Source organism: Acinetobacter sp. AB03 (genome assembly GCF_058107045.1).
The window spans coordinates 430,194-487,864 of the sequence record NZ_JBUEBA010000002.1; the positions used below are offsets into that span (position 1 = coordinate 430,194).

A 57,671-nucleotide genomic window follows, 5' to 3' on the forward strand; every position below is an offset into this window, starting at 1 on the left:
ATAAATTTTAATATTGGTTTGCCATCCTTAGGTCCTGATTACAAAGAAAATGCTATACCTTTAGTAAGTGAGGACAGTGTATTACATATATTCTTAGTGAGTGCGGTTGATATTGCTGTATCTAAGCTATCTAGATTGGCGGAAGATGATTTAAAAGATATTATTTCACTTTATAAAGCAGAACGTTTTAGTTTAGAAGACTTTCAACGTGTAGCAAGAGATGCTGTGTATTACAGTCCTACGCCTGATAGTTTGCAAAAGAACGTAGACTATGCTATAAGATGCATAGAGGAAGTATGATTATTAATCATCGTAGGTTTGTAACAATGAAACGTACACAAGAAGTTTTTGATAGATTGGTCAGTAGTGAGTTCAGTTTAGTATCTTTTGAAGATGTCAAGACTGTTGCTTTAGCTATGTGGCATGAAAATTTCGTACCTCAAGTGAAACATTTATCTGAATTCTCTGCAAAAGCTGCTGGTTATATAGTAGATAAATTAATGCGCTTTAATTGTGTTTCTCAAGAGCTTAAAGCAAAACTACGAAATGTACTGACAGAACTTAAAGCGAAGTTTAGTTTCACACCAGTTAAAGTCAAAAATTGTGATAAGTTGGCTCAAAACTGGGGGTTAGCAGAAGACCTGAAACAACAAGTTCGAGAACTTCTCGAATATCAAACGAGACACTATAAACATACTTAAGCAATAAATTAAAGCACCTTATGAGGTGCTTTTTTATTTATGCATATATAACTGCGACTATACAACAATTTATAGCTAAAAATTTTAATGTGATACTCAATTTAATAATTAACTATATTTATAAACATATCGAAAAATATACCTAATCATTTGTCATCTAATATTTTATATGCTAATAAATCCTAGTTTTTGTTGAATTAAAATTCTAAAGATAAAGTCAATAAGCATATAATTTTGAGCTTTCGGGGTAGGTTAAAGCTTGAAAAAAATAACTGTTGTTTTTGGATTAGTCACTCTTCTTTCACTTCAAGGTTGTGCCGCGGTGATGGCGAGTAACCAGCCGCATAAAAAGAATTTGACAGTTTTAGAGGTTGGAAAACACCGTAATTATGTGATTTCTGAATTGGGTGCGCCAGTCACCTCAGAAACCGTTAATGGAGAGCGTAAAGAGATTTATACTTTCCAACAGGGCTACTCAAAAGCAGCCAGAATCAGTCGTACGTTATGGCACACGACTGCGGATATTGCCTCGATTGGTCTAAGGGAAGTGATTGGCTCTCCAGCTGAGATGTATTTCGATGGTCAGCAACTTTCGTATGAAGTTGTTTTTGATGATCAAGACAATATTAAACGTATTCACCAGATCCAGAATAATCCAGATCTGGTGAAAGAATAACAGAGCAAAACCATAGCGCGAGGACTATTGTTTTACTAGTTCTTTTACAGGACTTCCACCCAAGGCTTGCATCAACGTCACATAAGCGTTGTATTGGCTTTGTTTGGTATTGACCAAAGTTAAGCGCGCAGTGCGCGTGGTTTCTTGTTGATCCAACAAGGTTTTTAAAGCCACAGCACCATAGCGATAACGCACTTGGGTCAAGCGTTCCACTTTTTCAGCAAGTTCCAAATTTCGCTGTTGCAATTGTACTTGTTGACTGAGTTCAGTACGTGCAGACAATGCATTTTCCACATCGGCAAAGGCTTGGTACAAGGTTTGACGATATTGCACGATGGCTTTTTCATAGTCCAATTGACTAATCGCAAGGTCACGTTTCATGTCGTTATATTGCAAGAACGGCAGACTTAAACTTGCGCCTAAGGTTAGGGCTGGGTTCTTCAGCAGTTGGGTGAGTGAGGTACTGCTTGAACCAAGATTTCCAGTCAAGCTGATCGAAGGATAATAGCTCGCCGTGGTGGCATCTTTGGTCGCTAAACTCTCACGTAAACGTAGCTCAGCCGCTTTTAAGTCTGGACGGCGCGACAAAATGTCGGCAGGTAAGCCCGCAGCAATACTTGGCAAAGCTAAGCGTGGTAAACGCTGTGGTTCATCAATACTTAACTGCTGCACAGGCATATGTAGTAACACGGCAATTGTGGTACGGGTCTCGACCAAGCTTTGTTGAATTTGACTCAGACTAGCTTTTTGACTTTGTACTGACTGTTCAGCTTGAGTTAAGTCCAGTCCTGATACAGCCCCAGCTTGATACTGAACTTTAACCAAGTCATACAGTTTTTGTGAGGTCGCAAGGCTTTGCTCAGCAGTTGTATGGCTTTCATTATAATAGGCCAACTGCCAATATAACTTCGCCGTGGTGCCAATTAAGCTTTGTGCGGTCGCTTGCAAATCTTGCTCAGTTGCCAGTGCTTCCCATCTCTTTGCTTCAGTTTGGCGGGCCAATTTACCAAATAAATCGACTTCATAACTTAAGCCAGCACCCAAAGACAGACCACTTGAGCTGTCATTGCCTGAGTTCAAGTCAAACTGATGCCCTGTTGACACCGTAGAGTTCACTCTTGGCTTTTGCTGATTCTCAGCCAGTTCTGCTTGTAAGCGCGCTTGTTTTAAGGTCATCCCTGCAACGGCTAAATCGGCATTTTTTGTGAGCACAGCATCGACCAGTTGATTGAGTTGTGCATCGCCAAATAACGTCCACCATTGATCGGCATACAGGGCTTGTTGGCTTTGTTGTGATGTTACTTTGACATATTGAAACTGAGATGGCGTTTGTACTGCTGGTGTTTGATAAGGTGTTTTAACCACAGCTGCACAGCCAACCAAAGTGCTGCCAAGCAGCATCGCGGTACAAAGGCGCGTTAATAAAAAAGGCATATTTTTTCCTTATTCTCTGGCAAGTGCTGCAACAGGGTCGAGTTTGGCTGCATTTTTTGCAGGCAAGAAACCAAACACCACACCAATTAAAGTCGAGCATACAAATGCGGCGATAATAGACGTGGTTGAGTAAGCAACCCCGAAATTGCCCCCAGCAAATTTTTGAATGATTTGTCCTAGACCCAGCGAGAGCAACACGCCTAAAACCCCACCAATCAGGCAGACTAAAATGGCTTCAATCAGGAACTGCTGCAGAATATCACTTTGACGCGCACCCACTGCCATCCGAACGCCAATTTCTTGCGTCCGTTCGGTGACTGAGACCAACATAATATTCATTACACCGATACCGCCCACCACCAAAGAAATCACGGCAATTGCAGAAACCAATAGGGTCATGGTACTGGTGGTCTTTTCAATGGTTTGGCGAATACTGTCGCTGTTCATGGTGAACACATCTTGTTGACCATGACGCAAGGTGAGTAAGTTCACAATTGCATTTTCAGCCGCACTGGTGGAGTACTTATCATTGATTTGCACTACGATATTGCGCACATTACTTTGACCGAGCATACGACTCATGACCGTGGTGTAGGGCATATATACATTCAAAGTATCATCGGAACCCATAGCGCTGGTTTGTGGTTCGACTACACCAATAATTCGCGCAGGAACACTGCCTAAAAGTACGACCTGCCCAATCGGACTGCTACCATCACTAAAAAACTGTTTTTGTGTATTGGTGTCAATGACCACGTCTTGGGTGCGGTCACGGACGCTCCGCTGGTCAAAGGTTTGTCCATTTTTGAAGGTCAGGCCTTTCACTGTGAAATAATCGCCACCGACACCATTAATGGTGGCATTGGCTTCACTTTGTTGATAGCGAATGGTTTTAGATGAACTCACCATGGGACTGACTGCACTCACATATGGTTGGGTGGCGAGCGCTTCAGCATCCGCAGGAACAAGGGTTTTAAAATTGGCAGTTTTGGAGTTGTCACCAAAACCGCGACCTTGAAACACCGTAATGGTGTTGGTACCTAAGCTACTGATATTACTTAAAATCTGCTGTTGTGAACCATTTCCTAAAGCCACCACTGTCACGACGGAGGCAATCCCGATAATAATGCCGAGCATGGTCAAAAAGGTTCGCATGCGGTGTGCATTCATGGACAAAAGTGCCATACGAAAGGCTTCACCTAAACGGTCGAGTAGGGAACGCCATGCAGAGACACTTTTATTTTTTTCTTGCTGGGCAGAAATCGCAGTTTCTGCATCAGGGTCGCTGTGTAGTTCAGTGTCATGCTCAGGTTGATTGACACGGTCTGCAATGATTTGCCCATCGCTGATCTCGATAATCCGCGAGGCATTTTTCGCCACTTGCATATCGTGGGTGACCAAAATAATAGTATGGCCTGCGGCATTCAGCTCACGCAAAATCCGCATCACTTCCACGCCACTATGTGAGTCTAGGGCACCTGTCGGTTCGTCAGCAAGAATGACATCACCGCCATTCATCAACGCACGTGCAATGGAGACACGTTGTTGCTGCCCCCCTGAGAGTTGACTTGGTCGGTTTTGAGTTTTATTGCCCAGTCCCAATTCTGTCAGTAAAGCAGTGGCACGTTGTTTACGCGCATACGGTGTTGCCCCTGCATAAACCGCAGGGACTTCAACATTACCTTCTGCGGTTAAGTCACCTAAAAGGTGGTAACGCTGGAAAATAAAACCAAAATACTCACGACGTAATTCAGCCAATTGGTCCGGTTCGAGTTTACCGGTTTCACGACCATTGACCTGATAACTTCCTGAGGTTGGGCGGTCGAGACAGCCTAAAATATTCATCAGGGTCGATTTACCTGAACCTGACTGGCCGACAATGGCAACCAATTCACCTTCGTAAATGGTCAGATCAATGCCTTTGAGAATTTGGACAGTACTTTCGCCAGCTGGAAACTCTCGCACCAAATTACTGACTTCAAGCAAGGCTTTTTTGGTCATGCTTACATTCCCATTGGTGGACTGTTACGACGGCGGTTGCTGCTATTGGCAGAAGCCGCAGAGTTCTCCGAACTGTCTGCAATCACCACTTGATCGCCTTCTTTTAAGCCTGCAAGCACTTGTGCATTGACGCGGTTATTGATACCCACCAAAATTTGTTTGGGTTGAGCTGAGCCATCCGCTTGTAAGACACGGACTACGCTCAGCGTAGCTTTACCTTCTTTGACCAATTGTTGTTGCGCTGCATTTAAATTCAGACGTTCAAGTCGCGGACCTTGAGGTCGGTCTGAGTCCGATTTGCTTTGTGTCGATGACGCTGCTTGCGTATTTGAACCGCTGTTACGCTTTGCATTTGCAGGACGAGTGGAAATTGCAGAAGAAGGGACTAATAACGCATTTTTTGCAGAATCGAGCACGATATAGACTTGTGCAGTCATATCAATACGTAGCTTGCCATCATGGTTGGGTACATCAAATAGAGCATTGTAGTAAATTGCGGTGCTGGTTGATGTGCTGGTGGTACTTTCATCGGTAATCGAGTCTGGCGCGGGCTCAACTTGACGTAAGCTAGCATAACGCTTGCTGTCATCACCTAAAGTGGTGAAATACACCTGTTGGCCTTTTTCAACTTTCATGATGTCCGCTTCACTGACCTGCGCCTTAATGGTCATGTTTTGCAATTTTGCAATTTTAACAATAGTCGGCGCACTTTGATTGGCGTTTACAGTTTGACCTTCCTCAGTCACGATCGCCACCACAGTACCATCAGTAGGTGCCACAATGCGGGTATAACCGATATTGGTTTGTGCGGTCGACTTGGTTACTTTTGCAGATTCAATCTGTGCATCAATGGCTTTAATCTGTGCTTGTGCTGTTTTATAGCTGGCCTCAGCCGATTCTAATTCTGCTTTTGATGTAGCATCTTGTGCATACATTTGTTGTTGACGCTTATATGCCAGTTGCGCCTCATTAAGACTGGCTTCTTGTTGTAGACGCTGCGCTTGCAAATTTTTAATATTGGCTTCTGCTGTTTTAAAGCTGTTTTCTTGGGTGGTTGAATCAATCTGTGCAATCAATTGACCTTGTTTAACTTCATCGCCCAGTTGCACATACATTTTCTGTACTTGACCTGAGACCTGTGCGCCGACACTCACCAGTTTGGTTGCATCTAAAGTACCTGTCGCCAATACCGTATTTTCAAGATCACCACGAGTGACAGATTCGCTAATATATTGTGGTTGTTCTTGTTTTGGTTTGAAGTATGTCCACGCGACATAAGCAAGTACGGCAACACACAGTACCGCGATAACCATTTTGACAGCTTTTATTTTTTGCATTGGAATCAGGGAGTAAACAGAATTGCAGATAGTATAAAAGCGAAATACGGATAAATCGTGAATTTTTTGAACAAATAGAAATGATTATTATTTTTAAAAGACTCGTTGCGGTAATTTAAGCGGGAAAGAGTGACTTTCCACACAGCGTTGCAATGGCTTGCATCACGACATGTTCAGCATTTTCATGCCCTAAACCTTTGATCGAAGCATCAATACGAAGCAGGAGACTGGGCCACGTTAAAAAGCACTGCGGATTCAGTCGACGTAAGGCGTGTTGATAGACGCTGACTTTATTCTTCCAAATCCCGAGTTGTAGTGCATTTTGCGGTTGCTCAAACAGTTGCATGAGTAAACGCATTTCTTTACTGATACTCCACAAAATCAGACTGAGGGGTTCACCTGAGGCAATCAGGTATTGGTAAATTTTAATGGATTGCGCCAGATTGCCTTCGAGTAGAGCATCACTCAAATCGAAAGTACTATAACGGGACTGGTCTTGTAAGCAGGCATGTAAATGATCAATCTGAATCAGCTCAACCTCAGCAAAGGTGTCGCTGACACGCATTAAGCTATTTTTAGCTGCGAGTAAGTTGTGTTCATGGTGTTGTTCTAACCATTGCCATGCATCCTGACTCAGTTTAACCCCAAGCTTATCTGCTTCAATGCTTAAAATCTGCTGACGGTCACGCGGATAATTCGCGGTCAGGGCAACATGCACTCCATTGGCTTCAACCGTTTGGAAAAAGCCCGTTTTTAGGCTGGCGCTGTCCTGTTTTGGCATCACCACCAAAAGCAAGTTCTGTTCATTGTTTTGGATATAGCTTTTTAGCAACTTTAAAGCGTTAGCATCGGGCTTAATATTGCCATGAACTTCAATGGCAAGCTGACTTGAAAATAAGGACAAACTATTGAGTGCATTAAAGACATTTTTCCAGTCATTGACATTGTTGATGTCATGCCGTTGTCGCTCAATCTCTTGCTTTTGCCAACTTGCTCGAAAGGCATCCAGTAAATTTTGCTCAAGCAATGGTTCTTGACCTTGCATAATCCACACGCCGCGAGCTTCATCGACACGTTTTAAGGCTTGCAAATAGTCAAGTTTCATTGTTAAACCTTACTGCTGTGCTGGTGGTAGGCGGTTCGATGAAATCTGACGCACAATTTGCTGCGCGACATCATCCACGATGACTTGATTCAAATAGTTTTTCTCTTGGTCATCGGTATTGACGGTTTCAACGTTGTATTGATAACTACGCGTTGCAACTACGGTCCGTGGTTCAGTGATTGGACGGCCTTGTGCGTCTTCGATACGGAAAGTGACATTGAGGCGTAATAATACTTCAATCAGTTTGCCGTTCAGCTCTAAACGCTGTGGTTTATAGTCTAGCACGCGAAGCACATAGGCATCTGATCCAGTGCTCAGCTGTACACCCGACGCACCTAAATAAATGGCCAATTTTTCATGCAGTTCATCGGTGTTCTTCGGAAGCACCAAATTCATTTTTGAATAAGCAATCGGTGTTGCGCTTGGATTGGTGCCTTTTAAATGAAAGCCACACCCGACCAAGCCAGCACTTAGGCCACAAGTTAAAACAATAGCTGCCAAACGTTTGCCTAAATGCATGTGTTGTCCTCTGTTTGCTCTTTTTGATAAAAGAAAAATAATATGTCGTGATTGTATGTGCAAAGCCCGTTGACTGGCAACGGGCTTTGTTTGGGTTTTGTTTATCATTTTCAGTTCCTTCTCCCTTAGGGAGAAGGTTAGGATGAGGGGAGTTTACCTCTCCCTAGCCCTCACTTGCAGAATTGTTTAAAGCAGTGCTTAAACAATTCTTCAGGAGAGGGAACTTAAGAAGGCGTTTTAAAGCTTTTTAAACCACCAAATTCACTAATTTATTTGGCACCACAATTTCTTTCTTGGTTGGACCTGTCAAGAATTGTTGAACTTCTGGTAATGCTTTAGCCAGTGCAAGCAATTCATCTTTCGATGTATCGACAGACACTTCTAATTTGCCACGCAGTTTACCATTCACTTGAACAACAATCGTTTGCGTATTACGTGTGAGTGCAGATTCGTCTACAGTCGGGAAAAACACGCTGGTTAAGTCCAGTCCAAATTCAGCCAATAAAGTCTGGCTTAAATGTGGTGCAAATGGCGCAAGTAAAGTTAAAAGCGTCGTAATCGATTCACGAGCAACCGCAACATCATTATCATTTTTCGCTTCAAACTTATTGTTCGCATTTAACAGTTCCATCATTGCTGCAATAGCCGTGTTAAAGGCATGGCGGCGTTCGATGTCATCACCCACTTTTTGAATGGTTTCATGCGTTTTACGACGTAAGTCTTGTGCTTCTGTAGACAGTTGAGCAGTATCAATTGCAAATGCTGCATTGCCTTTTTCAAGGAAGCTGGCAACCAAACGCCATACACGTTTCAAGAAACGGTTTGCGCCTTCCACACCTGCATCAGACCATTCAAGGGATTGATCTGGTGGCGCTGCAAACATCATGAATACACGTGCTGTATCTGCACCGTACTGATCAATAATGGCTTGTGGGTCGATACCGTTATTTTTCGATTTCGACATTTTCTCTTGGCCGCCAACAATCACGTCTTGACCATCGCCTTGGTATTTCGCAGACAGAATACGCCCTTTTTCATCACGTTCGAGGTCGATATCCGCGGGGTTAAACCAAGTTTTCTTGCCTGATTCAGCTTCACGGTAATAAGTGTCTGCCAAAACCATACCTTGAGTTAACAGGTTGGTAAATGGTTCATTGCCTTGTACTACGCCTTCATCACGCATCAATTTGTGGAAGAAGCGTGCATAAAGTAAGTGTAGAATCGCGTGCTCAACACCACCGATGTATTGATTTACTGGAAGCCATGTTTGGGCAGCTTCAGGTTTAACTAAACCACCAGTAAAATCAGGAGATGCATAACGTGCATAGTACCAAGATGACTCTACAAAGGTATCTAAAGTATCGGTTTCACGACGTGCGTCGCCGCCACAGCTTGGGCAAGACGTTTGATAAAACTCAGGCATCTTGTTCAATGGGTTACCCGAGCCATCAGGTACGACATCAGTTGGTAAGACCACTGGGAGTTGCTCTTCAGGTACAGGAACCTGACCACATTTTTCACAGTTGATCATTGGAATTGGACAGCCCCAATAACGCTGACGCGATACGCCCCAGTCACGTAAACGGAACTGGACTTTGGTGCTTGCAAGAGTTGTTGGTTCTAATTTTGCAAGGAACGCATCATAAGCAGCTTGAAAGTCTAAACCGTTAAATTCAGCAGAATTGACCAATTTACCCTCTTTAGAGCCGTACCATTCTTGCCATTGTGCAGCATCAAAGTCTGCATCGTCTGCACCTTGAGCATCAATCACTTGTTTAATGGTTAAGCCGTATTTATTGGCAAATTCAAAATCACGTTCGTCGTGTGCAGGTACAGCCATCACTGCGCCAGAGCCATAAGACATCAACACGTAGTTGGCAATCCAAACAGGAATGTCTTCGCCAGTAACAGGATGCTTCACAGACAGACCTGTTGCCATGCCTTTCTTTTCAGCAGTGGCAAGGTCAGCTTCAGCCACAGAACCCATACGGCATTCTTCAATAAATGCTTTAAGTTCAGCATTATTTTCCGCAGCTTTCAGTGCCATTGGATGTTCTGCTGCAACTGCAACATAAGTCACACCCATTAAGGTGTCAGCACGTGTGGTGAATACAGTAAGGCCGTCTGCGTAAATTTCAGGATTCGCTGAAGGGAAGGTGATATCCATTCCTTGTGAGCGACCAATCCAGTTACGTTGCATGGTCAAGACTTGTTGTGGCCAACCATCTTTTAAGGTATCTAAATCGTCTAATAATTCTTGCGCATAGTCGGTAATGCGGAAGTAATACATTGGAATATCACGTTTTTCAACCAATGCACCTGAACGCCAGCCACGACCATTTTCAACTTGTTCATTGGCAAGTACAGTCTGATCCACAGGATCCCAATTTACGGTAGATAACTTACGGTAAATAAGGCCTTTTTTATAAAGCTGTACGAACAACCACTGTTCCCAGCGGTAGTATTCAGGGGTACACGTTGCAAATTCACGATCCCAATCGACTGATAGACCCAATTTTTTTAATTGGTCACGCATATATGCGATGTTTTCAAAGGTCCATTTTGCAGGTGCAACTTGGTGTGCAATTGCAGCGTTTTCAGCAGGTAAACCAAAAGCATCCCAACCCATCGGTTGCAGGACGGTTTCCCCTTTGAGCCGATGGAAACGGCTGATGACATCACCAATGGTGTAGTTACGTACATGACCCATATGCAGTTTGCCACTTGGATAAGGGAACATCGAGAGGATATAACGACGTGGACCTTCTACAGAGTCGGCAACTTTAAAGGCTTTACGAGCTTCCCAGTCTTGTTGGACGGTAGGTTCAATCGCGCTCGCTTGATATTCAGGGTCAATGTGAGTAGTCATATACGTATGTAGAACAATGGTTAAAAAGTTTGTTGCACAGCATAGCGCAAAATGCACCTAAAAGTGAATTTTGCGCTATGTTTTGTGCAGGAAATTAAACAAGCTGAAAATAAATCTGGAACCGTACGGAATGATTAAACCGCAGGGCGGACTTGTTGGCCTTGTTCAAGTGCTTCATTCGCTTCACGTCGTTGATTTTCTAAATCAACTGCTGGTGCTGCTGGCGCAGCACTCGGTACAGCATTGAGGGGAGCTGGTACGGTATTCGGCATATTGGCAGGTGGAGGTGCTTCCGATGACGCAGCTTGTGGCGAATTTTTCCAACCATAGGTATCGACTTTGCCTTTTTTCTTTGCTGTTTTGGGTGGAGGTGTCGTGGTGTAATGTGTCGAGCCTTGGCTATCAACCCACTTATAATACGTCTTGGCAAAGCTTTGTGTACTTCCCATTGCAAGCCCCATCCCCACCAAACATGCTGTCATTCTTGCAAACTGAATACTCATCTACCATTGTCCTTTTTATATCCGTAATCATTGGATTTTATCGGGTTTATCGTTGTCGTTATTTTATGCCAATTTTAGAGCAATAAGCAGTGTTTGATGCATTTTTTCATCTGTGTTTTTGAAATATTTTGCAGGTCAAATCCTCAGTTTAATGCGTGAAATATGCGTTATGGCACAGTATGAAAATAAGAAGGTTATGCTAAAACCTGATGAACAAATGCTGATCTATATTTAAAACTGAAAAAATCTGAGATAGATGTTGGATTTAAATTTAAGTGAATATCTTATTAAACTTATTTATAGGTTTTATTATGTTTTTTTATTAATAAATTCAGTGAAATAGAAATCTATTTGTTTTTGCACTAAAAAACCGAGAAAAAGCGACTCAGTTTTCTTTGTTCGCGATGAATAAAAAACAAACGCTCTGTAAATAAACAAAAAAAAGCTAATTTTTAAACTTGACTTTAGTCACGAAACTCCTAAAAATGCTGTCTTTAGTTTTATATGCCTTTACTCGATCACCCTTCGATAAAGTGTCATTTCATGCAATGGACACGCTTTCTAGCCGAGACCGTGAACAAAGTAAAAAAATGTGTTTATCCCAACATGTTTTAGATCTCATATTGCTCAAACAGCATACAGATCAGAATTTTTTCCTATTGCTATGAAAACTAAGAAATATGTGTGCTATAACAGTGCAGACAATCAATGAATGAAACACTGCTGGTGCCTTCCACCATTGCAGTGATAAAGATTAGGGTGAATCACGTTGGAACTTTTATCTGGTGGTGAAATGCTCGTTCGCGCATTGGCGGACGAAGGCGTTGAACATGTATTTGGATATCCAGGCGGCGCAGTTTTACATATCTACGACGCGTTCTTTCAACAAGACAAAATCAATCATTACCTCGTGCGCCATGAACAAGCTGCCGGTCATATGGCAGATGCTTACTCACGCGTAACCGGTAAGACGGGTGTGGTCCTCGTGACTTCAGGTCCGGGTGCAACCAATACTGTGACGCCAATTGCAACGGCTTATATGGACTCAATCCCAATGGTGATTTTGTCTGGTCAGGTTGCGTCACATTTAATTGGTGAAGATGCATTCCAAGAAACAGATATGGTCGGTATTTCTCGTCCGATCGTAAAACATAGTTTCCAAGTGCGCCATGCCAGCGAAATTCCTTCGATTATTAAGAAGGCATTTTATATTGCAGCCTCTGGTCGTCCGGGTCCAGTTGTGGTCGATATTCCAAAAGATGCAACCAATCCTGCTGAGAAATTTGCTTACGAATACCCAGAAAAAGTGAAGATGCGTTCGTATCAACCGCCGCATCGTGGTCACTCAGGTCAAATTCGTAAAGCGATTGAAGAGCTGATTCATGCTAAACGTCCTGTGATTTATACTGGCGGTGGTGTGGTACAAGGCAATGCTTCTGCACAATTGACTGAACTGGCACATATTTTGGGCTTCCCAGTCACCAATACTTTGATGGGGCTTGGAGCATTTCCGGGCAATGATCCACAGTTTATTGGTATGTTGGGTATGCATGGTACGTATGAAGCCAATATGACCATGCACAATGCTGATGTGATTTTGTGTATCGGTGCGCGTTTCGATGACCGTGTAACTAATAATCCAGCAAAATTCTGTCCAAATGCCAAAGTGATTCATATTGATATCGACCCTGCGACGATTTCAAAAACCATCATGGCGCATATCCCGATCGTGGGTGCGGTAGAACCTGTCCTTCAAGAAATGTTGACACAGTTGAAACAAATGAATGTGTCTAAACCAAATCCTAAAGATATCGCTGCTTGGTGGGCGCAAATCAATGAATGGCGTAAAGTTCATGGCATGCGATATGAGTCTGGTGCAAACGGCGTAATGAAACCACAACAAGTGGTGGAAGCGTTGGATAAAATCACCAATGGTGATGCGATCATTACTTCTGACGTAGGTCAGCATCAAATGTTTGGTGCGAACTATTACAAGTATAAACGTCCACGCCAATGGATTAACTCAGGTGGCCTAGGCACCATGGGTGTGGGCTTACCTTACGCGATGGCTGCGAAATTGGCTTTTCCAGACCAACAAGTAGTATGTATCACGGGTGAAGCATCGATTCAGATGTGTATCCAAGAGCTTTCGACGTGTAAGCAATATGGCCTAAACGTAAAAATCCTCTGCTTGAATAACCAAGCTTTAGGGATGGTGAAGCAGTGGCAAGATATGAACTATGAAGGACGTCATTCAAGTTCTTATGTAGATTCATTGCCTGACTTCCCTAAATTAATGGAAGCATATGGTCATGTTGGCATCCAAATTGACCATGCGGATGAGCTAGAGTCAAAGCTTGCTGAAGCAATGGCGATCAACGATAAATGCGTATTTATTAATGTGATGGTTGACCGTACAGAGCATGTTTATCCAATGCTTATTGCAGGTCAGTCAATGCAAGATATGTGGTTAGGTAAAGGGGAGCGCACGTCATGAGACACATTATCTCTGTACTTGTAGAAAACGAAGCTGGTGCGCTTTCTCGTTTGGTGGGTTTGTTTTCTCAACGTGGTTATAACATTGAGACTTTAAATGTTGCACCAACCGAAGATCCGACCTTATCTCGTTTGACATTAACGACTTATGGCGATGACCATAAAATTGAACAAATCACCAAACAGCTCAACAAATTGGTTGAAGTGGTGAAAGTGGTTGACCTGTCTGAAGGTGCGCACATTGAGCGTGAGTTGATGTTGATTAAAGTCAAATCACTTGGCTCGGCACGTGCTGAAATTAAACGAACTGCGGACATTTTCCGTGCGCAAATTGTTGATGTCACCCCAACGACTTACACCATTCAAATCGCGGGTACGACTGAAAAAATTGATGGTTTTATTGATGCGTTAGCAGAAAACACCATCCTAGAAGTTGTACGCTCAGGTGTTTCAGGCATCGCGCGTGGCGAAAAAGTTTTAACCATTTAATTAATTAACACGATTCAACCTCCTTTTGAGAAAGAGGAGGATTTCATCAAACAATAAACCCCTTGATGGAATTACAGAATACCAAGCATTTTAGCGGAGACAGCAATGCAAATTTTTTACGATAAAGACTGCGACTTATCTATCATCCAATCTAAGAAAGTAGCGATCATTGGTTACGGTTCACAAGGTCACGCACACGCGCTTAACCTTAAAGATTCTGGTGTAGACGTAACTGTAGGTCTACGTGCTGGTTCTACTTCTTGGAAAAAAGCTGAAAATTCAGGTCTTAAAGTTGCTGAAGTTCCTGCTGCTGTAGCACAAGCTGACGTAGTCATGATCTTGACTCCAGATGAATTTCAATCACAACTTTACCGTGACGTGATTGAGCCAAACATCAAAGAAGGCGCGACTTTAGCATTTGCTCATGGTTTCTCTGTTCTTTACAACCAAGTAGTTCCACGTGCTGATCTTGACGTAATCATGGTTGCACCAAAAGCACCAGGCCATACTGTACGTTCTGAATACCAACGTGGTTCAGGCGTTCCTGACTTAATCGCGATTCATCAAGATGCGTCTGGTAATGCACGTAACCTAGCACTTTCTTATGCTTCAGGCGTAGGTGGTGGTCGTACAGGTATTATCGAGACTTCTTTCCGTGAAGAAACTGAAACTGATTTATTTGGTGAGCAAGCAGTTCTTTGTGGTGGTGCAGTAGAACTTGTGAAAATGGGCTTCGAAACTTTGGTTGAAGCAGGTTATGCGCCTGAAATGGCTTACTTCGAATGCTTACACGAACTTAAGTTAATCGTTGACTTAATGTTTGAAGGTGGTATCGCGGATATGAACTATTCAGTGTCAAACAACGCTGAATATGGTGAGTACGTAACTGGCGTTGAAGTAATCAACGAACAGTCTCGTGAAGCGATGCGCAATGCACTTAAACGTATTCAATCTGGTGAATACGCGAAGATGTTTATTAACGAAGGTGCGTTGAACTACCCATCAATGACTGCTCGTCGTCGTCAAAACGCAGCGCATGGCATTGAAGTAACAGGTGGTAAGTTACGTGCGATGATGCCTTGGATTCAAGCAAACAAGATCGTAGATAAAGAGAAGAACTAAGGTTACGTTACGTGCCTTTAAAAATGGGAAAGCAATGCTTTCCCTTTTTTTTTCGTACTTTAGATTCAAGCGAACAAGATTGTAGATAAGGAGAAGAACTAAGGTTCTGATCTAGCTGATTTTAAGTACTAAAACCCTGCTTCGGTAGGGTTTTTTTATTGATCTACTATCATGTTTTATATGGGGCAAAGCTATTAACTAAAAAGATGTGAGTATAAATAGGGCCATGATATGGCTATCGGTACACAGCTATAAGTTGATCTTACCCGTGTTCAAAATCGTTATATGGTGTCAACGAGAATTCCATTTCAGTGCTAGATATATGGGTAGCATATATCGTCAAAAAACTATTGGATTAATAACGTATCTATGGGCTTTATTGCAATAAATGAAACTCTCAAAAAAGTGTACCTATCATTACGTTTGGGTTTTTAGTGTGAGTTTTTGATTTCTAAAATAGTGGGTCATGTAAATTTAAGGCTTGATTATGTGATTTTAGTCATATTGTTCAATCACTGAAATTGGGTAAATAGCATGTGAATAAACTTTAAATTTTAGCGAGATGATCGACCTAAATTGAATAATTAGTAGAAATGTAAAGTAAAAAAAAGATGAAAAATGGATTTTTTAGCGGGTTAAGAAATTATTCACCCAAATATGTAATTAAATGTAAATTTGAAATGTTAAAAATTTCTAAGATAAAACAGAGATCTACTTAAAATATAAAAAAACACTAAAATTGTGCATCACTGAAAGTGGTGTAACTATTTTTAGGGATTTATTAAATTAATTAATAAATAAAATGACAATAAAAACAATATATTAATTTTACTTTGTTGAGATTTTAAAGTTAGGTCTCTATTTGAGTGAAAAAGGCTGCATAGATGGTTTTTTATACAGAACAACTAGAATAAAAACACGCTTAAGAAAAGCTTGGTAGCCAAACAAGGTCCAGTTTAATTAAGGGTGATCATAACAATTAATCAGTTTTAAAAGAAAAATCTCGGAGAGTCGCTATGAATAAATTACTACAAGCATCGCTAGTTGCAACGCTAATGAGTGCAGGTTCTACAGCCCTTTATGCAGAGGGTGATACAGCATCACGCCCTAGTTATAACTGGGGGAACTGTACTTCTATAGGTTGTGAAAAAGATATTCCTATTAAATTGGAAATTCCTAAAAAATGTGAAGTACTCGGTGGTAGTGCCATTACGCTGAATAAAAATGGTGGAACACAAAGTTCAAATTACACTGTACGTAGTAATACGCACTATACACTTAACATTCAAACAGCGAACACAGGTACAAGTGTAAGTACTTATGTTAAACATGAGGACGATGGCAGTGTTCGTGTACCAACAACAATTGTTACAAATAAAACAGGTGGCGGTGTAATTCCATTCGGTAATTCAAATCATAATGGTCTAGCTGACGATCAATATTCTGTTTCGGTAACTAATGCAGCAGTTGGTGCATTCCAACGTGCGGGTACATATAACGATACTTATAAAATTAAAGTTTACTACTAATTTAGTTAAACTAAGCCTAACTTGATTACAGTATCAGGTTAGGTTTTTTAAAATTATAATAAGGGGTGTAATATGAAAAGAATAATATCAATTTTGGTGTTTTCGATGCTGTATATGTCGGGAACACATGCCGGTGTTTCAGTTGACCCAGTCCAAATGTATATTCAAAATCCCGCAAAGCAAAGAACAACAACATTAACCCTAGAATCTAAAGACGAGACAGAAAAGCGAATTTTTGAAGTTAAAGCATTTAAGTGGACTCAAAAAGACAATGGTGAAAATGTGCTTGAGCCTGACAATAGTTTAATTATTAACCCTAAGAATTTTATTTTACAAGCCAATGGCAAGCAAACCATTCGTATCGGTTTTAATCGTCCGGTAGAGTCGGTTTTAGAAGGGCAACAAGAAGGGACATGGCGTGTGATTGTTGATGAAATTCCACAGGCTGTAAAAGAATCTTCAGTAAATTTTCTGGTTAGCTTTAATTTACCCCTCTTTGTTGGTAAGCAAGAAGATGTTAAACTAAATTTCAACGTTGAAAATAATAAGCTGATTGTTAAAAATAATGCAAAATCGCATATTCAAATCGCAAATTTGAAAATTGTAGATGCAAATAAAAAAGAAGTTTTTAAAACGGAAACCATGAATTATTTGCTTGCAAATAAAAGCGCGTCCTATGATTTAAACAATATACGAATATCAAATCCTAAAAATTATTATGTTCAATTGTTTACTGATAAGAATGATAAAATGGTGGAGCTCAAATTCTCTGATTAGTTTGGGGTGGGGAGTTTACGATGAATACGAAAATAAGAATACTTATCGCTATTCATATTTTTTTTGCACTAAATGTGAATGCCAGTGAGGGTATGCTGGAAGAAAATATTGCGAACCTTTGGATTAATGATCTAGATCATCATACAGATGTCGCCTTATTAAAGCAGGGCGATCAATATTATCTTGAATGTCAGGTACTGACAGAACGTCAAATTTCAACTGCGCAATTAAAAACCTTAGTTTCGCGACCAGAATTCTGCTTGGTGTCATCAAGTAGTGTTCAGTCAACTTTTGATGATTCATCGCAATCCATTAAGCTCACGATTCCAACAGAACTTTTTGAAACGGACTTTAATGCATTAAACAATAGCATCATTCCTGAAAAGGCCAGTTTTGGTGGTTTCATAAATTATGATTTTCTTTATGCAACTAGTAATTCTAATAAATCTTATAGTGGACTGATGGAGTTAGGGATTTTCAAAGATTATTGGATCATGAAAAACTCGATGTTGTATCAGAATACCCCCACAGATGAGCGAGTGGTTCGCTTAAGTAGTAGTGTCGATTTTGAATTTCCTAAACATATGACCCGCTTAACGGTAGGGGATACTACAACTACATATAACCCTTTGATTAATTCTTTACGTTTTGCAGGTTTAAATTGGGGGACGAATTACACTGAAAGACCGAATTTTGTGTACTGGAATATGCCAAGTTTACAAGGGAGTGCACGCGTTCCTTCTACTGTTGATTTATATATAAATGGCGTAAATATTTATAATCAAAAGGTGAGCCCAGGTGATTATAACTTACTGATGGGGGCACAAATCCAACAAGCTGGTAATGCGCAAATTGTAGTTGAGGATGTACTCGGGAATCGAAGTGTACAAAGCTTTCCTATTATGGTGACCAATAGACTATTACGATCTGGTTTGAATGAATATAGTGTTGCAGCAGGTAAACTTCGTTATAACTATAATGTGGATAGTAGCGATTATAGGGACTTCTTTGTGAATACTTATTTTCGCAGGGGTATGTCAAACTCAACAACGTTAGGAAGCAATTTATCTTACAGTAAAGATATACAAAATATAGGGTTCATGTGGACACAAGCGATTAGTAATATTTTTGTTCTCGATAGTGTCGTCCTTGCTTCTCATGATGATGAAAACCAATTTAATTATTCCTATGGGTTATCCGCAAGTAAAGACTTTGGTCGATTTTCAATGGGGGCGAGTTCAAAATATACAGAAAAAGATTTTAAATTTTTAGGAGATGAGTTAGGTGCCAATTCTAACTATCCGAAGTTTGAAAATCTTGCATATTTTGGTATGAGTAATGTGCCGTATTTACATAATCTAAATATTAACTATGCAGAACAAAAATACTATGAAAATCCTGAGTTTCCTAATAGTAACCAAAAGGTAATAAATGTTGGGTTTAATCGGAATTTTGGTCGTCGAATTTCATTTGGTTTAAGCTATTTCAACTCTTTTGGTGACAGGAAAGACTCAGGCGGCATTCTTTCACTTAGCTACAGTTTTGATAATAAGTCCGTTTACTTTAGTCAATCAGCTGACCAAAATACAAATCTCCAGTTGGTGAAATATGATTCCAATCAAGTCGGTTTCGATTATTCTCTTGGAGTAAACCGTCGTAGTGAAGATACGATGTTTAACTTTAATGGTGTTGTTAAAACAGATGTAGGAGATTTAGATTTCTATCATGTGCAAGGTCGTGAAGATCGTGAATCACAGTTAAATTATCGAGGAGCAGTTGTTTGGTTGGGTAATAAAATCAGTTTTACTAAAATGGTTGATAACGCATTTACTCTAGTCAAAGTAGGGGATTATCAAGATATTGATATTTTAAGATCGCTGACCTATGTTGATAAAACCAATAAAAAGGGGTATGCCTTTATTCATGATGTTATTCCTTATGTTAAATACGACATTGCATTTGATCAAAATCAACTACCTATCGAAGATAAAATACAGTATTCAAGCAAACAATTAACAGCTTTAAATCAACGCGGTTATATCATCAATTTCCCAGTATTCCATGCGAAACAAGTCACTGCTAAACCAGTAGACAGTAACAATCGGTCTTTTGCTGCTGGTTCAGAGCTTTATATTGATAATAATGGTGAAGGAGAGGTTTATCCGATTTCTACTGATGGTAGCGTAACGCTTTATGGTTTGATTCCGGGAACATATAAGATACAAATTAAAACTAAAGAAGCACGCAGTTGTTCGGCAGAACTTACAATTACAGATACTAAGAATGATGACAACTCATCAGTACTGGATCTTCAGTGTAAATAAATGGAGTAGAGCCATGAAACTGAACATTATTATACTGCTGTTTTGTGTGGCGGCTACCCCAATAGCTTATGCAAAACAGTGTCAAATTGAGCGTTTAACTTCAAGCCAGTTGAATCTAAGTTCATCGTATCTTAGTCAAGCTGCAACTTCTTTCTCAGTGGCTTGTGATAGTAATTACGCGATTAAATTCAATTCGCGTAATTTAACTAATGCAACAGGGAGTAGTTATTTAGTCAATGAGAAAAACTATAAATTGAGAACTCAAATGAATATTTCAGGAGCAAGTGCATCACGTTGGAATAGCCCTATTGCTCAACCAGCAACTGAGCAAAATAAGTTTGTAGTCTTGGTGCAATTGATGGAGCGCCCAACTGCCTTAACCCCAGCAGGTGTGTATAAAGATAGCTTGTATATTAATTTGATGTTTTAAATTTTAGGTCTTTAAACTATTAATATGTAAAAAGATACCTACTAATCATAGGTATCTTTTTATTTGATTGCATTCATTATCATCAAACTGTCAAAAAGTTTAACTAAACTTGGAGGAAAATAAGAAAAGTTTGGAATAACATGATCGGTTCAATGACAACAAAATTATTCAAACAGCACAATTTCCCAGAACCTCTGCGGTTTTATCTCAAGCAACAACATCAGCATAATATTCAGCAAGAACTCTCTATCCTTCAAGAAACCCTCAAGCCCAAGTTAAAAATAACCATCGTGACGGAAACATGGTCACCAGAAATCAATGGTGTGGCGAACTCTTTATTACAATTGTGTAAAGGTTTACAAAAACTGGGGCATCGCATTCAGCTCATCCGCCCAATCCAAAAAACCATATGTACCGACTTTCAGGCAGAGCAGGAGTGTTTGGTCTGGGCAAAGAGCATTCCTAAATATGCCGACATGCAATTTGGTATGCCACAGTATGTGAAAGTCAGCAAAGCGATTGAGCGCTTCGCACCAGATGTGGTCCATATTGTGACGGAAGGTCCTCTAGGGCTGACTGCACTGTATGCGGCTCAAGCACATCAAATTCCAGTATCAAGTGGCTTTCATTCAACTTTTCATGATTTTAGCCGCTTCTTTGATTTGGCTTTGCTGGTCAAACCGATTGAAAGTTATCTTCGCTGGTTTCATAACCATACGGTACTCACCTGTGTGCCGAGTCAAACCACATTAAATCAACTTAAGGCCTTTGGTGTGACTTGCCCCTTGGTTGAGGTTGGGCGAGGGGTGGATACAACTCGCTTCCATCCAGAGCATCGCTCAGAACAATTGCGTCAGTGCTGGCAAGCAGATGCAAATACTTCTGTATTGCTATATGTGGGACGTTTATCTCCAGAAAAAGAAGTCGACGTGCTCATTCAGAGTTATTTGAATATCAAGAAGCAGCAATCGCGCAAGTTGAAAATGGTGATTGTGGGGGATGGGCCAGATCGTAAGCGCTTAACCGAGATAGCAAATGGCTCAGATGTTATTTTTACGGGAAGCTTAACAGGGCAGTCACTCGCCCAAGTTTACGCCAGTGCAGATGCTTTTGTTTTTGCAAGTCAAATAGAGACTTTTGGTAATGTGGTACTTGAAGCCATGGCCAGCGGCTTGCCTGTGGTGGCCTATAACTATGCCAGTCCGCAGCGTTATATCAAGCAAGGTATAACAGGGTGGTTGAGTCCTTTTGGACAAGTGGCACATTTTATGCAGACTATTATTCAACTGCCAGAGCAAAAGGTGCTTAGATGTATGGGAACTCAAGCACGCCAAGATATTGAAAGTGTAGGCTGGCAGTATCCTGTGAAACAGTTTGAGCAAGCCTTATATCATGTGGCCAATATTAAGGCAGCACTTTAGCCAATAGCTGTTTTAAAAGTGTCAGTGATAAAGACGAGTTGGGTAATTTTGATGGGTTTTAACTTAAATCATCAAACTGTCAAAAACACCCTTTAACATGAGCTTAACGAGAAGCGATTTTGATGAATTAAATCGTCATATAACAATGATTTTCCAGCTGAACTTTCAACATTGTTGTTAAGGAGAAGTGGTATGAATCTTAAAACTGCAAAAATAAGAATATTAGATTTAGATTTAAAAGGTTGTGTCTATCTCAATCATTTTTCCCATTCTCATGCTGTAGCCAATTTTTTTAAGCGGATCAGTCGATTGGGGGATGGCATCTTTTGGTACACGATGTTGGCTTTAACTTGGTTGTTGCAAGGATTGGTCTACAGTTTACAAATCGTGTATTTGATTCTTGGTTCATTGTGTGGGACTTTAATTTATAAAGTTTTAAAAATCAAAACTATTCGCCCAAGACCCTATCAAGTACATCAGGTGATTCGAATGGGTGAGCGACCGCTTGACCATTTTAGTTTTCCTTCAGGTCATACTCTACATGCAGTGATGGTCAGTACGTTATTGGGCTTTGTACAGCCAATTTTATTGGTGCTCATGTTGCCTTTTACTGTTTTGGTTGCCGCGTCACGCATGATTTTAGGGCTACATTATCCAAGTGATGTGTTGGTCGGAGCGGCTATAGGTGCGGTTGTAGCCGTCGCTTTAATTTGTAGTGCACCATTTTTAAATATCGTGTTGTAAAAAAGCCCAATTTTATCCCAAACAAACTAGCGCTTAAATTTCAGAGTTTGCTACAGTACAGCATCTTCTACATTGTGATGAGACTCCACCATGGGCTTACGTTGGTCAGACACTATTGATATTGCTATTGAGTTGTATGAAGCTCATCCAGATGTCGATCCGCAGTGGATTCGCTTTACAGACTTACATGCTTGGGTGTGTGCCTTACCAGACTTTAGTGATGATCCGACCAAGTCGACTGAAGGTTTGCTTGAAGCAATTCAAATGGCATGGATTGACGAAGCACGATAATCCTTGCATCGAAAAAAGCAACTTTTTACAGAGTAAAAGCAGAAAATTGTGCATTATGTCGGTATAATGCGCCAAAATTTTCATGTCTACATTGACTTAAGGAGCCAATCATGGCTATTGAACGTACTTTATCTATCGTAAAACCAGACGCAGTTGCTAAAAACCACATCGGTGACATCTTTGCTCGTTTTGAAAAAGCTGGTCTTCAAATCGTTGCAACTAAAATGAAACACTTGACTCAAACTGAAGCTGAAGGTTTCTACGCAGAGCACAAAGAACGTGGTTTCTTTGCTGACCTAGTTGCGTTCATGACTTCTGGTCCAGTTGTTGTTTCAGTTCTTGAAGGTGAAAACGCAGTTCTTGCTCACCGCGAAATTCTTGGCGCAACTAACCCTAAAGAAGCTGCTCCAGGCACTATCCGCGCTGACTTCGCTGTAAGCATCGACGAAAATGCTGCTCACGGTTCTGACTCTGTAGCATCTGCTGATCGTGAAGTTAACTACTTCTTCGCTCAAACTGAGATTGCTCCACGTACTCGTTAATTCGAAGTATTCAAACCAGATAAGTGTTATTATACTTATCTGGTTTTTTTATTCCCTGAATAAATTTCTGCTCGTTTATTGAGCTTCTCCTTTCATCGTTAGACATGGTTTAGGTAATACACATGAGTACTGAAGTGGTCGCTGTCTCTACAGTTTCGGCTGAACAGCAACAATCTCCATCCGCTCCTGCACAGCAAAACTCTGTTGCGAAAGTGAACTTACTTGGCATGTCACGTCCGCAGCTTGAAAAATTCTTCGAAGATATGGGAGAAAAAAAGTTTCGTGCAGGACAGGTGATGAAATGGATTCACCAGTTTTTTGTGACTGATTTTGCTGAGATGACCAATATCTCAGGTAAATTGCGTGAAAAACTTGAAAAGCTCTGTGAAATTAAAGCGCCAGAAGTGGTGCATAAAAACTATTCTAAAGATGGTACGCGTAAGTGGGTCTTTCGTGTCGGTGAGGGCGAAGGTTCTTTGGTTGAAACCGTATTGATCCCTGCTGAGCATCGCAGTGGTTTGCGCCGTACTTTATGTATTTCATCTCAAGTGGGCTGTGCACTGGATTGTTCATTCTGTTCAACCGGTAAACAAGGCTTTCAGCGCGACTTAAACCCAGATGAAATTATTGGTCAGTTATGGGTCGCAAACTATTCTTATATGGAAGATGTGCCTGTAGCTGAGCGTGAGCGTTCGGTGACCAACGTCGTAATGATGGGGATGGGCGAGCCGCTACTCAACTATGATGCTGTATTGAGCTCAATGCGTATTATGCTAGACGATTTTGCTTATGGTATGTCTAAGCGTCGCGTGACTTTATCGACTTCAGGTGTGGTGCCGAAAATTGATCAATTGGCACAAGATATTGATGTTGCATTGGCAATCTCCCTACACGCACCAAATGACGAACTGCGAAATGAATTGGTTCCAATCAATAAAAAATATCCATTGGCACAATTGATTGCAGCATGTCAGCGTTATATCGCCAAAGACGGCAATGAAAGTGCGCGTAAGCATGTCACGATTGAATATGTGATGTTGGATGGGGTGAATGATCATCCTGAGCATGCACAGCAAATGATTAAACTGTTGAAGAATTTACCAAGTAAAATTAATTTAATTCCGTTTAATCCATTTCCACATGCGCCTTATGGTCGTTCAAGTCGCAACCGCATTATTTCTTTCCAAAAAACTTTGTCTGACGCCGGATTTGTGTGTACGATTCGTCAAACGCGTGGCGATGATATTGATGCTGCCTGCGGACAATTGGTCGGACAAGTGGCTGATCGAACACGTCGTTCTGAGCAGTGGAAAAAGAAAGTAGCAGAGAAAAACGAGATTCTACGTTCACAAGGATAATATAAGGGGATGCCAATTGAAAAAACCCGTTTCTAAACTTTACCTTGCGCTGACACTGGGTGTGTCAGTGTGGTACTTAGTGGGTTGCCAAACCGTGAATACGAAAGGTGATCCAAGTAAAGCAGTACAAGTTAGAACACAGTTGGCGGCTGAATATATTAAGTCGAATGATTACGATGCTGCGAAACGTACATTGGATCAGGCATTAGACATCGACTCTCGTGATGCATCTGCAAATATGATGATGGGGGTGTTGTTACAGCGTGAAGGCAGTCCACAAAATGTGGAAAAGGCAGAGCGTTATTTTAAGCATGCAATTGCGGCTGAGCCAAAAAATGCACAGGCTCGTAACAACTACGGTACGTATTTATATCAAATTGGGCGTTATAATGACGCGATTGATCAACTTCAAGTTGCAGGTTCAACTTTAGGGTATGATCAACGTTATCGAGCATTGGAAAATTTAGGTCGTGCGTATCTACAAGTAGGTCGAGTGGCAGAAGCAGAAGCAGCTTTTAAACAAGCCCTACAGGTAAACTCAGGTGCCTATCTTGCCATGATCGAAATGGCGGAAATTTCATATTTACGTCAGCAAAATGCTGAAGCTACGCAGTACTATGAACAGTTTGTGCGAGCAGTTGGCGAGAAAAACTTAGATGCACGTGCGCTTTGGATTGGGATCCGAATTGCGCGAGCAAATCATGACACGATGGGTTCGCAAGTACTGGTCAACCAGTTACGTGCATTGTATCCAGACAGTCAAGAATACAAACGTTATTTGCAATTACAGTACACTACTGAGGCCGTATGGAAGTAAATCCTAATTCACCACAATCGAATGGTTCTAGCAATGCTTTAGGAAATATCCAACGTCCGGGTGATTATCTTCGTCAAATTCGTATTACGCAAAAACGTGAATTAAGCGACGTTGCCAAAGAGTTGAATATCCCACTCAAGACTTTAACTGCGCTTGAGCAGGATGAATATACGGCGCTTCCAGAAGCAACTTTTATTAAGGGTTACTATCGTACTTATGCGAAGTTCCTAAAAGTGGATGCTACTACGATTATTCAGCGTTTTGATGATATCTATGCCAATGATACGGGGCTATTGCCAAATCATGCATTGAATAATTCACCGATTAAAATCATGGGTAAATTACCTGGCTCTAACCGTGACCGTAACCGTAAATGGTTGAAACGTGGACTGATTGCGATTGTTGTAATTGCGATTTTGGCAGCGTTGTTCGGCATGATTCAGAATTGGTCAGGCAGTACAGATGAGGCTACGACTCCGCAGACTGAATCTGATGTACAAATCATCAATATGAATGGGGCTGCTGCAACCACAGGGGATCAGTTGAAACTTGAGTTCAATCGTCCTACGTCTGTACATATTGTCGATTCAACTGGGAAAGTACTGGCAACAGGGCGTCAAGCCTCTACACTTGAGCTTGCTGGCGAGACACCTTTTCAAATTCGTATCGATGATGCTGCTGCTGTGTCACTCAGCTTAAATAATGAAAGTATTTCATTGTCACCATATACCGTCGGTGGAAAAGCAGATTTCCGCTTGTCACGTTAATGGGATCAAGGAAAAGCAATGATTGTAAATCCAATTAAACGCAAGCCTACTCGTAAGATTCGTGTAGGTTCAGTCTATGTCGGTGGCGATGCACCCATCAGCATTCAAAGTATGACCAATACTGAAACTTGTGATGTGGAAGCAACGCTAGCGCAAATTCAGCGCTGTGCAGATGTAGGTGCGGACATCATGCGTGTTTCTGTACCGACGATGGAAGCTGCAGAGGCTTTTGGTGAAATTCGTAAGCGTTCATCAGTGCCGTTGGTTGCAGATATTCATTTTGATTACAAGATTGCACTGCGTGTTGCGGACTTGGGGGCGGACTGTTTACGGATTAATCCCGGAAATATTGGCTCTGAAGCAAAAATTCGTGAAGTGGTGGCTGCAGCGCGTCATAACGATATTTCTATGCGTATTGGGGTGAATGCAGGTTCACTGGAAAAAGATATTCAAAAGAAATATGGTGAGCCAACTGGTCAGGCATTGCTTGAGTCGGCGATGCGCCATATTGATATTCTAGACCGTTTAGATTTCCACGAATTCAAAGTCTCAGTGAAAGCATCCAATGTGTTTTTAACCATGGATGCTTATCGCCTACTTTCACAGCAAATTGATAATCCGTTACATCTGGGTGTGACAGAAGCTGGGATTTACCGTACAGGTTCAGTGAAGTCTGCGATTGCATTGGGCGGTTTGTTGTTGGATGGCATTGGTGACACCATGCGTATTTCCTTGGCAGCGGAACCTGAAGAAGAGATTAAGATTGGTTTTGATATTTTAAAATCACTCAGTCTTCGCTCAAATGGCATTAACTTCATTGCTTGTCCAAGCTGTTCACGTCAAGAGTTTAACGTGATTTCAGTGATGCAAGCCTTAGAAGAGCGTTTAGAAGATATTCGTACCCCAATGGATGTGTCGGTGATTGGGTGTAAAGTGAATGGTCCGGGTGAAGCCAAAGAAGCCGATATTGGTGTAGTTGGTGCAAGTCCACGCTCACTGGTGTATCGTAATGGTGAAAAGAGCCATTTAATTGACACAAATCAGTTGGTTGACGAAATCGAAACGATGGTTCGTCAGCGTGTTTCAGAGCTTGAAGAAGCTAAATCTAAAGAGATCATCCGTAGTTCATCATGAGTTCAATTGTCGCAATCAAAGGTTTTAATGACATTCTTCCTACGCAAACACCAGCGTGGAGACGTCTTGAACAGCATCTCGCATCATTGATGGATGCGTATGGCTACCAGCAAATTCGTTTGCCTATTGTTGAACAAACCAATTTGTTCAAACGTTCAATTGGTGATGCAACGGATATCGTTGAAAAAGAAATGTACACCTTCTTGGACAAAGGTAATCCGCCTGAGTCTTTGACTTTGCGTCCTGAAGGAACAGCAGGCTGTGTACGTGCCATGCTGGAGCATAACTTGCTTCGCGGTGCGACGCCTCGTGTTTGGTATATCGGGCCGATGTTCCGTTATGAAAAGCCGCAAAAGGGTCGTTACCGTCAGTTCCACCAGTTCGGCGTGGAAACCTTTGGTGTTGCAACCCCAGATATGGATGCTGAGCTGATTTTGATGACGGCACGTCTGTGGAAACGCATGGGTGTGGCAGATAAAGTTCAACTTGAGTTGAATACTTTGGGTGAGTCTGATGAGCGTGCAGCTTATCGTGCGGCATTGGTGGAGTTCTTAGAATCACATAAAAATGATTTGGATGAAGATTCACAGCGTCGTTTAACCACCAACCCACTACGTATTCTTGACTCTAAAGATGCCAAAACTCAAGCCATTTTAGAAAATGCGCCGAAGTTGCATGACTTTATGGGAGAGGAGACACTACAGCACTTTGCCACTTTGCAGCAGTATTTAACCGATGCAGGTGTGAGCTTCGTGATTAACCAAAAACTGGTGCGTGGCTTAGATTATTACAATAAAACTGTATTTGAATGGACCACCACGCATTTGGGTTCACAAGGCACAGTCTGTGCGGGCGGTCGTTACGATGGCTTAGTGGGTCAGCTTAAAGGCAAGGCGGATCAGTCTGTACCTGCAGTTGGTTTTGCGATGGGCATGGAGCGTCTGTTGTTATTGCTTGAGCAAGTCGAAGACGCTACACCTATACGTGACTGCGAAATGTTTTTATTGGCAGATCCCGCTTCTCAAGGCAAAGCTTTGGTGCTTGCAGAACAAATTCGTAACCAGTTAGATGCTGCATCAAGCACGCTTCGTTTGAAAGTTGGTTCACATGGTTCAATGAAGTCGCAAATGAAAAAAGCGGATCAGTCTGGCGCACTGTTTGCCCTCATTTTGGGTGAGCGCGAGGTAGAAGCTGCGCAGTTTGCCGTAAAAGAGTTGGCAACAGCTGAACAAACTTTGGTTGCGGTGGATGACATCGTGCCATTTATGATTGAAAAATTTTCTTCAAAATAAGCCAAAATATAAGGAAAGGGTAGTCACATGAGCGCATTAAGTGATGATGAGCAACTTGATAGTTTAAAGTCTTTCACTAAGAAATATGGTTCAGCCATTATTAGTGGGATTTTAATTGCGCTGATTGCCTTTTTTGGATGGCAATACTGGCAGAAGAAAACTTTGGCCGAGAACCAAATGAACACGGCTAAAGTTCAGCAATTGATGGATGAAGCACGTGCAACGCAAGGTGATGCATTTACAGCCTTGTCTGCAACTGCGGACAAAATTGTGAAAGAAGCACCAGATTCGGCGCAGGCCATTCAAACGCAATTGTTGATGGCAAAATTGGCCTATGACAAAGCGGATTATGCAAGTGCTGAAAAAGCACTGAAGAAAGTTGAAAACTCGAAAGTGGATGACGACGGCTTAGTGCAAATTGTGAAATTGCGTTTAGCGTATTCGCAATTGGCACAAAAGAAATTTGATGATGCGATTAAAAATCTCGCATTGGTAAAAGATCCTGCTTTTAAAGCGACAGCCGATGAAGCTTTGGGTGATGTCTATGTGGCTAAAAACGACATCGAAAATGCAAAAAAAGCGTACCAAAGTGCATGGGATCAGTTGGTTGAACGTAAACAAGAACGCCAAATTTTACAAATTAAACTCGAAAGTGTTGGTATTTTAGTTGATGATCCTGAAATCGAACGTCCACTTATAGAAACAGCAGCGGAAGAAACTGAATGAATAGAAAATACAAAATTTCGTGCGCATTAACCGTATTAACTTTAGCACTTGCGGGTTGTGCAAGTAGCGGAAAAGTAGAAGAAGTTAAGCCGAATCCACTTCCAAAACTGACGCAGGCGAAAACCCTGACTCCTGTATTTTCTCAAAGTGTGTCTTCAACTTCGACTGCTGATCCTTTACGTTTACGCTTAGATGCAGACAACGGTGTAGTTTTTGCACTTGACCCTAAAGGTCTAGTGACGGCATATCAAGGTAAACAAAAACTATGGCAGAAAGAAGTATCTAAAGCTGGTTTGAGTTCAGGCGTTGAAGCTGCCGATGGTCATGTCATTGTAGGTAACGCCAAAGGTCAATTGTTTGCTTTAGATCAGGCAACTGGCGAGCAAAAATGGACAGCACAATTAACAGGTGCACTTCTTGCGCCATCGTTGATTCAAGCGGGTCGTGTCATTTCTGTCAGTAATGATGGCACTGTTTTTGCGCATGATTTGGCAACAGGTCAGCAAGTGTGGACTTATAACTTACCAAATGTACAACTTAGCTTACGTGGTAATGCAGCGCCTGTTCCTGTTGATGCGCGTACAGTGCTGATTTCTTCAGCTAATGCCTATGTTTATGCTTTAGATGTGCTTACAGGTGTACCACGTATGCAGCGCCGTGTAGCTGTGTCGGATGGTCGTTCGGATATTCAACGTTTGAATGATGTTGATGGTGATCCTGTAGTGGCAGGTCAGTACTTGATTACGACCAGCTATCAAGGTCAAGTGACCATGACAGATTTGGCTTCACAGCAGGTAGTGTGGAGTGAAGACTCAAGCAGTACGCAGCGCCCTGAAGTGGTGGGTAATGGTGTATTTGTGGCGCAAACTGACGGCAAGTTAGTGGCTTATGAAATTAGCACGGGTCAAAAGCTTTGGGAAAATGACAGCCTGCTGAACCGCCAATTGAGTAATCCTGTGATGTTAGGCCAAGACTTGATTGTCGGTGATCTAGATGGCGTATTGCACATGCTGAACCCTGCGACAGGTGAACTGATCGGTCGTGCGAAGACGTCTGGTGAAGTTCGTACTTTACGCGTGATTGATGATCAACTCTATGTTGCAACACGAAAGGGTGCATTAAGCATTTGGCAGAATCGTTAATTCTGTTCGACTTATGTTAAACTAGTCGAAATTCGTATTTTTTTAAATTCCTCGGGGTGTTTGCTTAGTCAAAACCCCGAGTTTTTATTCAGGTTTTTCACCTAATTTTTCTTCCAGTTTCTGATGTTCAGACCAGTCTCACTGGCTGATCTTGAATAAAGGTTAATCTATGAAACCCGTAATTGCGCTCATTGGTCGTCCGAACGTCGGAAAATCAACGCTATTTAACCAGATCACCAAAAGCCGAGACGCGCTTGTTGCTGACTTTGCCGGTCTGACTCGTGACCGTAAATATGGTGATGCTGTATTTCAAAATAAGTCTTTCATTGTGGTTGATACTGGTGGTATTGGCGAAAATGAAGGCGGTATCGACTCTTACATGGCAGAACAGTCTAAAACTGCCATCAATGAAGCCGATATTATTGTATTTGTCGTCGATGCACGCGCAGGCCTACTCGCATCGGATGAGCAAATTGCGCGTGAGCTGCGTACACTCGGTAAGAAAGTTTACCTTGTGGCGAACAAAGTTGATGGTGTACATGCCGAAGCTGCACTTGTTGAATTCTACAAGTTGGGTATGGGCGAACCCATGCAAGTGGCTGCGAGCCATGGTCGCGGTGTACAGCAAATGCTTGAAGATGTGCTTTCAAGTGTGCCTGAAGATGAAGATGCAGATGAGCACGACAAGAACACAGGCTTACGTTTAGCGATTATTGGTCGTCCAAACGTCGGTAAATCGACGCTAGTGAACCGTTTGTTGGGTGAAGAGCGTGTAGTTGCATTTGACCAACCGGGGACAACCCGCGACTCGATCTATATCCCGTATGAACGTGATGGCCGTCATTACACCTTAATCGATACTGCAGGTGTGCGTCGTAAAGGTAAAGTCGATGAAATGATTGAGAAGTTCTCAATTGTGAAAACGCTACAGGCCATTAAAGATGCCCATGTCATTGTGGTTGTTCTTGATGCACGTGAAGGTGTGGTTGAGCAAGATCTACATTTGATTGGTTACGCGCTTGAAGCGGGCCGTGCGATGGTGATCGCGATTAACAAATGGGACAATATGTCTGAGTATGATCGCAAACAATGTAAGTTGGATGTTGATCGTCGCTTTGACTTTATTCCTTGGGCGAAAGTGCATTTGATTTCTGCATTGCATGGTACGGGTGTGGGGGATCTATATCCATCGATTCACCGTGCTTATGATTCGTCACATTTGAAAGTTTCACCTGCAAAAATCACACAAATTTTAAGTGATGCTACGGATGCGCACCAACCGCCAATGGTCGGTGGTCGCCGTATTAAAATGCGTTATGCCCATATGGGTGGACAAAATCCACCTACGATTGTGGTGCATGGTAACAAAGTTGATAAAACGCCTGCGGATTATCGTCGTTATTTAGAAAACGTATTCCGTAAAGTGTACAAACTTGAAGGTACGCCAGTACGTATTGAGTTTAAAACCTCTGAAAACCCATTTGAAGGACGTAAATCACAGGTGGATGAACGTACAGCAGCGCGTAAGCGTCGTTATGTTCAGAAATTTAAGAAAGCTGAGAAGAAATTCAAACGCTAATCAGGCATTAAGGTTTTGATGCTGAAAAGCCCAAAGTGATCTTTGGGCTTTTTTATTTTATGATGAATGAAACTATGATAGGAAGGCAAAGTGGCAAGGACAATACGTGTTGAGCTGAAAAAGATTGAGGACATTGTGCTGGTGGATCACAACCTGTCACGTGTTGAGCAAATTGCACAGCGAAAACAAGCCATTTATCAATATCGCAATCAATGCTTATCCGAACAACGGCAGATGATTGTGGATGATCACTCCATTGCGTTGAGTGAGACAGGTAAACCTTATTTGCTTGATCAGCCTTCCTTTCATTTTAATCATAGTCACAGCCAAGATTACTATGCTTTAGCTACCAGTGAGTGGATGCAAGATTTAGGCGTGGACGTGGAAGAATTAAGCCGAAAAGTACGCTTTGAGGCTTTGGCTAAACATGCTTTTCACGTAGAGGAACTTCGCGTGTGGCACGAGTTTGATCAGGACAAAGCATACTGGTTTAAGGTCTGGACCACCAAAGAAGCGGTGCTTAAAGCCTCGGGTTTAGGCATTCGTTTAAACTTAAATGAACTGAACACTCAAGCACATCCAACGCATAATGGCGGCATGTGTAGTCATCCTCTGATTGGGAGTTTTGCCTATCAAAATTTTGAGTTGGGAGATGTGATGTTGACCGTGGCTTGGCGGGCAGAACAGTCCTGCCGTGGCTATGCGTTGCTGCGTTGCCTCAGATTGAGCTGGTACAACACCTTCTCACCGACATAAAAAAGCCTCTCGATTGAGAGGCTTTCTTTTTCACACTATGGTGTGCATTTATGGAATTTCATTTTCTTCTTCAAACTCAGGCTTCACTTGAACAATGAAGTCTTGACGGTTTAAGCCACGCCATAAAGCAAAAGCTGTACCGATGTAGATTGAAGAGTAGGTACCCACAAAGACGCCCACAAACATTGCAACGGAGAACCATTTAAGGCCATCACCACCGAGGATCATCATCGAGATCACCACCAACAATAAAGTCATTGAGGTGTGAATGGTACGACGTAGGGTCTCAGTTAAAGCGATGTTGACGATCTCTAAAGGCGAAGCGCCACGAATCTTACGGAAGTTTTCACGAATACGATCCGAAACGACAATGTTGTCATTCAATGAGAAACCAATCAGAGCCAGAATTGCAGCCAATACAGTTAAGTCAAATGGCCACTGCATCATGGCAAAAATACCGATGGTAACCACCACGTCATGGAACAAAGACAGTACAGCACCCATCGCCAGTTTGAATTCAAAGCGAATCGTTACGTAGACCAACATCAGCAGTAACGCTAAAGCCACAGCACCCGCTGAGCGAATGTAGAGTTCATTCCCGACTTGTCCACCCACCACATCAACTTTGTTAACTGAAGCAGAGTTACCCGGTAGCTGTACAGCTTGGGTAATGCTTTTGGTTAAGTCTTCTGCGGCTGTGTCTTCTTGTACAGGCATACGCACAATCAAATCACGATCTGAACCAATGGTTTGTACCACAGGGTCATGAAAGCCAGCTTTGGTCAGTGCAGCAGAGACATCGGCCGACTTCACGGGTTTGCTATAGTTCAATTCGGCAGAAATACCACCAGTAAAGTCCAAACCTAAGTTAAGACCCTTGGTGAAAATAAAGAATAGGCTGCCAATGGTTAAGACAATAGAAAGAATGGCTGCAGGCAGCGCAATCTTCATAAAATCAATTACACGTTCATCATCTGGACGGCCGTATTTTTTTGAATCTTGTTGAGTCACATTAGTCATCATCGATCTCCTTATATGCTCAACTTTTTCAAGTTACGTTTTTTGCCATAAATGAGCTGTACAATCGCACGTGTTACTGTAATAGCAGTAAACATAGAGCAGATAATACCGATCATTAAGGTCACAGCGAAGCCTTTAATTGGGCCTGTACCGATAGCAAATAGGATAAACGCAACCAAGAATGTGGTTAAGTTTGAGTCGAAAATGGTGTTATAAGCACGGTCATAACCCGCCACAATGGCTTGTTTGGGTGATGCTCCCCACTTCATTTCTTCACGTATTCGCTCACAGATCAAGACGTTGGCATCGACCGCCATACCAATGGTAATCACGATACCCGCAATACCCGGCAGGGTGAGGGAAGCACCAATCCATGACATGACGGTTAGAATCATGGCTAAGTTGAAGACCAAGGCAAAGTTAGCAATTAAGCCAAAGAGACGGAAGAAGACTACCATCCAGATTGCGACTAGTAAGAAGCCGATTTGAGTTGATAGCACACCTTTATCAATGTTTTCTTGACCGAGGCTTGGACCCACTACACGTTCTTCAACAAAGTACATTGGCGCAGCAAGTGCACCAGCACGTAGCATTAGTGCAAGTTCAGACGCTTCTTGAGGTGAATCTAGACCCGTGATACGGAATTGAGAGCCGAGGACTGCTTGAATGGTTGCAGCGTTAATCACGACAGACTCTGCATAGGGTGTACGGACTTCAGTTTGCGCACCAGTGGTAGGATCGGTGATATAGCTAATACGTTGTTTATTTTCAATGAACAACACAGCCATACGCTTACCCACCGCATTCCGGGTTGCATCGGCCATCAGTTTGCCACCTGCTGTGTCTAATGTAATGTTTACCTCAGCACCGCCAGTGTCTTGGCTAAAGCCACTTGATGCGTTTTGAACACGTTCACCCGTTAAAATACGGTTACGGTTTAAAAGTAATTCACGTCCGCTGTCTAAAGACTGATAGGCAAAAAGTTCGGTTCCTGGTGGAAGCGGTTGACCATTGCTCTTGCCCGTATAAGGGTCAATCACTTGGTCATTTTGGTCAGAGACCAAACGGAACTCTAGGTTTGCTGTACGACCCAAGACACGTTTTGCTTCAGCAGTGTCCTGAACACCTGGGAGCTCAACCACGATGCGGTTACTACCTTGTGTTTGTACCAAGGCTTCTGCCACACCTAACTCGTTAATACGGTTACGTAAAGTGGTTAAGTTTTGGTTCACGGCATAAGATTGAATTTCTTGGCGGCGAACATCGGTATAGGTTAAGCGTAAGGTTGAACCTGTCGCAGTTGCGACCGCTTGCTGATTAAACTCATTACCATTGCTACGTAAGTAGTCTTGAGCCGCAGTACGATCATCATTGTTGGCGAACTGAACGGTAATGGTGTTGTTGTTTAATGCAAGGCTGTTAAATTTAATTTTGTTGTCACGGAACTGACGACGTAAATCAGTCGCAGAGGTTTCCATGCGCTGAGCAATCGCTTTATCCATATCCACTTCTAATAAGAAGTGAACACCACCACGTAAGTCCAGACCGAGCTTCATTGGTTTTGCACCAATTTTTTGTAGCCACTCTGGCGTGGTTGGCGCCAAGTTCAACGCGACAACATAGTCATCACCAAGGCCACGACGTAACGCTTCTTTGGCTTTTAATTGTGCTTCGCTAGAGTCAAGACGTAACAGTGCAGCATTATTGCTAAAACTGTTGTCATGGCTTGAGATACTTTCAGATTTTAAAATCTGCTCTGCTTTTTGTACGATGCTTTGGTCAATTTGGGTACCAGCTTTGGCACCAGAAATTTGAACCGCAGGCTCATCCGGATACAAACTAGGCAGGGCATATAATGTACTGATCGTCAAAACCACGAGAATCAGTAGATATTTCCATGCTGGGTAACGCATTTGTTTTCTTCTTAAAATGAAAAAAGTCGTGCGGATGCACGACTAATTTTTTTGATTAAAGGTTATTTAATGTGCCTTCAGGAAGAACTGAAATCACACTTGCGCGTTGAATTTTTACGTCTACACCGCGGCTCAGTTCAACCACTGCAAAGTCACCTTCGAGTTTAGTGATTTTACCCATTAAGCCACCAGCAAATACCACTTCGCTGCCTACGCCAAGACTTTCAACCAAAGAGCGGTGCTCTTTGGCACGTTTTGCTTGAGGGCGCCAAATTAAGAAGTAGAAGATTGCAATAAAAACAGCAATCATCAATAAGTTTGCGACCATACTTGGTTGTTGTGCAGCTTCACCCGCTGCGTGAGCTGTAGAAATAAAAAGGCTCATTTCAAATTCCTAAACTAAAAAAACGGTGACCAACGAATTGATCATAAATAGACTTGTTCTGCAATTTACCTTGTCTTTTTACCAAGCGCAAATGCTCACAACAATTAATCTTGGGGGCAAGGTGGAACTTCTAAACCACGACGTGCATAAAAATCTTCAACAAAGGCATCAAAGCGATCATTATCCAATGCATCACGAATGTCTTGAGTGAAACGTTGGTAGTAACGTAAGTTGTGAATAGTACCGAGCATTGCACCCAGCATCTCGCCACATTTTTCCAAATGGAATAAATACGCGCGAGTAAAGTTTGTACAGGTATAACAGTCGCAGTGTGGATCAAGCGGACTTTGATCATGACGGTATTTACTGTTACGGATACGTACTAAACCGTCGGTCACAAAATAATGTCCATTTCGGGCATTACGTGTAGGCATGACACAGTCAAACATATCGACGCCACGGCGGATGCCTTCTACGATGTCCTCAGGTTTACCCACGCCCATCAGGTAGCGCGGTTTGTCTGCTGGCATTTTTTCTGGAAGATAATCCAGCACTTTAATCATTTCTTCTTTCGGTTCGCCGACGGACAGACCACCAATGGCATAACCGTCAAAACCAACTTCAAGCAAGCCTTTTAAAGACTCATCACGTAAGTCTTCATACATACCACCTTGAATAATGCCGAATAGCGCATTTTTATTTTCAAGCACATCATGATGCTGAGTCTTACAACGCTTTGCCCAACGCAATGACAATTGTAGAGACTTTTGCGCTTCTTCATGCGTTGCAGGATAAGGCGTACATTCGTCAAAAATCATCACGATGTCAGAGTTCAATGTATGTTGGATGTCCATTGAGATTTCAGGAGACAAAAATACTTTAGAACCGTCAATTGGAGAGCGGAACGTTACGCCATCTTCTTTAATTTTACGCATCGCGCCCAAACTGAAGACTTGGAAGCCGCCTGAATCGGTTAGAATGGGTTTATCCCACTTCATGAATTTATGCAGACCGCCGTGCTCTTTAATCACTTCAAGGCCAGGGCGTAGGTAAAGATGGAAGGTGTTGCCTAAAATAATTTGCGCTTTGATGTCTTCAATATCACGCGGGAGCATGCCTTTCACCGTACCATAAGTACCGACAGGCATGAACACAGGGGTTTCAACCACACCATGCTCTAAAGTTAAACGACCACGACGGGCGCGACCCGACTGACCTAATTTTTCAAACTTCATAAAATATCCTGAACAAGAGCAAAGCACTGCTCTGCTTGCAGTGCAAGAGCGAAAAAACAGTTCGCCGCTAAAAGGAGGCTATTTTCCTTGATTATGCAAATAAACACCAGTGTTGTAACACTTTTAACGCAAAGCTTTTCTGTACGAAATTGTGTGCGGTGACAACGGTTTTGATTTGAGTATGTTGGGGAGAGTGGGAGATGAATTGCCGTGGCATAGCAAGCGATAGCTGCCAGAAGTGAAGTAAATGTAGATATTAAAAAAGGCAATCAAAATGAGTGCCTTGGATGTGTTCTTTGTGTTAGCGCGATCTTTTTAGTTGAAATTGGGACGGTAATCAAAATTTTGCAGCGCAGCAGCGTCACGGAATGGACGCACAGCTTTTTTACCGACAGTCATGGTGTTTACAATGTTGTTGGGAAAGATTTGAATGTGGTTGTTAAACAGTTCGACATTGCGGTTAAAGATGCTGATCGCAGCACCGACATTTTCGTTTTGCTCATGAACTACTCGCAGCTAAAGCAACGAGTTTCTGAAAGCAACTTAAGCTGCAATCATCTCTTTTGACGTTTCATCGGCAATGCGAGAAAGAGTTTTAACACTCTTTTTCGTCTTACGACTACCTCCACGCCCACTAGAGGAAGACATTAAGCCTTTCTCCAACACCGTTCCAGTGTCTAAAATTAATTTTATTGCTCGGCTTTTTATCACTTTGGATGCGTTTTTATCCGCATTATCAGTGTGACCACAACTCACGCATTTAAACTTTTCTTGAGTTTTGCGATTGTCGGGATGAGTGTGACCGCATGAAGCACACTCCTGACTTGTGTAAGCTGCCTGAACCTTAAATACAGCTTTTCCTAAACGAATGGCTTTGTATTTAACATATGCCTCAAGCATATACCAACCAACATTTAGAATTGCTTTATTTAAACCTGCTTTTGCCTTTGCCTTGTTGGGGATAAATCGACCTAATTCATCCTTTTTAGGGTTTGGCTTTTTCGTCATTTTTTGAGTATTTAACTTCTCAAAAATGAATACTTTATTTCGCTCCTTGCTTACTAGGCTATGGCTAGTCTTGTGATTGAAATCCTTTCGGATATTGGCTTTCTTAGCGTGATGGATCGCAATACGGTGCTTGGTTTTAGCTCTACGGTTTGACCCTTTTTGCTGTTTGGCTAACTTGCGCTGTAATCGTTTAATGTAGCGCTCAGCTTTGGTTAGATGGTTCTTTTGTTCCCTGGTAAAATCAAATTCTTGCGCTGGTGTACAAACAGGGATTGCCACGCCACGATCAATACCAACAACGTGCTTATTTAGTTCATTGGCATCAGTATCACTTAATAATGCTAATTGCTTTTCCAGGTACTTATCTTCATTGAATTTTTTGCCATCAAAATCCTCCATCTCAATTCCATCTTCATAGCAGAATGAAACAAAGTATTGACCACGCTCTTTACGGATATAAAGAGATTTTGGCTCATTAAAATCGGCATGTTTATTGAAGCTCAGATAGCCAATATTGTATTTACGACCACCAATTTGAAGTCGTGTTTTACCAAATTGATCTTTCTCGAAAGAGAACAGGTCACGAGTCAGGTAGATGCTACCTTTATCGGTTTTGGCTTTGCGCTTTGGTCGGCCACAAATCCCCTTGGTTGATTTTTTGAGGGTGTTGTACCAATTCACAGTCGAGTTCTTGAGAATGGTACTTGGACATTTATCAAGCCATGGGGTCAGTTCTTCTGACTTAAACTGAGCGTATTTCTGATCTTGAGTATCAAAATACTGCTTAAACGGTGTGAACTTACGAGCAAAACCTCGGAAATACTTATCCTCATCACATTTAGCATTCCAAGCAAATCTCGCACAGCCCATCCATTGGCTCAGAATTAACTTCTGTTCCTCCGTTGGGTATGCTCGAAATTTAATGCCTGAAATCATTACTAAGTGAAGTGTTCTTGCTATTTATATGCTGGAATTTTATACTATCTTTTATCTTAAGTAAATCTAGTATGTGATAAAAATGTATGAGTGGAGAACAGGTAGAAGCTGTATTTTTAAGAATTATGTTCATCTAGTATTTGTAACTAAATACCGTAGAGATGTGCTAACCCAAGAAATGTTAGATTCATTAAAAGAAATAATGAAGGAAACCTGCGAACAAATGGATTGTGAGTTGATGGAGTTTAATGGCGAGGATGACCATGTTCACATGATGGTTAATGTTCACCCTAAAATTGCTATCTCTAATCTAGCTGGAAAACTAAAAGGGAAAAGTTCTTATTTGCTACGAAAAAGCTTTTGGGACTCAATTAAAACAAAGCTATGGGGTAATCATTTTTGGTCGCCTAGTTACTGTGTAGTTTCGTGTGGTGGTGCAAGCCTTGAAACGGTTAAACAGTACATTGAAAACCAAAGACAACCACCATCTGAAATAGCAGTTAAACGCTCAAAAAACCTGAGTGCTAAAAGTGGCTTGACTCGCCCCTAAAGAAGCGAGAATGCGCCACTAAACTTGTTCAAATTTAAGGGTAATCGGTGCTTTCCATGGATGCAACCGATCCAAGATTTCTTGGGCAGTGTCCGCACTCCGAGCAATGCCCCAAAGCTTGTCGATATTATCAAACACGACCTGATTCTTTTTACGTCGAATATGAATAGAATGTTTGATCGTATCGAGAGGCATGTGAGGTTCTTATTTGGGTTGAAGTTGGTCAACTAACATGGCATCGCCATAACTAAAGAAGCGGTACTGGTTTGCAACTGCATGTTGATAAGCCATCAAAATATTATCACGATTTGATAGCGCTGAAACCAACATCAAGAGAGTCGATTCAGGCAGATGGAAGTTGGTGATAAGACGATCCACCACTTTGAACTCATAACCTGGGTAGATAAAAATTTGGGTATCTCCAGTCCAAGCTTTGAGTTCACCATCATGTGCCTGCGCTGCACTTTCAACCGCACGTGTCGCTGTCGTTCCGACAGAAATGACTTTATTACCACGCGCTTTGGTTTGACGAATAAGCTCAACTGAATGCTCAGGAACATCACACCATTCACTGTGCATAATGTGATTGGCAATGTCATCGGTACGTACAGGCAGAAAGGTACCAGCACCCACGTGTAAAGTGACAAAGGTTTTCTGAATACCTTTGGCTTCAAGTTGATCCAACAGCTTTTGGTCGAAGTGTAAGCTTGCGGTAGGTGCAGCGACACTGGCTAACTTGGTTGGATCATTAAATACTGTTTGATAACGCTCGGTATCAATGGCTTCAGCTTCACGGTTGAAGTAGGGAGGGATCGGAAGTTGTCCGTATAATTCCAGCACCGTTAAAATTGGCTGGGAAAACTCCACAATAAATAAATTTTCATGACGACCTAGTATAGTGACTTTAACGGCATCTGGGCCAATAAAGAGCTCAGCGCCTGCTTTGGGTGTGTTACTAGCTTTGATGTGGCAGTGTGCAATAAATGCATCTTGCATGCGTTCTACCAGAACCTCGACAGCTCCACCGCTGGCACGTTTGCCTTTGAGGCGTGCTTTCATCACTTTGGTGTCATTTAAGACCAGTAAATCACCTGCATTGAGCAAATCTAAAATGTCGGTGAATTGAAAGTCATGATGCTGACCTTGAGCATCGAGGTGTAACAGTCGAGAAGCACTACGCGTGTCTAAAGGGTAACGGGCAATGAGTTCATCAGGGAGGTCGAAATTAAAATCAGAAAGTTGCATGATCGGAAAGCAGCGTCAAAATAAGGGAGGTCAAAATTGCGCTTAGTATATGCGTTTTTGCAGAAAAACGCTGAAATTGCACAAATATAAAGCTAAAAAATCAAATGTGACTTAAAAATAGCCAATTACTATCAACTTGCATTGACAAGTTTTTCAAAAAGTTTAATATACGCATCAACACCTTCCCGAGGTGGTGAAATTGGTAGACGCGGCGGACTCAAAATCCGCTGTCAGAGATGACGTGTCGGTTCGAGTCCGACCCTCGGGACCAAGATATTAAAAAACCCAAGCATATTCAGTCTTGGGTTTTTTATTGCCTGAAATTTAAGATTTGAATCAAATCGCCATAAAACATTACAGATGGCTTAAAGCAATTGAATGTTTGTTGCGGGTTTGCTTAATTATGTCCTCATATGATGGACTCACAATTTTGTTTTAATCCTTCTGATAAATAACGAGTTTTCAAAAAGAGAAAGTAGTCACAAGATAAAATTCTGAAATAATTAATTTTTTTTGTTAAATGCCACGCTTGTATTATTGTATTTTTATATTGTTTTAATGTTGAAAATTTGCTAATAAATACAAGTAAATAATAGGTTTGTGCCGAAAATCACAAAAGATGAGGCAGAAATGGGTATTCAATTGCTAGATATCGGGTCTGATACAGAACAGTTAAGTGCTTGTCACTTATCTTTATTGTTGGGCGTGAACAGTAATGACAATAAAATTAAGAGCTTTCTCAAATTTGCGCGAAAAATTTTAGGTGCACATGCCGCAATTCTAACGTTTAGCAATGAACCTTATAGTTGGTATGCGGGCAAACACGCATTCAATGCTTTTCAGTTACCCGCTGCAGCCAATTTTGCTACTCATTTTGAAGGGGAGATTGCGATTGATAGCCTGCATTGCCATTATCATCATCTTTCTCAGCAGGTGAGTGCTTTAGGGTTTAAACATCAGCGGATCATCGCATTGGATTTAAAGGCATCGGATAAATCTGTAGGGCAAGTGATTTTCTTTGATGAACAGTTGGACGCTTTTACGCAGGATGCTGTAGAAAATGTCTATGAACTAGCATCTGGATTTCTTAATCTGCTGCATTTGCGCATAGAAAATGCGGAGCTCAAAGAGTTGTATGAACAACAGGTGGCCATGAATGTCAGTAAAACCAAATTTTTCCAAATTATTGCACATGATTTAAGAGCCCCTTTTCATGGCTTAATTGGATTCTCAGAAGTGTTGGCTGAAGAGCGCAAAAGTTTGGATGAGTCTGGTGTGCAAAGCATTGCAGATTATCTGCATGATACAGCACAATCGACTTATAGCTTGTTGGAGAGTTTATTGAATTGGGCGATGGCAGAAGGCGGGCGCTTTGTTTATCACCCCATCCATTACAAGCTTAAGCAGTCCTCTCAAATTGTTTTTGATGTGTTGCATGCGTTGGCCATCAATAAAAATATTCAACTGATTGACCGTGTCCCCGATGATTTAAAAATTTTTGCAGATATCAATATGGTAACTTCGGTGATCCAAAACTTGGTCTCAAATGCACTGAAATTTACCCATATGCATGGCGAAGGTGTTGTGACGATTGATGCCAAACAGCGTGATGATTTTATTGATATCTACATTCAAGATACGGGTTTAGGTATGACCTTGGGGCAAATTGAATCTTTGTTTGAACCGAAACTAACCGTTAGTTTTAAGGGGACAGCTGGGGAGAAAGGTACGGGGCTAGGTCTGGTGTTGTGTAAGCGTTTTGTTGATTTGAATAAAGGTGAAATTTCAGTCACATCTAAAGAAGGTGTCGGTTCAACTTTTATCGTCAGCCTGCCACGTTCGAACAGCGCACATCAAGCATTGTCACTCGAGACATCCCAGCAAGAATTTAGTGAATAATCATACTTTTCTTATAAAATAATTCGCCTAATCTCATGATCTGCTGTTATAAATAACCAAAACAATGCGAAAGGGTCGATCATGAATGCTGAGCAATTGCAAAAGACATTGCGCGCAAGTCAATATGCGGAACAAGTCCTATCTATACATCAGGTTTATCTTGAACAAGATTATGCAATTGATCAATTTTCTCAGCCATTGACCACCGAACAAATTTTCGATGTCGTTCAAAACACCTTAAAAGAGATCAGTGATGAAACCACATGGATGCGCACCATCCGAATTTTACGTGCGCGTTTAATGTTTCGCTGGATTTGGCAGGATGCCAATCAACTGATCGATGTGATGACGCTAACACGGGAGTTATCTGATTTTGCTGATGCAGCCATTTGTGTGGCAAAAGCGTTTGCCTTAGCGCCATTGGTGGCTAAACATGGTCAGCCTGTGGGCTATAACCATAAAATTCAAGATTTAATTGTGGTCGCGATGGGGAAGCTCGGTGCACAAGAGCTGAATCTGTCCAGTGATATTGACTTGATTTTTGCTTTTGATGAACAAGGTGAAACTGATGGTCGTAAATGCATAGACGTACAACAGTTTTGCATTTTGTGGGGTCAGAAGCTCATTTACTTGTTGGACCATATCACGGCTGATGGTTTTGTCTTCCGTGTGGATATGCGCTTGCGTCCTTGGGGTGATGGTTCTGCACTGGCGATTAGTCATGCGGCGCTGGAGAAGTATTTAAGCCAACATGGGCGCGAGTGGGAGCGCTATGCGTGGATTAAAGCGCGGATTGTGGCAGGGGGCAAAGAGGGGGATGAGTTGTTGGACATGACTCGTCCTTTCGTGTTCCGTAAGTATGTCGATTACACCGCTTTTGAAGCCATGCGCGAAATGAAAGCCATGATTGAGCGTGAAGTATTACGCCGCAATATCGAAGATGATATTAAGCTGGGTGCAGGCGGTATCCGTGAAGTCGAATTTATTGTGCAGGTTTTTCAGCTAATTTATGGTGGGGCAAAATTAGAATTACAAGACCGTCAATGTTTAGTGAGCTTGCATCATTTGGGTGAAGTGGGTTTACTGGATGGTCAAGCGGTCGGTGAGTTGGAAAATGCCTACTTATTTCTGCGCCGTGTAGAGCATGCCATTCAAGCTCTAAATGATCAACAAACGCAGTCTTTGCCAACAGAACCAGAACTCAGACAAAGGATGATTGACACCTTGGGTTTTGTCAGTTGGGATGCATTTATTGAGTACTTAAACCAAAAGCGCGCCAAAGTTATTTACCAGTTTGAGCATTTAATTAAAGAAAAAGAACATGACCCTTTCGTAGAAAGCTTTAGTCAGTTAGAAGCGCGTTTAAATGAGGTGTTGGATGCGAATGCAAAAAACCTCATTCATGAATTTTGGAATGGTCATGCGCTGAAAAAACTGCCTGCAAAAGCGGTGCAGCGTTTAAAAATGTTTTGGCCGCATTTGATTGAAGCGATTTTACAGTCAGATAAGCCGCAAGCCGCGTTGCTTCGCCTCATGCCTTTGGTCGAGTCTGTGATGCGCCGTACGGTATATTTGGTCATGTTGATTGAGAGTAAAGGGGCTTTACAGCGCTTGGTGAAAATGGCAACCGTAAGTCCATGGATTTGTGAAGAATTGACCCATTATCCAGTGCTATTGGATGAATTTTTGTCCATGGACTTTGAGCTGCCGCGCCGTCAAGATTTGGAAGATTCGTTGCGTCAACAGTTGCTTCGTATTGAGCTTGATGACGTTGAAGATTTGATGCGTGTGCTGCGTCTATTTAAAAAATCCAATGTTTTGGCAGTTGCGGCTAGTGATGTTTTGGCTGAAAGTCCGTTGATGAAAGTATCCGATGCTTTGACGGATATTGCAGAAGTTTCGGTCAGTACAACTTTAAATTTAGCTTACCAAATGACGGCAAAGAAACATGGTTATCCGCTCGATGTTGAAGGAAAGCGCTGTTCGATCGATCATTTGGCATTTGCTGTTGTGGGTTATGGCAAGGTTGGTGGGATTGAGCTGGGTTATGGCTCGGACTTAGATCTGGTCTTTATTCATTATATGGATGAGCAAGCCGATACCGATGGGCTGAAGTCGATCAGTGGATTTGAGTTTGCAATGCGTGTTGCGCAGAAATTTATGTCGCTGATGACCACGCAGACCCTCGATGGTCGGGTTTATGAAATCGATACGCGCTTACGCCCATCGGGTGAAGCGGGGGTCTTGGTCACCAGTTTAAAAGCCTTTGAGCAATATCAGTTGAAAAATGCATGGGTCTGGGAGCATCAAGCATTGGTGCGTGCTCGCTCGATTGCAGGTGAGCCAAGTTTGCGTGATAAATTTGAAGCATTGCGCTGTCGGATTTTGACACAGCCAAGAGATGAGGAAAATGTACGCGCAGAAGTGCTGAAGATGCGTCAAAAAATGAAGGACCATTTGGGTTCTTCTAAAGAACAACAAAAAGATGGAATTTTTCATTTAAAACAAGATGCAGGTGGTATCGTCGATATCGAATTTATGGCACAGTATGCTGTGTTGGCATGGAGCGGATCTCATCCAGATCTTGCCCATTATTCCGACAATGTACGAATCCTTGAAGACGCCGCAAAAGCCAGTTGCTTATCCAGTGACGATGCGACTGCATTGATTCAAGCTTATCTCAGTGAACGAGCCGAGAGCCACCGTTTAGCCCTTGCGAATCAATCCATGCAAGTAAATGCTGCGGACTGGCGCGATACCCGAGTGATCGTTTGCAAATTATGGCAAAGATTAATTGATCCAAGCTCAATCGTGAGCATTGGGTAACATGACTGTGTATATAAATTTGGAGTGTGTGTCATGAATTTGGCTGATCGTGATGGTTTTATTTGGCAAGATGGACAATTGGTTGACTGGCGTGAGGCAAAAACTCACGTACTAACACATACCTTGCACTACAGCATGGGTGTGTTTGAAGGTGTCCGTGCCTATGAAACACCGAATGGCACGGCTATTTTCCGTTTAAAAGAACACACTAAGCGTTTATTGAACTCTGCAAAAATTTATCAAATGAAAGTCCCATTTGATCAAGCAACACTAGAGCAAGCTCAAATTGATGTGGTTCGTGAAAATAAATTAGCGTCTTGCTACTTGCGTCCAATTATTTTTATTGGATCGGAAAAATTAGGTATTGCTGCAACAGACAATACGATTCATGCGGTGGTTGCTGCGTGGAGCTGGGGTGCGTACCTTGGTGACGAAGCAATGGCGAAAGGTATTCGTGTGAAAACTTCATCATTTACCCATCACCATCCAAACGTGACGATGTGTAAAGCGAAAGCGTCAGGTAACTATACCTTGTCGATTTTGGCTCACCAAGAAGTAGCGCATTCTGGCTATGATGAAGCAATGTTGCTCGACCCCCAAGGTTATGTATGCCAAGGTTCTGGTGAAAACGTATTCTTGGTGAAAGATGGTGTTTTACATACGCCAGATATCGCGGGTGGTGCACTGGATGGTATTACGCGTCAAACCATTATTACCATCGCAAAAGACTTGGGCTATGACGTGGTTGAGCGTCGTATTACACGTGATGAATTCTACATTGCAGATGAAGCATTTTTTACAGGTACAGCTGCTGAAGTGACGCCTATTCGTGAATATGATGATCGTGAAATCGGTTCAGGTACGCGTGGTCCTATTACTGAACAAATTCAAACCACATTCTTTAATGCAGTTAAGGGTAAAGACCCGAAATACGCACACTGGTTAACTTATGTAAAATAAGTGATTTGGTGGAAAAGGGCTCTTCGGAGCCCTTTTTTATGCTTTAGTATTTTTTCTAAATTAAACCTGATAAAAGTCACGATACCAATCTACAAATTGTTTCACACCATCTTCAACTGAAACAGATGGTTTATACTCCACACTTTTTTCTAAAGCGCTGCTATCTGCGAAGGTATCAGGTACATCACCTGCTTGAAGTGGAAGCAATTCTAAGATGGCTTCTTGGCCAACGGCTTTTTCAATTGCTTGAATATATTCGATGAGTTTCACAGGATTGTTATTGCCAATGTTGAATATACGGAAAGGCGCATTGCTGGTTGCTGGATCTGGGTGATTGCTGTCCCAATTTGGATTGGCCTCAGCAATTTGATCGCTTGAGCGAATCACGCCTTCAGCAATGTCTTCAACAAATGTGAAATCACGGGTGTGATTACCATGGTTAAATACGGGAATTGATTGACCCGCAATGATGTTTTTGGTGAACTTAAACAGCGCCATATCGGGACGTCCCCAAGGTCCATAGACCGTAAAGAAACGTAAGCCTGTGGTTGGCAATTGAAATAGGTGACTATAGCTATGCGCCATTAATTCATTTGCACGTTTGGTTGCTGCATAAAACTGAATAGGATGATTGACACCATGCTGCTCACTAAAAGGCATGGTGGTATTTGCACCGTATACGCTGCTGGTGCTGGCATAGGTCAGATGTGGTGTTTTCGCATAGCGGCAAGCTTCAATAATATTGGTAAAGCCAATAATATTACTTTCTACATAACTCATTGGATTTTCAAGTGAGTAGCGCACGCCTGCTTGTGCAGCCAAGTGAATCACACGGTCAAATTGGTGTTGTTGAAAGCATTGATCAACTGCTGTTGTATCGGCAAGATTGGCTTGAATGAAGTCAAATTGGCCAGCACTTTGCTGAGCAGTTTGATGTAATAAGTCGATACGTGCTTGCTTTAAAGCAGGATCATAATAATCATTCATATTGTCAAAACCGACAACAGTATCACCACGCTCGAGTAGTTTTTTAGAGACATGAAAGCCGATAAAGCCTGCTGCACCTGTTACTAAAACGTTCATTCATCGCCTCCAAAAATATCACGGGTATAGATTTTGTCTTCAACATCACTTAAGTCCTGTGACTTACGATTGGCGATGATGACATCACTTTGTTGTTTAAATTGTTCTAAATCATTAATCACTTTGGATTTGAAAAATTCATCTTCATTTAATGTTGGTTCATAAACAATCACATCAATGCCTTTGGCTTTGATGCGTTTCATGACGCCTTGGATCGCTGACGCACGGAAGTTATCGGAGCCACTTTTCATCACTAAACGATAAATGCCGACGGTATTAGGATTTTTTGCAATGATAGAGTCTGCAATAAAGTCTTTACGCGTACTGTTGGAATCTACAATGGCCTGAATCAAGTTACTCGGCACTTGATTGTAGTTGGCAAGAAGTTGTTTGGTGTCCTTCGGCAGACAATAGCCACCATAGCCAAACGATGGGTTGTTATAATGATTGCCAATGCGTTGATCTAAACATACGCCTTCAATAATTTGACGGGTATCCAGACCGAAGGACTGGGCATAGGTATCGAGTTCATTAAAGTAGGCGACACGCATTGCGAGATAGGTATTGGCAAATAACTTGATTGCTTCAGCTTCAGTTGAATCGGTAAACAATACAGGACTATCTTTTTTGATTGCCCCTTCGATCAGCATATCTGCAAACAACTGAGCACGTTGTGACTTTTCACCGACAATAATCCGAGATGGATAAAGGTTGTCATGCAACGCCTTTCCTTCACGTAAGAACTCAGGAGAGAAGATGACATTTTCAGTGTGATATTGGCTTTTGACTTTTTGAGTAAAGCCCACTGGCACTGTTGATTTGATAATCATGGTTGCCTGAGGGTTGATCTCGACTACATCTCGAATGACACTTTCCACACTCTGTGTGTTGAAATAATTAGTTTGCGTATCATAGTCGGTGGGTGTTGCAATAATGACAAAATCAGCGCCTTGATAGGCTTCATATTTGTCAGTTGTGGCACGAAAATTGAGCGGTTTCTCGCTTAAAAATGTCGATATATCTGCGTCTTGAATCGGAGAGATTTTTTGATTCAACATGTCAACTTTCGTGTCGATGATGTCTAGTGCAATCACTTCATGATGTTGTGAGAAGATCATGGCATTAGAAAGGCCGACGTAACCTGTGCCTGCAACTGCTATTTTCATATCAACCTGATTATATATTCTTCATATGAGGGCTTAAGTGTACCTTGCAAAGGATTTACACAAAGCGATTTCGTATCATAGCACAAACTATTTTTGAGTATTATGAGGGCTTTGAAAAAGCCATACACTAACTTATTGCAAGAAATGTTATGATACAACGCAGAATGCTGGTGGATGATAGAACATGCAGGAAAACGTAAACGACTCATTGTTAAAACAGGCTGAAACACAGACAGATCAAAATATTGTGTTATGCATGAAATGGGGCACCAAATATGGGGCCGAGTACGTCAATCGTTTATATAACATGGTGAAGCGTCACACCACGGTTGATTTTAAAATGGTTTGTCTAACAGACCGCACCGAAGGAATCGATCCTGCAGTTCAATGTTTCCCCATTCCACCTTTGGCACTCCCAGAGGGAAGTCCTGAACGTGGCTGGAATAAATTGTCTACATTTGAGCCAGACTTGTACGGCTTACAAGGTAATGCACTCTTTTTAGACTTGGATGTAGTGATTGTTGACAATATTGACAGTTTCTTTACCCATCCTGGGGACTTCCTAATTATTCATGACTGGAAACGTCCTTGGCGGATTACAGGCAACAGCTCGGTTTACCGTTTTAAACTGGGAGCTTTTCCTGGATTGATGCCCTATTTTCGTGAACATTTTGATGAAATTCGTCAAAAGTTCCGCAATGAGCAAGCTTATTTGTCTTGGTATGTCGATCAAGAGAAAAAACTTTCTTACTGGCCTGATAGTTGGTGTAAGAGCTACAAATATCACTGTTTGCAAAAAATTCCGTTGGCATACTTTAAGCCCCCTATAAAACCCGAAGGTGCAAAAATTATTGTTTTCCATGGGGAAATTAATCCACCTGATGCAGTAAATGGTGGTGGTGGGAAATGGTATCGTTATGTATTGCCATCACAGTGGATTAAGGATGCGTGGCAATAATTGCTTATTTAGACTCAGATTTTGAAGTGATCAAGTGAATGCAAAATATTGATATCGTGATTGCCTGGGTAGATGGCAATGATCTTGAATTAAAAAAGAAACGCCATAAATATCTGACCGGTGAAGATGCATCTGATGCGGTCAGTGCGACGCGTTTTGCCAGTAATAACGAAATTTATTACAACATCGCTTCCATTTTGAAATATGTACCGTTCTGTCGACATATCTATGTGGTGGCAGATAATCAGCGTCCTGAGTTTATCGATGAATTTGCAGCGCAAGGTTTGTGCGCTGCGGATAAAATTCGTGTGGTTGATCACCGAAAAATTTTCAGAGGTTTTGAAGAATATTTACCGACTTTCAATACCCGTTCTATTGAAAGTATGCTTTGGAATATTGATGGGCTATCGGATTATTTTATCTATCTCAATGACGATTTCTTTTTTAATGCGCCTGCACAAATCGAAGACTTTTTAAAAGCGGAAAGCTTGGTGATTTATGGTCATTGGCAAAATAGTTTTGCACTCAAAGCAAAGCTCAAATATCGCCAGCTGATGAGTCGCCAATTTGGAAAGCCAATTCAGCCGAAACATATGATTGCACAGATGCTTGGCGCAGATATTTTGGGATTCAATAAATTTTTTGAAATCCATCATTATCCACATATTGTAGATCGTCATGCATTAAAAGAGTATTTGCTTGAGCATCCACAGCTTTTAGAAACGCAGATCAAGTTTAAATTTCGTAGTGTAGAACAGCTGAATCCAATTTCATTAATGAACCACATTAAGATTCAAAAACAGCAGGCTGAGTTAAAGCCTGATCTCGAGTTGGCCTATCTTAAAAATCAGGACAGTTTGAATAGTTTTATACAAGCGCTACATAATCCTGAGATTAAGTATGGCTGCATACAGAGTTTGGATCAGCTTGATAGTGATGCTGCAAAGAAAATCAGTATGGCTATGCAGGAAAAATTAGCAGGCTATTTGCCCCATTCAGTTTTAGTTTAAAGGTTCATGATGAAAGTTGTTACTTATTTGATTAATTTGGACGGCAGTCAGGAACGACTTGAAAGAGCAACTCAGCAGCTGAATCAAGTCAACTGGCCTTTTGAACGCTTTTCTGCAGTAGATGGACGTGGTAAAGAGTTAACTGAATTTGCAAACTACGATGATCAAGGGGCGAACGACGTACTTGGCCGTAAACTGATGAATTCGGAGTTGGGCTGCTATTTAAGTCATTATGGCTGTGCACAAAAATTTTTAAGTACAGATGCTGATTATTTGGTGGTGCTTGAAGATGATATGAAAATCAACCAAGACTTCAAAGACAAACTTGATGGTGTGATTGAGTATCTCGATCAGCATAAAGAGCTGGATTGGTATTTGATTAACATTGCAACCAAAAAGAAAAAGCTAGCTAAAGATATTACGAATGTTGAGGGTATGAGCTTATGGCATGCTTTTTATTTTCCTATTCGTGGTTTAGGTTTGGTGTGGTCACGTCAAGGTGCAGAAGCATTTATGCAAGCTGGGAGAAAAATGACCATGCCTGTCGACATTTTCTTCCAAACCTGGCTCAGTAAAAATGGGAAGGGATTAGGTGTATGGCCTGCCTTAGTGAAACCTGCTGGGTTGGATAGTGATATCTTAGGCACCGTGGCAGCACAAGGTATTTCTCGTAAAGAAAAAGAAGGGCGTAGTTTTTCTCACGGCCTTAAAAAACAAAAACGGATGTGGCGTGATAAATTTTATGCCATGAAGCATTTGGTTGCATCGAAGTAAGTAGTATTGATATGAAAAATATAGTCATCAGCTTAAAGACAGCCACAGCGCGTCGTGAGCACATCGTACAAGAGTTCGGCAAACAAAATATTGGGTTTGAGTTTTTCGATGCGTTAACGCCTGATCTGGCTCGTCCTCTAGCTGAAAAAATGCAGCTTAACATTCAGGAAGACTTTTTAAGTCCAGGTGAGTTGGCTTGTTTTATGAGTCATGTCTCGATTTGGCAAAAAATGGTAGATGAGCACATTCCTCATTTGGCTATTTTTGAAGATGATGTGTATTTAGGTGATGCTGCTGCTGAATTATTAAATAACGCAGGCTGGATCAACCCCAATTGGGACATTATTAAGACGGAAGCATTTGCAGATCAGGTTTTTCTAGGTAAAACTCAGTCTAAAATATCAAATGGCATGCGTCATATTGTTCAACTCATGGGAAAAAATTTGGGGACTGCAGGTTATATCTTGAGTATTGAAGGTGCTCAAAAATATTTGAAGTATGTTGAACAAATTCAATTGATCCCACTAGACCAAGTGATGTTTGATGAATTTATATGTCATAAAATTCATCCCGTGTATCAGATGACGCCTGCTTTATGTATACAGGAAATGATGTTATTTCCTGAAAAAAAAACGAAACTTTCAAGTGACTTGCTTGCAGAGCGTAAAGCGCGGATGAAAAAGCAAAAGAAGAAGGGCTGGGCTAAAGTTCAACTGGAGATTTTACGTATATTGAAGCAAGTGAAATATGCGTTAGTGGCTCAGCGTGTTGAGTTTAAATAAAAGTTGATTTGATACTTAAACTGAATACGTTGATACCTTATTTAAAAAATCAAAATATAAATGTGATGAAATGATAGGAACAGCTTGAAATGCGCATTCTAGTAACTGGTGGCGCTGGATTTATTGGTTCAGCAGTAATACGTCATATTATTGAAAACACCCATCATCATGTTTTAAATGTCGATAAGTTGACTTATGCAGGTAATCTGGAGTCACTTCAATCGATTGAACAAAGTGAACGCTATCAATTTTTCCAAACCGATATTTGTGATCAGGTTGAATTAGAAAAAATCTTTGAAAACTTTCAACCGAATGTAGTGATGCATTTGGCTGCCGAATCGCATGTCGACCGCTCAATTGATGGTCCTGCTACATTTATCCAAACCAATATTGTGGGAACTTATAGTTTATTAGAAGCTGCACGAAAATATTGGCTAAGTCTAACCGCAGAAGTAAAAGAATCTTTTCGCTTTCATCATATTTCAACGGATGAAGTGTATGGTGATTTAGAGGGAACGACGGACCTTTTTAAAGAAACAACACCATATGCACCAAGTTCACCATATTCGGCAAGTAAGGCAAGTTCAGATCATTTGGTTCGCGCATGGCACAGAACCTATGGTTTGCCAACAATTGTGACCAATTGTTCAAATAATTATGGGCCATATCATTTTCCAGAGAAACTAATCCCTTTAGTTATTCTCAATGCTCTAGATATGAAACCTTTACCTATTTATGGTAAGGGTGATCAGATTCGGGATTGGCTTTTTGTTGAAGATCATGCACGTGCGCTGTATCAAGTTGTTACTACAGGCGCTGTAGGGCAAACCTATAATATTGGTGGACATAACGAAAAACAAAATATTGAAGTCGTAAAAACGATTTGTAATATCTTGGATGAGTTAAAGCCTCAAGCCAATGGTCAAAAGTATGAGTCTCTTATTAAATTTGTCGAAGATCGTCCTGGGCATGATTTGCGTTATGCCATAGATGCGGGAAAAATTGAAAAAGAACTCGGTTGGACGCCACAAGAAACCTTCGAAACAGGTATACGAAAAACGGTTGCATGGTATTTAAATAATTTAGATTGGTGCCATCGAGTACAAGATGGTAGCTATCAACGTGAAAGATTAGGTGTAAACGCATAATGGCAATAACAACAAAGGGTATTATTCTGGCGGGTGGCTCGGGTACACGTTTGTACCCAATTACAAAGGGTGTTTCAAAGCAACTTTTACCTATTTATGATAAGCCAATGATTTATTATCCACTTTCTGTGCTCATGCTGGCAGGAATTCAGGATATCCTTATTATTACAACACCAGAAGATAAAGAGAGCTTTGAGCGTTTACTGGGTGATGGTACACAATTTGGTATTCGTCTCCAATATGCTATTCAGCCAAGTCCAGATGGTTTGGCACAAGCGTTTATTATCGGTGAAGCGTTTATTGGCAATAGTAACGTGTGTTTGGTGCTAGGCGATAATATTTTCTATGGTCAAGGCTTTACGCCAATGTTAAAACAAGCCGTTGCCCGTGCAAAAGGTGCAACAGTCTTTGGTTATCAAGTTAAAGACCCTGAGCGTTTTGGTGTAGTTGAGTTTGACGAGCAGAAACGAGCAATTTCCCTAGAAGAAAAGCCTACGCATCCGAAGTCTCATTTTGCGGTAACGGGACTGTACTTCTATGACAATGAAGTGATTCAAATTGCCAAACAAGTCAAGCCTTCTGAACGCGGTGAATTAGAAATTACTACAGTAAACCAAATGTATTTGGAACGTGGTGATTTAAATGTAGAGCTTCTTGGGCGAGGTTTTGCATGGCTCGATACAGGTACACATGCAAGTTTGCTCGAAGCGGCGCAATTTGTAGAGACATTAGAGAAACGCCAAGGCTATAAAGTAGCATGTTTAGAGGAAATTGCTTTTAATCATGGCTGGTTAAGCAAAGAACAAGTTTTATCCACTGGGCAAAGCATGAGTAAGAATGACTATGGTCAGTACTTAATCTCTTTGGTCGAACAGGGGAGTGGGCAATGAGTTTAATTGAGTGGGTTGAATTGCCCAATTTAGGGGACCAACGAGGTTCTCTGGTCGTGATTGAATCAAATAAGAATATTCCTTTTGACGTAAAAAGGTTGTATTACATTTTTGATACTCAGCCAGATGTCCCTCGTGGTTTTCATGCACATAAAGCACTTCAGCAAATTGCCTTTTGCTTAAAAGGAAAGTGCAAAATGGTGATGGATAGTGGCAAAGCCAAAGAAGAAGTGTGGCTAGAAGGTTCAAACAAAGGACTACGAATACCTCCTCTTGTTTGGCATGAAATGCACGACTTTTCAGATGATTGCTTATTATTAGTTTTGGCCAGCGATCATTATGATGAGTCAGATTATATTCGTAGTTATGATGATTTCTTAAAAGAAATACATAAGCCTTTTATCCACCCTTTAGCCGATGTACAGACACAAAAAATTGGTTTAGATACACGTGTTTGGCAATACAGCGTAATTTTAGCAGAAGCTGAAATTGGAGCTAACTGTAATATTTGTGCACATACACTTATTGAAAATGACGTCATCATTGGCAACAATGTTACAGTGAAATCAGGAGTTTATATTTGGGATGGGATTACATTAGAAGATAATGTCTTTATCGGTCCATGTGTTGCTTTTACGAATGATAAAAAACCTCGCTCAAAACATTATCCAGAAGAGTTTCCTCAAACAATTGTAGAAAAAGGCGCAAGCATTGGGGCAAATGCCACCATTTTGCCTGGAATCTGTATTGGTCAAAATGCATTGATTGGGGCTGGGGCTGTCGTGACGAAAGATGTTCCAGCTAATGCTGTCGTAGTAGGTAATCCTGCAATCATCAAAGGTTATATAGAAGCATGATTCCTTTTCTAGATTTAAAAAATATCAATCAGCAGTATCGTGAAGAGCTAATTGCAGCTTGTACGCGTGTTATTGATTCAGGCTGGTACATTGGTGGTAAAGAGTTAGAACAATTTGAACAAAACTTTGCAGAGTATTGTGGAGTTAAATTTGCTATTGGCGTGGCTAATGGTTTAGATGCATTAATTTTAACTTTACGTGCTTGGAAAGAACTCGGTCAACTCCAAGAGGGTGATGAAGTGATTGTTCCTTCAAATACCTATATTGCCAGTATTTTAGCAATTACAGCAAATAAACTAATGCCTGTTTTAGTTGAGCCAGATCTTGCCACCTACAATATTGATCCATTGAAAATAGAAGAAGCAATAACAGCCAAAACCAAAGTGATTTTACCTGTCCATTTATATGGTCAATTGGCTGCAATGTCAGACATTATGGAGATTGCAAAAAAACATAACTTATTGGTTTTAGAAGACTCTGCACAAAGTCACGGTGCCCAATTAGATTGTAAAAAAGCGGGTAACTGGGGAGATGCTTCAGGTTTTAGCTTCTATCCAGGCAAAAATCTAGGTGCACTAGGAGATGCTGGAGCGATTACGACGAATAATGCTGAGCTAGCACAGACATTGAAGGCATTGCGTAACTATGGATCACACGAGAAATATAAAAATTTATTCGTGGGGGTAAATAGTCGATTAGATGAAATGCAAGCCGCAATACTTGATGTGAAATTAAAGCATTTGGATGATGAAACACAAAATCGACGCCAGATTGCAAATCTTTATATGGCTGGAATTAATAACCCAATCATTGAATTACCAAAAGTAAATAAAGATGTACTTAATGATCAGCAACATGTTTGGCATGTATTTGTAATTCGTTCAAAGCATCGAATGGAATTGCAAAAGTATTTAGCAGAAAATGGCGTACAAACTTTAATCCATTATCCAATCCCACCACATAAGCAGCAAGCATATGAGGAATGGAATGGCCTAAGTTATCCTGTTTCTGAGCAAATTCATGCAGAAATTTTAAGTTTGCCGATGGGACCAACTTTAACAGTTGAAGATGCTGAAAAAGTCATTCAGCTTTGTAATGAGTTTAAAGTGTAATGGATAGTTTACTAGATACACCCTTAGTTACAATTGCTATCCCATGCTATAACCATGCGGTATTCGTGCAGGATAGTATTAGAAGTGTTATTAATCAAACATATAAAAATATTGAATTAATTATTATTGATGATGGGTCAACTGATCAGTCTGTGAATAAAATAAAGGAAATGCTTATTGAATGTGAGCAAAGATTCACTCGGTTTGAATTTCGGGATCGTCCAAATAAGGGATTATGTAACACCTTAAATGAAGCTTTAGAATGGGCTCAAGGAGATTATTTTTGTGTGATTGCTTCTGACGACCAGATGCTTCCTGAAAAAACAAGCTTACAGATTAGCTCGTTTAAGTCTGATACTGTGGGAGTTTTTGGCGGTGTGAATATTATTAACAATAAAAATCAAATACTTTCCTCACGGGTAAGAGAATATTCTGAAACTGGATTTGAAGATATTCTTCTGAATAAGCATGATCTACCAGCCTCTTCACAAATGTTTAAAACAGACATTTTGAGGCAGGTTGGCGGATATAATCCTAATGTAAAGGTAGAAGATTGGGATTTGTTGTTACGTATGTCAAAACTAAATAAAAAAATGGTTTATATACCACAATTGCTGATTAATTATCGTAAGCATGATTCTAACATCAGCTCAGATAATACTTTTATGTATACTGAAATGATAAAAATACTAGATCAATATGTAGATGAACCTAAATATGCACAGGCTTTATATATAGTAAAAAAAAGACTGCTTGTTAATCCTATGAAAAAAATAAGTAAGTTAAAGGCGTTTTTCTTAAAGATTAAGATTCTTTTAGAATATAAATTTAACTGAAAATTTAGTTTGAACTCAGTTTTTTTAGTAACTTAGCTGGATTTCCTGCGTAAATCGAGTGTGGTGGTACGCTTTTTGTGACGACCGAACTGTTACCAATGACGGAATCCTTCTCCTATGGTTACTCCTTTTAAAATTCGCACATTTTCTCCGATAAATACATGATTCTCTATAGAAACAGGTAGGCATTGATAATT

The 57,671-nt window shown here is 41.3% G+C and carries 53 protein-coding genes, 1 tRNA gene and 1 pseudogene (1 of these 55 only partly in view); 37 read left to right on the top strand and 18 right to left on the bottom strand.

Annotated features, from left to right (window positions below; all coding sequences use genetic code 11):
* From ACY3FQ_RS02430 to ACY3FQ_RS02440, 3 genes are all read left to right on the top strand, one after another.
* Positions 1-300, top strand: a 300-nt coding sequence (locus tag ACY3FQ_RS02430; RefSeq protein WP_489773576.1) for a DUF6036 family nucleotidyltransferase, incomplete at its 5' end; no start/stop codon positions are given.
* Positions 301-326: 26 nt separating this feature from the next.
* The gene (locus ACY3FQ_RS02435) at positions 327-701 is read left to right on the top strand and encodes a hypothetical protein (RefSeq protein ID WP_212749327.1); all 375 of its coding nucleotides are present in this window, start codon (positions 327-329) and stop codon (positions 699-701) included.
* 259 nt (positions 702-960) lie between these two features.
* Entirely contained in the window at positions 961-1,377 is a 417-nt protein-coding gene (locus tag ACY3FQ_RS02440) for a hypothetical protein (protein WP_489773577.1), read from the top strand.
* A 24-nt stretch (positions 1,378-1,401) separates the two neighbouring features.
* Here the strand turns inward: ACY3FQ_RS02440 and ACY3FQ_RS02445 are convergent, their stop codons facing one another.
* From ACY3FQ_RS02445 to ACY3FQ_RS02475, 7 genes are all read right to left on the bottom strand, one after another.
* Positions 1,402-2,811, bottom strand: a complete 1,410-nt coding sequence (locus tag ACY3FQ_RS02445) for an efflux transporter outer membrane subunit (RefSeq protein WP_489773578.1) — start codon at positions 2,809-2,811, stop codon at positions 1,402-1,404.
* Positions 2,812-2,820: 9 nt separating this feature from the next.
* Positions 2,821-4,812 carry a MacB family efflux pump subunit gene (locus tag ACY3FQ_RS02450; RefSeq protein ID WP_058870313.1) on the bottom strand — a complete coding sequence of 664 codons (1,992 nt, stop codon included), beginning with the start codon at positions 4,810-4,812 and terminating at the stop codon, positions 2,821-2,823.
* A gap of 2 nt (positions 4,813-4,814) precedes the next feature.
* Entirely contained in the window at positions 4,815-6,149 is a 1,335-nt protein-coding gene (locus ACY3FQ_RS02455; RefSeq protein WP_078388512.1) for a MacA family efflux pump subunit, read from the bottom strand.
* Positions 6,150-6,264: 115 nt separating this feature from the next.
* Positions 6,265-7,254, bottom strand: coding sequence for a DNA polymerase III subunit delta (holA, locus tag ACY3FQ_RS02460; RefSeq protein WP_348959749.1), 990 nt, complete (start codon positions 7,252-7,254; stop codon positions 6,265-6,267).
* A gap of 9 nt (positions 7,255-7,263) precedes the next feature.
* Entirely contained in the window at positions 7,264-7,773 is a 510-nt protein-coding gene (locus ACY3FQ_RS02465) for an LPS-assembly lipoprotein LptE (RefSeq protein ID WP_234304483.1), read from the bottom strand.
* 247 nt (positions 7,774-8,020) lie between these two features.
* The gene (gene leuS, locus ACY3FQ_RS02470; protein ID WP_489773579.1) at positions 8,021-10,642 is read right to left on the bottom strand and encodes a leucine--tRNA ligase; all 2,622 of its coding nucleotides are present in this window, start codon (positions 10,640-10,642) and stop codon (positions 8,021-8,023) included.
* Positions 10,643-10,776: 134 nt separating this feature from the next.
* Positions 10,777-11,145 carry a DUF4124 domain-containing protein gene (locus ACY3FQ_RS02475; protein WP_078388509.1) on the bottom strand — a complete coding sequence of 123 codons (369 nt, stop codon included), beginning with the start codon at positions 11,143-11,145 and terminating at the stop codon, positions 10,777-10,779.
* Positions 11,146-11,914: 769 nt separating this feature from the next.
* Here ACY3FQ_RS02475 and ACY3FQ_RS02480 point away from each other — a divergent pair.
* The 20 genes from ACY3FQ_RS02480 (at position 11,915) to ACY3FQ_RS02575 (ending at position 32,881) form a co-directional block, all read left to right on the top strand.
* Entirely contained in the window at positions 11,915-13,642 is a 1,728-nt protein-coding gene (locus ACY3FQ_RS02480) for an acetolactate synthase 3 large subunit (RefSeq protein ID WP_489773580.1), read from the top strand.
* A complete protein-coding gene (gene ilvN, locus ACY3FQ_RS02485) occupies positions 13,639-14,130 on the top strand; it encodes an acetolactate synthase small subunit (RefSeq protein WP_004697653.1) in 492 nt (163 codons plus the stop codon). The genes ACY3FQ_RS02480 and ilvN overlap by 4 nt, the downstream gene beginning before the upstream one ends.
* Positions 14,131-14,235: 105 nt before the next feature.
* The gene (gene ilvC, locus ACY3FQ_RS02490; protein ID WP_004983494.1) at positions 14,236-15,252 is read left to right on the top strand and encodes a ketol-acid reductoisomerase; all 1,017 of its coding nucleotides are present in this window, start codon (positions 14,236-14,238) and stop codon (positions 15,250-15,252) included.
* 1,016 nt (positions 15,253-16,268) lie between these two features.
* Positions 16,269-16,781, top strand: coding sequence for a hypothetical protein (locus tag ACY3FQ_RS02495; protein ID WP_348959753.1), 513 nt, complete (start codon positions 16,269-16,271; stop codon positions 16,779-16,781).
* A gap of 72 nt (positions 16,782-16,853) precedes the next feature.
* Complete coding sequence (locus ACY3FQ_RS02500) at positions 16,854-17,558, top strand: fimbrial biogenesis chaperone (protein ID WP_005401710.1); 705 nt, start codon at positions 16,854-16,856, stop codon at positions 17,556-17,558.
* 20 nt (positions 17,559-17,578) lie between these two features.
* Positions 17,579-19,882, top strand: a complete 2,304-nt coding sequence (locus ACY3FQ_RS02505; RefSeq protein ID WP_489773581.1) for a fimbria/pilus outer membrane usher protein — start codon at positions 17,579-17,581, stop codon at positions 19,880-19,882.
* A gap of 13 nt (positions 19,883-19,895) precedes the next feature.
* Positions 19,896-20,312, top strand: a complete 417-nt coding sequence (locus ACY3FQ_RS02510; protein WP_004983505.1) for a hypothetical protein — start codon at positions 19,896-19,898, stop codon at positions 20,310-20,312.
* 140 nt (positions 20,313-20,452) lie between these two features.
* Complete coding sequence (locus ACY3FQ_RS02515; RefSeq protein ID WP_279690378.1) at positions 20,453-21,733, top strand: glycosyltransferase family 4 protein; 1,281 nt, start codon at positions 20,453-20,455, stop codon at positions 21,731-21,733.
* A gap of 192 nt (positions 21,734-21,925) precedes the next feature.
* The gene (locus ACY3FQ_RS02520) at positions 21,926-22,477 is read left to right on the top strand and encodes a phosphatase PAP2 family protein (protein WP_279690376.1); all 552 of its coding nucleotides are present in this window, start codon (positions 21,926-21,928) and stop codon (positions 22,475-22,477) included.
* 90 nt (positions 22,478-22,567) lie between these two features.
* Positions 22,568-22,768, top strand: a complete 201-nt coding sequence (gene iscX, locus ACY3FQ_RS02525) for a Fe-S cluster assembly protein IscX (protein ID WP_004697668.1) — start codon at positions 22,568-22,570, stop codon at positions 22,766-22,768.
* A 110-nt stretch (positions 22,769-22,878) separates the two neighbouring features.
* Positions 22,879-23,310 (top strand): nucleoside-diphosphate kinase, encoded by a 432-nt coding sequence (gene ndk, locus ACY3FQ_RS02530; RefSeq protein ID WP_004983508.1) that lies wholly within the window; start codon positions 22,879-22,881, stop codon positions 23,308-23,310.
* A gap of 122 nt (positions 23,311-23,432) precedes the next feature.
* Positions 23,433-24,668 (top strand): dual-specificity RNA methyltransferase RlmN, encoded by a 1,236-nt coding sequence (rlmN, locus tag ACY3FQ_RS02535; protein WP_279690373.1) that lies wholly within the window; start codon positions 23,433-23,435, stop codon positions 24,666-24,668.
* 16 nt (positions 24,669-24,684) lie between these two features.
* The gene (gene pilW, locus ACY3FQ_RS02540; protein ID WP_004697674.1) at positions 24,685-25,485 is read left to right on the top strand and encodes a type IV pilus biogenesis/stability protein PilW; all 801 of its coding nucleotides are present in this window, start codon (positions 24,685-24,687) and stop codon (positions 25,483-25,485) included.
* Positions 25,476-26,252 carry a helix-turn-helix domain-containing protein gene (locus ACY3FQ_RS02545; RefSeq protein WP_010327531.1) on the top strand — a complete coding sequence of 259 codons (777 nt, stop codon included), beginning with the start codon at positions 25,476-25,478 and terminating at the stop codon, positions 26,250-26,252. Before pilW ends, ACY3FQ_RS02545 begins: the two co-directional genes overlap by 10 nt.
* A gap of 18 nt (positions 26,253-26,270) precedes the next feature.
* Positions 26,271-27,386, top strand: a complete 1,116-nt coding sequence (gene ispG / locus ACY3FQ_RS02550; protein ID WP_004697677.1) for a flavodoxin-dependent (E)-4-hydroxy-3-methylbut-2-enyl-diphosphate synthase — start codon at positions 26,271-26,273, stop codon at positions 27,384-27,386.
* Positions 27,383-28,678, top strand: coding sequence for a histidine--tRNA ligase (gene hisS, locus ACY3FQ_RS02555; RefSeq protein WP_004983518.1), 1,296 nt, complete (start codon positions 27,383-27,385; stop codon positions 28,676-28,678). The genes ispG and hisS overlap by 4 nt, the downstream gene beginning before the upstream one ends.
* A gap of 27 nt (positions 28,679-28,705) precedes the next feature.
* On the top strand, positions 28,706-29,404 hold the full coding sequence (locus tag ACY3FQ_RS02560; RefSeq protein WP_184118597.1) for a YfgM family protein: 699 nt from the start codon (positions 28,706-28,708) through the stop codon (positions 29,402-29,404).
* On the top strand, positions 29,401-30,546 hold the full coding sequence (gene bamB, locus ACY3FQ_RS02565) for an outer membrane protein assembly factor BamB (protein WP_078388498.1): 1,146 nt from the start codon (positions 29,401-29,403) through the stop codon (positions 30,544-30,546). The genes ACY3FQ_RS02560 and bamB overlap by 4 nt, the downstream gene beginning before the upstream one ends.
* A 169-nt stretch (positions 30,547-30,715) precedes the next feature.
* Complete coding sequence (gene der / locus ACY3FQ_RS02570) at positions 30,716-32,125, top strand: ribosome biogenesis GTPase Der (protein WP_010327527.1); 1,410 nt, start codon at positions 30,716-30,718, stop codon at positions 32,123-32,125.
* 90 nt (positions 32,126-32,215) lie between these two features.
* Positions 32,216-32,881, top strand: coding sequence for a 4'-phosphopantetheinyl transferase family protein (locus tag ACY3FQ_RS02575; RefSeq protein WP_489773582.1), 666 nt, complete (start codon positions 32,216-32,218; stop codon positions 32,879-32,881).
* 48 nt (positions 32,882-32,929) lie between these two features.
* Here ACY3FQ_RS02575 and secF read toward each other — a convergent pair whose 3' ends face one another.
* The 6 genes and pseudogenes from secF to ACY3FQ_RS02605 all read right to left on the bottom strand — a co-directional run bounded on the left by secF (position 32,930) and on the right by ACY3FQ_RS02605 (position 39,378).
* Positions 32,930-33,904 (bottom strand): protein translocase subunit SecF, encoded by a 975-nt coding sequence (secF, locus tag ACY3FQ_RS02580; protein ID WP_201952499.1) that lies wholly within the window; start codon positions 33,902-33,904, stop codon positions 32,930-32,932.
* Between the two features lie 8 nt (positions 33,905-33,912).
* Positions 33,913-35,814 carry a protein translocase subunit SecD gene (secD, locus tag ACY3FQ_RS02585; protein ID WP_178928277.1) on the bottom strand — a complete coding sequence of 634 codons (1,902 nt, stop codon included), beginning with the start codon at positions 35,812-35,814 and terminating at the stop codon, positions 33,913-33,915.
* A gap of 55 nt (positions 35,815-35,869) precedes the next feature.
* Positions 35,870-36,199, bottom strand: coding sequence for a preprotein translocase subunit YajC (yajC, locus tag ACY3FQ_RS02590; RefSeq protein WP_004697692.1), 330 nt, complete (start codon positions 36,197-36,199; stop codon positions 35,870-35,872).
* A gap of 104 nt (positions 36,200-36,303) precedes the next feature.
* Positions 36,304-37,434 (bottom strand): tRNA guanosine(34) transglycosylase Tgt, encoded by a 1,131-nt coding sequence (gene tgt / locus ACY3FQ_RS02595; protein WP_201952496.1) that lies wholly within the window; start codon positions 37,432-37,434, stop codon positions 36,304-36,306.
* Between the two features lie 315 nt (positions 37,435-37,749).
* Positions 37,750-37,941: pseudogene (locus tag ACY3FQ_RS02600) on the bottom strand (LemA family protein); the annotation flags it as partial.
* Between the two features lie 36 nt (positions 37,942-37,977).
* On the bottom strand, positions 37,978-39,378 hold the full coding sequence (locus tag ACY3FQ_RS02605) for an RNA-guided endonuclease InsQ/TnpB family protein (protein WP_489773583.1): 1,401 nt from the start codon (positions 39,376-39,378) through the stop codon (positions 37,978-37,980).
* An 82-nt stretch (positions 39,379-39,460) separates the two neighbouring features.
* On the opposite strand from ACY3FQ_RS02605, the gene tnpA reads away from it, so the two are divergent.
* A complete protein-coding gene (tnpA, locus tag ACY3FQ_RS02610; RefSeq protein WP_010327522.1) occupies positions 39,461-39,928 on the top strand; it encodes an IS200/IS605 family transposase in 468 nt (155 codons plus the stop codon).
* An 18-nt stretch (positions 39,929-39,946) separates the two neighbouring features.
* Here the strand turns inward: tnpA and ACY3FQ_RS02615 are convergent, their stop codons facing one another.
* The gene (locus ACY3FQ_RS02615; protein ID WP_010327521.1) at positions 39,947-40,123 is read right to left on the bottom strand and encodes a hypothetical protein; all 177 of its coding nucleotides are present in this window, start codon (positions 40,121-40,123) and stop codon (positions 39,947-39,949) included.
* Between the two features lie 9 nt (positions 40,124-40,132).
* Positions 40,133-41,173 carry a tRNA preQ1(34) S-adenosylmethionine ribosyltransferase-isomerase QueA gene (gene queA, locus ACY3FQ_RS02620; RefSeq protein ID WP_183175143.1) on the bottom strand — a complete coding sequence of 347 codons (1,041 nt, stop codon included), beginning with the start codon at positions 41,171-41,173 and terminating at the stop codon, positions 40,133-40,135.
* 184 nt (positions 41,174-41,357) lie between these two features.
* Between queA and ACY3FQ_RS02625 the strand changes: the two genes are divergently transcribed.
* From ACY3FQ_RS02625 to ACY3FQ_RS02640, 4 genes are all read left to right on the top strand, one after another.
* Positions 41,358-41,444, top strand: a tRNA-Leu gene (locus ACY3FQ_RS02625).
* A gap of 359 nt (positions 41,445-41,803) precedes the next feature.
* Positions 41,804-43,072 (top strand): sensor histidine kinase, encoded by a 1,269-nt coding sequence (locus tag ACY3FQ_RS02630; RefSeq protein WP_489773584.1) that lies wholly within the window; start codon positions 41,804-41,806, stop codon positions 43,070-43,072.
* A gap of 81 nt (positions 43,073-43,153) precedes the next feature.
* Positions 43,154-45,898, top strand: a complete 2,745-nt coding sequence (gene glnE, locus ACY3FQ_RS02635) for a bifunctional [glutamate--ammonia ligase]-adenylyl-L-tyrosine phosphorylase/[glutamate--ammonia-ligase] adenylyltransferase (RefSeq protein ID WP_489773585.1) — start codon at positions 43,154-43,156, stop codon at positions 45,896-45,898.
* 33 nt (positions 45,899-45,931) lie between these two features.
* A complete protein-coding gene (locus ACY3FQ_RS02640; RefSeq protein ID WP_004983545.1) occupies positions 45,932-46,858 on the top strand; it encodes a branched-chain amino acid transaminase in 927 nt (308 codons plus the stop codon).
* A gap of 60 nt (positions 46,859-46,918) precedes the next feature.
* Here ACY3FQ_RS02640 and ACY3FQ_RS02645 read toward each other — a convergent pair whose 3' ends face one another.
* Both ACY3FQ_RS02645 and ACY3FQ_RS02650 read right to left on the bottom strand, forming a co-directional pair.
* Positions 46,919-47,941, bottom strand: a complete 1,023-nt coding sequence (locus ACY3FQ_RS02645) for an NAD-dependent epimerase (RefSeq protein ID WP_489773586.1) — start codon at positions 47,939-47,941, stop codon at positions 46,919-46,921.
* Positions 47,938-49,107 carry a nucleotide sugar dehydrogenase gene (locus ACY3FQ_RS02650; protein WP_062031440.1) on the bottom strand — a complete coding sequence of 390 codons (1,170 nt, stop codon included), beginning with the start codon at positions 49,105-49,107 and terminating at the stop codon, positions 47,938-47,940. The genes ACY3FQ_RS02645 and ACY3FQ_RS02650 overlap by 4 nt, the downstream gene beginning before the upstream one ends.
* 184 nt (positions 49,108-49,291) lie before the next feature.
* On the opposite strand from ACY3FQ_RS02650, the gene ACY3FQ_RS02655 reads away from it, so the two are divergent.
* The 9 genes from ACY3FQ_RS02655 to ACY3FQ_RS02695 all read left to right on the top strand — a co-directional run bounded on the left by ACY3FQ_RS02655 (position 49,292) and on the right by ACY3FQ_RS02695 (position 57,474).
* On the top strand, positions 49,292-50,065 hold the full coding sequence (locus ACY3FQ_RS02655; RefSeq protein ID WP_489773587.1) for a glycosyltransferase: 774 nt from the start codon (positions 49,292-49,294) through the stop codon (positions 50,063-50,065).
* 38 nt (positions 50,066-50,103) lie between these two features.
* Positions 50,104-51,075, top strand: coding sequence for a stealth family protein (locus ACY3FQ_RS02660; RefSeq protein ID WP_489773588.1), 972 nt, complete (start codon positions 50,104-50,106; stop codon positions 51,073-51,075).
* A 9-nt stretch (positions 51,076-51,084) separates the two neighbouring features.
* Positions 51,085-51,849, top strand: a complete 765-nt coding sequence (locus ACY3FQ_RS02665; protein WP_489774382.1) for a glycosyltransferase family 25 protein — start codon at positions 51,085-51,087, stop codon at positions 51,847-51,849.
* A gap of 11 nt (positions 51,850-51,860) precedes the next feature.
* Positions 51,861-52,631 (top strand): glycosyltransferase family 25 protein, encoded by a 771-nt coding sequence (locus tag ACY3FQ_RS02670; RefSeq protein WP_489773589.1) that lies wholly within the window; start codon positions 51,861-51,863, stop codon positions 52,629-52,631.
* A gap of 89 nt (positions 52,632-52,720) precedes the next feature.
* The gene (gene rfbB, locus ACY3FQ_RS02675) at positions 52,721-53,779 is read left to right on the top strand and encodes a dTDP-glucose 4,6-dehydratase (RefSeq protein ID WP_489773590.1); all 1,059 of its coding nucleotides are present in this window, start codon (positions 52,721-52,723) and stop codon (positions 53,777-53,779) included.
* Entirely contained in the window at positions 53,779-54,669 is an 891-nt protein-coding gene (rfbA, locus tag ACY3FQ_RS02680; RefSeq protein ID WP_489773591.1) for a glucose-1-phosphate thymidylyltransferase RfbA, read from the top strand. Before rfbB ends, rfbA begins: the two co-directional genes overlap by 1 nt.
* A complete protein-coding gene (locus ACY3FQ_RS02685) occupies positions 54,666-55,526 on the top strand; it encodes a WxcM-like domain-containing protein (protein ID WP_489773592.1) in 861 nt (286 codons plus the stop codon). The genes rfbA and ACY3FQ_RS02685 overlap by 4 nt, the downstream gene beginning before the upstream one ends.
* Positions 55,523-56,638: a DegT/DnrJ/EryC1/StrS family aminotransferase gene (locus ACY3FQ_RS02690; protein WP_489773593.1), complete on the top strand. Its 1,116-nt coding sequence runs from the start codon at positions 55,523-55,525 to the stop codon at positions 56,636-56,638. The genes ACY3FQ_RS02685 and ACY3FQ_RS02690 overlap by 4 nt, the downstream gene beginning before the upstream one ends.
* Positions 56,638-57,474, top strand: coding sequence for a glycosyltransferase family 2 protein (locus ACY3FQ_RS02695; protein ID WP_489773594.1), 837 nt, complete (start codon positions 56,638-56,640; stop codon positions 57,472-57,474). The genes ACY3FQ_RS02690 and ACY3FQ_RS02695 overlap by 1 nt, the downstream gene beginning before the upstream one ends.
* 92 nt (positions 57,475-57,566) lie before the next feature.
* Here the strand turns inward: ACY3FQ_RS02695 and ACY3FQ_RS02700 are convergent, their stop codons facing one another.
* Positions 57,567-57,671 carry the 3' end of a DapH/DapD/GlmU-related protein gene (locus tag ACY3FQ_RS02700; RefSeq protein ID WP_489773595.1) on the bottom strand. The gene runs 375 nt beyond the window's last position, so the window shows 105 of its 480 coding nt (coding positions 376-480); its start codon lies off the right edge, out of view; its stop codon occupies positions 57,567-57,569.

Excerpts from the sequence above, each read along its gene's own strand:
- ACY3FQ_RS02435 (WP_212749327.1), top strand. The coding sequence starts at position 327 with ATGAAACGTACACAAGAAGTTTTTGATAGATTGGTCAGTAGTGAGTTC.
- ACY3FQ_RS02445 (WP_489773578.1), bottom strand. The coding sequence starts at position 2,811 with ATGCCTTTTTTATTAACGCGCCTTTGTACCGCGATGCTGCTTGGCAGC.
- ACY3FQ_RS02450 (WP_058870313.1), bottom strand. The coding sequence starts at position 4,812 with ATGACCAAAAAAGCCTTGCTTGAAGTCAGTAATTTGGTGCGAGAGTTT.
- ACY3FQ_RS02455 (WP_078388512.1), bottom strand. The coding sequence starts at position 6,149 with ATGCAAAAAATAAAAGCTGTCAAAATGGTTATCGCGGTACTGTGTGTT.
- holA (WP_348959749.1), bottom strand. The coding sequence starts at position 7,254 with ATGAAACTTGACTATTTGCAAGCCTTAAAACGTGTCGATGAAGCTCGC.
- ACY3FQ_RS02465 (WP_234304483.1), bottom strand. The coding sequence starts at position 7,773 with ATGCATTTAGGCAAACGTTTGGCAGCTATTGTTTTAACTTGTGGCCTA.
- leuS (WP_489773579.1), bottom strand. The coding sequence starts at position 10,642 with ATGACTACTCACATTGACCCTGAATATCAAGCGAGCGCGATTGAACCT.
- ACY3FQ_RS02475 (WP_078388509.1), bottom strand. The coding sequence starts at position 11,145 with ATGAGTATTCAGTTTGCAAGAATGACAGCATGTTTGGTGGGGATGGGG.
- ilvN (WP_004697653.1), top strand. The coding sequence starts at position 13,639 with ATGAGACACATTATCTCTGTACTTGTAGAAAACGAAGCTGGTGCGCTT.
- ilvC (WP_004983494.1), top strand. The coding sequence starts at position 14,236 with ATGCAAATTTTTTACGATAAAGACTGCGACTTATCTATCATCCAATCT.
- ACY3FQ_RS02495 (WP_348959753.1), top strand. The coding sequence starts at position 16,269 with ATGAATAAATTACTACAAGCATCGCTAGTTGCAACGCTAATGAGTGCA.
- ACY3FQ_RS02500 (WP_005401710.1), top strand. The coding sequence starts at position 16,854 with ATGAAAAGAATAATATCAATTTTGGTGTTTTCGATGCTGTATATGTCG.
- ACY3FQ_RS02505 (WP_489773581.1), top strand. The coding sequence starts at position 17,579 with ATGAATACGAAAATAAGAATACTTATCGCTATTCATATTTTTTTTGCA.
- ACY3FQ_RS02510 (WP_004983505.1), top strand. The coding sequence starts at position 19,896 with ATGAAACTGAACATTATTATACTGCTGTTTTGTGTGGCGGCTACCCCA.
- ACY3FQ_RS02515 (WP_279690378.1), top strand. The coding sequence starts at position 20,453 with ATGATCGGTTCAATGACAACAAAATTATTCAAACAGCACAATTTCCCA.
- ACY3FQ_RS02520 (WP_279690376.1), top strand. The coding sequence starts at position 21,926 with ATGAATCTTAAAACTGCAAAAATAAGAATATTAGATTTAGATTTAAAA.
- iscX (WP_004697668.1), top strand. The coding sequence starts at position 22,568 with ATGGGCTTACGTTGGTCAGACACTATTGATATTGCTATTGAGTTGTAT.
- ndk (WP_004983508.1), top strand. The coding sequence starts at position 22,879 with ATGGCTATTGAACGTACTTTATCTATCGTAAAACCAGACGCAGTTGCT.
- rlmN (WP_279690373.1), top strand. The coding sequence starts at position 23,433 with ATGAGTACTGAAGTGGTCGCTGTCTCTACAGTTTCGGCTGAACAGCAA.
- ACY3FQ_RS02545 (WP_010327531.1), top strand. The coding sequence starts at position 25,476 with ATGGAAGTAAATCCTAATTCACCACAATCGAATGGTTCTAGCAATGCT.
- ispG (WP_004697677.1), top strand. The coding sequence starts at position 26,271 with ATGATTGTAAATCCAATTAAACGCAAGCCTACTCGTAAGATTCGTGTA.
- hisS (WP_004983518.1), top strand. The coding sequence starts at position 27,383 with ATGAGTTCAATTGTCGCAATCAAAGGTTTTAATGACATTCTTCCTACG.
- ACY3FQ_RS02560 (WP_184118597.1), top strand. The coding sequence starts at position 28,706 with ATGAGCGCATTAAGTGATGATGAGCAACTTGATAGTTTAAAGTCTTTC.
- bamB (WP_078388498.1), top strand. The coding sequence starts at position 29,401 with ATGAATAGAAAATACAAAATTTCGTGCGCATTAACCGTATTAACTTTA.
- der (WP_010327527.1), top strand. The coding sequence starts at position 30,716 with ATGAAACCCGTAATTGCGCTCATTGGTCGTCCGAACGTCGGAAAATCA.
- secF (WP_201952499.1), bottom strand. The coding sequence starts at position 33,904 with ATGATGACTAATGTGACTCAACAAGATTCAAAAAAATACGGCCGTCCA.
- secD (WP_178928277.1), bottom strand. The coding sequence starts at position 35,814 with ATGCGTTACCCAGCATGGAAATATCTACTGATTCTCGTGGTTTTGACG.
- yajC (WP_004697692.1), bottom strand. The coding sequence starts at position 36,199 with ATGAGCCTTTTTATTTCTACAGCTCACGCAGCGGGTGAAGCTGCACAA.
- tgt (WP_201952496.1), bottom strand. The coding sequence starts at position 37,434 with ATGAAGTTTGAAAAATTAGGTCAGTCGGGTCGCGCCCGTCGTGGTCGT.
- ACY3FQ_RS02605 (WP_489773583.1), bottom strand. The coding sequence starts at position 39,378 with ATGATTTCAGGCATTAAATTTCGAGCATACCCAACGGAGGAACAGAAG.
- tnpA (WP_010327522.1), top strand. The coding sequence starts at position 39,461 with ATGTATGAGTGGAGAACAGGTAGAAGCTGTATTTTTAAGAATTATGTT.
- ACY3FQ_RS02615 (WP_010327521.1), bottom strand. The coding sequence starts at position 40,123 with ATGCCTCTCGATACGATCAAACATTCTATTCATATTCGACGTAAAAAG.
- queA (WP_183175143.1), bottom strand. The coding sequence starts at position 41,173 with ATGCAACTTTCTGATTTTAATTTCGACCTCCCTGATGAACTCATTGCC.
- ACY3FQ_RS02630 (WP_489773584.1), top strand. The coding sequence starts at position 41,804 with ATGGGTATTCAATTGCTAGATATCGGGTCTGATACAGAACAGTTAAGT.
- glnE (WP_489773585.1), top strand. The coding sequence starts at position 43,154 with ATGAATGCTGAGCAATTGCAAAAGACATTGCGCGCAAGTCAATATGCG.
- ACY3FQ_RS02640 (WP_004983545.1), top strand. The coding sequence starts at position 45,932 with ATGAATTTGGCTGATCGTGATGGTTTTATTTGGCAAGATGGACAATTG.
- ACY3FQ_RS02645 (WP_489773586.1), bottom strand. The coding sequence starts at position 47,941 with ATGAACGTTTTAGTAACAGGTGCAGCAGGCTTTATCGGCTTTCATGTC.
- ACY3FQ_RS02650 (WP_062031440.1), bottom strand. The coding sequence starts at position 49,107 with ATGAAAATAGCAGTTGCAGGCACAGGTTACGTCGGCCTTTCTAATGCC.
- ACY3FQ_RS02655 (WP_489773587.1), top strand. The coding sequence starts at position 49,292 with ATGCAGGAAAACGTAAACGACTCATTGTTAAAACAGGCTGAAACACAG.
- ACY3FQ_RS02660 (WP_489773588.1), top strand. The coding sequence starts at position 50,104 with ATGCAAAATATTGATATCGTGATTGCCTGGGTAGATGGCAATGATCTT.
- ACY3FQ_RS02665 (WP_489774382.1), top strand. The coding sequence starts at position 51,085 with ATGAAAGTTGTTACTTATTTGATTAATTTGGACGGCAGTCAGGAACGA.
- ACY3FQ_RS02670 (WP_489773589.1), top strand. The coding sequence starts at position 51,861 with ATGAAAAATATAGTCATCAGCTTAAAGACAGCCACAGCGCGTCGTGAG.
- rfbB (WP_489773590.1), top strand. The coding sequence starts at position 52,721 with ATGCGCATTCTAGTAACTGGTGGCGCTGGATTTATTGGTTCAGCAGTA.
- rfbA (WP_489773591.1), top strand. The coding sequence starts at position 53,779 with ATGGCAATAACAACAAAGGGTATTATTCTGGCGGGTGGCTCGGGTACA.
- ACY3FQ_RS02685 (WP_489773592.1), top strand. The coding sequence starts at position 54,666 with ATGAGTTTAATTGAGTGGGTTGAATTGCCCAATTTAGGGGACCAACGA.
- ACY3FQ_RS02690 (WP_489773593.1), top strand. The coding sequence starts at position 55,523 with ATGATTCCTTTTCTAGATTTAAAAAATATCAATCAGCAGTATCGTGAA.
- ACY3FQ_RS02695 (WP_489773594.1), top strand. The coding sequence starts at position 56,638 with ATGGATAGTTTACTAGATACACCCTTAGTTACAATTGCTATCCCATGC.